The 57,671-nt window shown below is 39.1% G+C and carries 57 protein-coding genes (2 of these 57 only partly in view); 44 read left to right on the plus strand and 13 right to left on the minus strand.

From position 1 onward, the window contains the following. Positions 1-264, plus strand: partial view of a hypothetical protein gene (locus IQ282_RS12210; protein ID WP_194852155.1) — the 3' portion only. 66 nt of this gene lie to the left of the window's left edge; only the last 264 of its 330 coding nucleotides appear in the window; the start codon falls outside the window, past its left edge; its stop codon occupies positions 262-264. A gap of 128 nt (positions 265-392) precedes the next feature. Then, positions 393-1,703, plus strand: a complete 1,311-nt coding sequence (gene rimO / locus IQ282_RS12215) for a 30S ribosomal protein S12 methylthiotransferase RimO (protein ID WP_194852156.1) — start codon at positions 393-395, stop codon at positions 1,701-1,703. On the opposite strand, the gene IQ282_RS12220 is transcribed toward rimO, so the two are convergent. From IQ282_RS12220 to IQ282_RS12240, 5 genes are all read right to left on the minus strand, one after another. After that, positions 1,700-1,873, minus strand: a complete 174-nt coding sequence (locus IQ282_RS12220) for a hypothetical protein (protein ID WP_194852157.1) — start codon at positions 1,871-1,873, stop codon at positions 1,700-1,702. The two genes, rimO and IQ282_RS12220, sit on opposite strands and share 4 nt — an antisense overlap. Before the next feature lie 944 nt (positions 1,874-2,817). Next, positions 2,818-3,507 (minus strand): ABC transporter ATP-binding protein, encoded by a 690-nt coding sequence (locus IQ282_RS12225; RefSeq protein ID WP_194852158.1) that lies wholly within the window; start codon positions 3,505-3,507, stop codon positions 2,818-2,820. Positions 3,508-3,555: 48 nt separating this feature from the next. Next, positions 3,556-4,335, minus strand: a complete 780-nt coding sequence (locus IQ282_RS12230; protein WP_194852159.1) for an O-methyltransferase — start codon at positions 4,333-4,335, stop codon at positions 3,556-3,558. A gap of 264 nt (positions 4,336-4,599) precedes the next feature. Beyond that, on the minus strand, positions 4,600-4,959 hold the full coding sequence (locus tag IQ282_RS12235) for a GIY-YIG nuclease family protein (protein ID WP_194852160.1): 360 nt from the start codon (positions 4,957-4,959) through the stop codon (positions 4,600-4,602). Between the two features lie 447 nt (positions 4,960-5,406). Beyond that, complete coding sequence (locus tag IQ282_RS12240) at positions 5,407-7,296, minus strand: ABC-F family ATP-binding cassette domain-containing protein (RefSeq protein WP_194852161.1); 1,890 nt, start codon at positions 7,294-7,296, stop codon at positions 5,407-5,409. A 239-nt stretch (positions 7,297-7,535) separates the two neighbouring features. On the opposite strand from IQ282_RS12240, the gene IQ282_RS12245 reads away from it, so the two are divergent. The 37 genes from IQ282_RS12245 to IQ282_RS12425 all read left to right on the plus strand — a co-directional run bounded on the left by IQ282_RS12245 (position 7,536) and on the right by IQ282_RS12425 (position 47,581). Next, positions 7,536-7,868: a type II toxin-antitoxin system RelE/ParE family toxin gene (locus tag IQ282_RS12245; protein WP_194852162.1), complete on the plus strand. Its 333-nt coding sequence runs from the start codon at positions 7,536-7,538 to the stop codon at positions 7,866-7,868. Positions 7,869-7,877: 9 nt separating this feature from the next. Continuing rightward, complete coding sequence (locus IQ282_RS12250) at positions 7,878-8,210, plus strand: helix-turn-helix domain-containing protein (protein WP_194852163.1); 333 nt, start codon at positions 7,878-7,880, stop codon at positions 8,208-8,210. Between the two features lie 723 nt (positions 8,211-8,933). Then, complete coding sequence (locus tag IQ282_RS12255) at positions 8,934-9,086, plus strand: hypothetical protein (RefSeq protein ID WP_194852164.1); 153 nt, start codon at positions 8,934-8,936, stop codon at positions 9,084-9,086. A 662-nt stretch (positions 9,087-9,748) separates the two neighbouring features. Then, positions 9,749-10,534, plus strand: a complete 786-nt coding sequence (locus IQ282_RS12260) for a polysaccharide biosynthesis/export family protein (protein WP_194852165.1) — start codon at positions 9,749-9,751, stop codon at positions 10,532-10,534. Next, positions 10,535-12,979, plus strand: a complete 2,445-nt coding sequence (locus IQ282_RS12265) for a polysaccharide biosynthesis tyrosine autokinase (RefSeq protein WP_194852166.1) — start codon at positions 10,535-10,537, stop codon at positions 12,977-12,979. 55 nt (positions 12,980-13,034) lie between these two features. Beyond that, positions 13,035-13,889: an ABC transporter permease gene (locus IQ282_RS12270; RefSeq protein WP_194852167.1), complete on the plus strand. Its 855-nt coding sequence runs from the start codon at positions 13,035-13,037 to the stop codon at positions 13,887-13,889. Further along, positions 13,889-14,716, plus strand: a complete 828-nt coding sequence (locus tag IQ282_RS12275) for a polysaccharide pyruvyl transferase family protein (RefSeq protein WP_194852168.1) — start codon at positions 13,889-13,891, stop codon at positions 14,714-14,716. The genes IQ282_RS12270 and IQ282_RS12275 overlap by 1 nt, the downstream gene beginning before the upstream one ends. Then, positions 14,713-16,011: an ABC transporter ATP-binding protein gene (locus IQ282_RS12280; RefSeq protein WP_194852169.1), complete on the plus strand. Its 1,299-nt coding sequence runs from the start codon at positions 14,713-14,715 to the stop codon at positions 16,009-16,011. Before IQ282_RS12275 ends, IQ282_RS12280 begins: the two co-directional genes overlap by 4 nt. Continuing rightward, a complete protein-coding gene (locus IQ282_RS12285; protein ID WP_194852170.1) occupies positions 16,008-16,634 on the plus strand; it encodes a CatB-related O-acetyltransferase in 627 nt (208 codons plus the stop codon). The genes IQ282_RS12280 and IQ282_RS12285 overlap by 4 nt, the downstream gene beginning before the upstream one ends. Next, positions 16,603-17,415, plus strand: coding sequence for a class I SAM-dependent methyltransferase (locus tag IQ282_RS12290; RefSeq protein WP_228547323.1), 813 nt, complete (start codon positions 16,603-16,605; stop codon positions 17,413-17,415). The genes IQ282_RS12285 and IQ282_RS12290 overlap by 32 nt, the downstream gene beginning before the upstream one ends. 16 nt (positions 17,416-17,431) lie before the next feature. After that, complete coding sequence (locus IQ282_RS12295; protein WP_317174213.1) at positions 17,432-18,268, plus strand: glycosyltransferase family 2 protein; 837 nt, start codon at positions 17,432-17,434, stop codon at positions 18,266-18,268. Between the two features lie 43 nt (positions 18,269-18,311). Continuing rightward, positions 18,312-19,241 (plus strand): NAD-dependent epimerase/dehydratase family protein, encoded by a 930-nt coding sequence (locus tag IQ282_RS12300; RefSeq protein ID WP_194852171.1) that lies wholly within the window; start codon positions 18,312-18,314, stop codon positions 19,239-19,241. Beyond that, positions 19,234-19,815 (plus strand): glycosyltransferase family 2 protein, encoded by a 582-nt coding sequence (locus IQ282_RS12305; RefSeq protein ID WP_194852172.1) that lies wholly within the window; start codon positions 19,234-19,236, stop codon positions 19,813-19,815. The genes IQ282_RS12300 and IQ282_RS12305 overlap by 8 nt, the downstream gene beginning before the upstream one ends. Positions 19,816-19,902: 87 nt before the next feature. Then, positions 19,903-20,262, plus strand: a complete 360-nt coding sequence (locus IQ282_RS12310) for a hypothetical protein (protein ID WP_194852173.1) — start codon at positions 19,903-19,905, stop codon at positions 20,260-20,262. Further along, the gene (locus IQ282_RS12315; RefSeq protein ID WP_194852174.1) at positions 20,259-21,167 is read left to right on the plus strand and encodes a hypothetical protein; all 909 of its coding nucleotides are present in this window, start codon (positions 20,259-20,261) and stop codon (positions 21,165-21,167) included. Before IQ282_RS12310 ends, IQ282_RS12315 begins: the two co-directional genes overlap by 4 nt. Before the next feature lie 19 nt (positions 21,168-21,186). Next, positions 21,187-22,452: a glycosyltransferase family protein gene (locus IQ282_RS12320; RefSeq protein ID WP_194852175.1), complete on the plus strand. Its 1,266-nt coding sequence runs from the start codon at positions 21,187-21,189 to the stop codon at positions 22,450-22,452. Between the two features lie 13 nt (positions 22,453-22,465). Next, positions 22,466-23,584: a non-hydrolyzing UDP-N-acetylglucosamine 2-epimerase gene (wecB, locus tag IQ282_RS12325; RefSeq protein ID WP_194852176.1), complete on the plus strand. Its 1,119-nt coding sequence runs from the start codon at positions 22,466-22,468 to the stop codon at positions 23,582-23,584. Positions 23,585-23,597: 13 nt separating this feature from the next. Continuing rightward, positions 23,598-24,536 carry a glycosyltransferase family 2 protein gene (locus IQ282_RS12330; protein WP_194852177.1) on the plus strand — a complete coding sequence of 313 codons (939 nt, stop codon included), beginning with the start codon at positions 23,598-23,600 and terminating at the stop codon, positions 24,534-24,536. Positions 24,537-24,560: 24 nt separating this feature from the next. Continuing rightward, a complete protein-coding gene (locus tag IQ282_RS12335; protein WP_194852178.1) occupies positions 24,561-25,646 on the plus strand; it encodes a glycosyltransferase family 2 protein in 1,086 nt (361 codons plus the stop codon). A 47-nt stretch (positions 25,647-25,693) separates the two neighbouring features. Next, positions 25,694-27,163: a hypothetical protein gene (locus IQ282_RS12340; RefSeq protein ID WP_194852179.1), complete on the plus strand. Its 1,470-nt coding sequence runs from the start codon at positions 25,694-25,696 to the stop codon at positions 27,161-27,163. After that, positions 27,160-28,296, plus strand: coding sequence for a glycosyltransferase (locus tag IQ282_RS12345; protein WP_194852180.1), 1,137 nt, complete (start codon positions 27,160-27,162; stop codon positions 28,294-28,296). Before IQ282_RS12340 ends, IQ282_RS12345 begins: the two co-directional genes overlap by 4 nt. Continuing rightward, positions 28,271-28,888: a class I SAM-dependent methyltransferase gene (locus IQ282_RS12350; RefSeq protein ID WP_194852181.1), complete on the plus strand. Its 618-nt coding sequence runs from the start codon at positions 28,271-28,273 to the stop codon at positions 28,886-28,888. Before IQ282_RS12345 ends, IQ282_RS12350 begins: the two co-directional genes overlap by 26 nt. A 44-nt stretch (positions 28,889-28,932) precedes the next feature. After that, on the plus strand, positions 28,933-30,102 hold the full coding sequence (locus tag IQ282_RS12355) for an acylneuraminate cytidylyltransferase (RefSeq protein ID WP_194852182.1): 1,170 nt from the start codon (positions 28,933-28,935) through the stop codon (positions 30,100-30,102). After that, entirely contained in the window at positions 30,089-30,964 is an 876-nt protein-coding gene (locus IQ282_RS12360) for an N-acetylneuraminate synthase family protein (RefSeq protein WP_194852183.1), read from the plus strand. The genes IQ282_RS12355 and IQ282_RS12360 overlap by 14 nt, the downstream gene beginning before the upstream one ends. A 487-nt stretch (positions 30,965-31,451) precedes the next feature. Beyond that, positions 31,452-32,870 (plus strand): glycosyltransferase family protein, encoded by a 1,419-nt coding sequence (locus tag IQ282_RS12365; RefSeq protein WP_194852184.1) that lies wholly within the window; start codon positions 31,452-31,454, stop codon positions 32,868-32,870. After that, positions 32,871-34,304, plus strand: coding sequence for an MBOAT family O-acyltransferase (locus tag IQ282_RS12370; RefSeq protein ID WP_194852185.1), 1,434 nt, complete (start codon positions 32,871-32,873; stop codon positions 34,302-34,304). After that, positions 34,304-35,170: a hypothetical protein gene (locus IQ282_RS12375; protein ID WP_194852186.1), complete on the plus strand. Its 867-nt coding sequence runs from the start codon at positions 34,304-34,306 to the stop codon at positions 35,168-35,170. Before IQ282_RS12370 ends, IQ282_RS12375 begins: the two co-directional genes overlap by 1 nt. A 3-nt stretch (positions 35,171-35,173) precedes the next feature. Beyond that, positions 35,174-36,316 carry a glycosyltransferase family 4 protein gene (locus IQ282_RS12380; protein ID WP_194852187.1) on the plus strand — a complete coding sequence of 381 codons (1,143 nt, stop codon included), beginning with the start codon at positions 35,174-35,176 and terminating at the stop codon, positions 36,314-36,316. Further along, a complete protein-coding gene (locus IQ282_RS12385) occupies positions 36,313-37,779 on the plus strand; it encodes a glycosyltransferase family 2 protein (protein ID WP_194852188.1) in 1,467 nt (488 codons plus the stop codon). Before IQ282_RS12380 ends, IQ282_RS12385 begins: the two co-directional genes overlap by 4 nt. Continuing rightward, positions 37,776-38,807 carry an exostosin domain-containing protein gene (locus IQ282_RS12390; RefSeq protein ID WP_194852189.1) on the plus strand — a complete coding sequence of 344 codons (1,032 nt, stop codon included), beginning with the start codon at positions 37,776-37,778 and terminating at the stop codon, positions 38,805-38,807. The genes IQ282_RS12385 and IQ282_RS12390 overlap by 4 nt, the downstream gene beginning before the upstream one ends. After that, on the plus strand, positions 38,804-39,829 hold the full coding sequence (locus IQ282_RS12395; RefSeq protein WP_194852190.1) for a glycosyltransferase family 2 protein: 1,026 nt from the start codon (positions 38,804-38,806) through the stop codon (positions 39,827-39,829). Before IQ282_RS12390 ends, IQ282_RS12395 begins: the two co-directional genes overlap by 4 nt. Beyond that, the gene (locus IQ282_RS12400) at positions 39,826-40,374 is read left to right on the plus strand and encodes a serine O-acetyltransferase (protein WP_194852191.1); all 549 of its coding nucleotides are present in this window, start codon (positions 39,826-39,828) and stop codon (positions 40,372-40,374) included. The genes IQ282_RS12395 and IQ282_RS12400 overlap by 4 nt, the downstream gene beginning before the upstream one ends. Beyond that, positions 40,371-41,693: a glycosyltransferase gene (locus IQ282_RS12405; RefSeq protein WP_194852192.1), complete on the plus strand. Its 1,323-nt coding sequence runs from the start codon at positions 40,371-40,373 to the stop codon at positions 41,691-41,693. The genes IQ282_RS12400 and IQ282_RS12405 overlap by 4 nt, the downstream gene beginning before the upstream one ends. A 963-nt stretch (positions 41,694-42,656) precedes the next feature. Then, a complete protein-coding gene (locus tag IQ282_RS12410; RefSeq protein WP_194852193.1) occupies positions 42,657-43,724 on the plus strand; it encodes a glycosyltransferase family 4 protein in 1,068 nt (355 codons plus the stop codon). Beyond that, positions 43,725-45,140: an O-antigen ligase family protein gene (locus IQ282_RS12415; protein WP_194852194.1), complete on the plus strand. Its 1,416-nt coding sequence runs from the start codon at positions 43,725-43,727 to the stop codon at positions 45,138-45,140. It abuts the gene before it with no gap. After that, entirely contained in the window at positions 45,137-46,153 is a 1,017-nt protein-coding gene (locus IQ282_RS12420; protein ID WP_194852195.1) for a glycosyltransferase family 4 protein, read from the plus strand. The genes IQ282_RS12415 and IQ282_RS12420 overlap by 4 nt, the downstream gene beginning before the upstream one ends. Before the next feature lie 36 nt (positions 46,154-46,189). After that, positions 46,190-47,581: an exopolysaccharide biosynthesis polyprenyl glycosylphosphotransferase gene (locus IQ282_RS12425; RefSeq protein WP_194852196.1), complete on the plus strand. Its 1,392-nt coding sequence runs from the start codon at positions 46,190-46,192 to the stop codon at positions 47,579-47,581. A gap of 770 nt (positions 47,582-48,351) precedes the next feature. Here IQ282_RS12425 and lnt read toward each other — a convergent pair. From lnt to IQ282_RS12440, 3 genes are all read right to left on the minus strand, one after another. Further along, positions 48,352-49,956: an apolipoprotein N-acyltransferase gene (gene lnt, locus IQ282_RS12430; protein WP_194852197.1), complete on the minus strand. Its 1,605-nt coding sequence runs from the start codon at positions 49,954-49,956 to the stop codon at positions 48,352-48,354. Continuing rightward, a complete protein-coding gene (locus IQ282_RS12435; protein WP_194852198.1) occupies positions 49,953-50,294 on the minus strand; it encodes a HepT-like ribonuclease domain-containing protein in 342 nt (113 codons plus the stop codon). Before IQ282_RS12435 ends, lnt begins: the two co-directional genes overlap by 4 nt. Before the next feature lie 112 nt (positions 50,295-50,406). After that, the gene (locus IQ282_RS12440; RefSeq protein WP_228547354.1) at positions 50,407-51,447 is read right to left on the minus strand and encodes a putative type IX sorting system protein PorV2; all 1,041 of its coding nucleotides are present in this window, start codon (positions 51,445-51,447) and stop codon (positions 50,407-50,409) included. A 148-nt stretch (positions 51,448-51,595) separates the two neighbouring features. Between IQ282_RS12440 and IQ282_RS12445 the strand changes: the two genes are divergently transcribed. Then, positions 51,596-52,354 carry a CDP-alcohol phosphatidyltransferase family protein gene (locus tag IQ282_RS12445; RefSeq protein ID WP_194852200.1) on the plus strand — a complete coding sequence of 253 codons (759 nt, stop codon included), beginning with the start codon at positions 51,596-51,598 and terminating at the stop codon, positions 52,352-52,354. A gap of 161 nt (positions 52,355-52,515) precedes the next feature. Here the strand turns inward: IQ282_RS12445 and IQ282_RS12450 are convergent, their stop codons facing one another. The 3 genes from IQ282_RS12450 to lptB all read right to left on the minus strand — a co-directional run bounded on the left by IQ282_RS12450 (position 52,516) and on the right by lptB (position 54,203). After that, on the minus strand, positions 52,516-52,794 hold the full coding sequence (locus tag IQ282_RS12450) for a type II toxin-antitoxin system RelE/ParE family toxin (RefSeq protein ID WP_194852201.1): 279 nt from the start codon (positions 52,792-52,794) through the stop codon (positions 52,516-52,518). Positions 52,795-52,826: 32 nt separating this feature from the next. Further along, on the minus strand, positions 52,827-53,066 hold the full coding sequence (locus IQ282_RS12455) for a hypothetical protein (RefSeq protein WP_194852202.1): 240 nt from the start codon (positions 53,064-53,066) through the stop codon (positions 52,827-52,829). 390 nt (positions 53,067-53,456) lie between these two features. Next, on the minus strand, positions 53,457-54,203 hold the full coding sequence (gene lptB / locus IQ282_RS12460) for an LPS export ABC transporter ATP-binding protein (RefSeq protein WP_194852203.1): 747 nt from the start codon (positions 54,201-54,203) through the stop codon (positions 53,457-53,459). 82 nt (positions 54,204-54,285) lie between these two features. Between lptB and IQ282_RS12465 the strand changes: the two genes are divergently transcribed. Genes IQ282_RS12465 through IQ282_RS12480 form a run of 4 tightly spaced genes read left to right on the plus strand, consistent with a single transcriptional unit; the run spans position 54,286 to position 55,968 of the window. Beyond that, entirely contained in the window at positions 54,286-54,516 is a 231-nt protein-coding gene (locus IQ282_RS12465) for a hypothetical protein (RefSeq protein WP_194852204.1), read from the plus strand. Then, positions 54,509-55,096, plus strand: a complete 588-nt coding sequence (locus IQ282_RS12470; RefSeq protein WP_194852205.1) for a phosphatase PAP2 family protein — start codon at positions 54,509-54,511, stop codon at positions 55,094-55,096. The genes IQ282_RS12465 and IQ282_RS12470 overlap by 8 nt, the downstream gene beginning before the upstream one ends. Further along, positions 55,089-55,472 (plus strand): hypothetical protein, encoded by a 384-nt coding sequence (locus IQ282_RS12475; protein WP_194852206.1) that lies wholly within the window; start codon positions 55,089-55,091, stop codon positions 55,470-55,472. The genes IQ282_RS12470 and IQ282_RS12475 overlap by 8 nt, the downstream gene beginning before the upstream one ends. A gap of 19 nt (positions 55,473-55,491) precedes the next feature. Next, positions 55,492-55,968, plus strand: a complete 477-nt coding sequence (locus IQ282_RS12480; protein WP_194852207.1) for an HAD domain-containing protein — start codon at positions 55,492-55,494, stop codon at positions 55,966-55,968. A 102-nt stretch (positions 55,969-56,070) separates the two neighbouring features. Here the strand turns inward: IQ282_RS12480 and IQ282_RS12485 are convergent, their stop codons facing one another. Together IQ282_RS12485 and meaB are read right to left on the minus strand one after the other, a co-directional pair. After that, the gene (locus IQ282_RS12485; protein WP_194852208.1) at positions 56,071-56,937 is read right to left on the minus strand and encodes a carboxypeptidase-like regulatory domain-containing protein; all 867 of its coding nucleotides are present in this window, start codon (positions 56,935-56,937) and stop codon (positions 56,071-56,073) included. A gap of 21 nt (positions 56,938-56,958) precedes the next feature. Then, on the minus strand, positions 56,959-57,671 hold the 3' portion of the coding sequence (gene meaB, locus IQ282_RS12490; protein ID WP_228547324.1) for a methylmalonyl Co-A mutase-associated GTPase MeaB. The gene runs 298 nt beyond the window's last position; only the last 713 of its 1,011 coding nucleotides appear in the window; its start codon lies beyond the right edge, outside the window — the gene reads right to left on this strand; the stop codon is at positions 56,959-56,961.

Genomic DNA, 57,671 nt, shown 5'->3' on the forward strand with positions numbered 1-57,671 from the left:
GCCATTTATGCAGGATTTTACATAATCACGGTCATTGCAAAAACGATTAGCGATCCTTTAAGTGAAAACCCGCTCGCGCCATCTAACGGGTATGCGCCACTTTATTTTTTAGCTGGCGTCCATTTATTGATGTTGGGAGCTAATCTTGCTATTGTATTGACTAAAAATTTTAATTGGTTTGTGCCATCTATCAGTGCCGCAATCATGATCCTTTCTAGAGTTTATTACGAGGATATTGCATTGTGGGTGTGGAGTTGGACATAGAATGGTTAATGGTTTTCCGCTTTCGCGAAAGCGAACTTTATCAACAAACCCTAACACCATTGGAAGGGTAGGATATTAACAACCTACCGCACTACAACCTACTTACTTGTCGTAAATTTGCAGCCGCTATGAGAACAAAATCAAGAAAGAAGAATCGCATTAACGTTATCACGCTGGGATGTTCCAAGAATGTCTATGACAGCGAGGTGCTTATGGGTCAATTGAAGGCCAGTGGCAAGGACGTGGTGCATGAAGAAGAAGGTAATATCGTGGTCATCAATACCTGCGGTTTTATTGATAATGCCAAAGAGGAGTCTGTCAATACCATCCTTGATTTTGTAGATCGCAAGAGCCGTGGTGAGGTAGATCAGGTCTTTGTTTCCGGTTGTTTGTCTGAACGCTACAAGCCAGACTTGATGAAGGAAATCCCAGATGTGGATCAATATTTTGGTACTACAGAACTTCCTTCTTTGCTCAAAGCTCTAGGGGCTGATTATAAACATGAGCTCATAGGCGAGCGCGTTACAACGACGCCTAAGAATTATGCCTATTTTAAGATTGCCGAAGGTTGTGATCGTCCCTGTTCCTTCTGCGCGATTCCATTGATGCGCGGTGGGCATAAGAGTACACCCATTGAAAATTTGATCATTGAAGCAGAAAAACTGGCCGCCAAAGGTGTTAAAGAACTTATACTTATTGCGCAGGACTTGACCTATTACGGTCTAGACCTCTATAAAAAACGCCGCCTTGCAGATCTATTGCGCGAATTGGCCAAAGTCGACGGCATTGAATGGATCCGTATGCACTATGCGTTTCCTACTGGTTTCCCGGTAGATGTTCTCGATGTGATGAATGAGGAACCTAAGGTTTGTAATTATCTAGATATCCCTTTACAACACATTTCCACGCCTGTTTTAAAGTCCATGCGACGCGGTACTACGTTTGAAAAGACAAATGCTTTGTTGGACCGCTTCCGCGAAAGTGTGCCTAACATGGCTATCCGTACAACCTTAATAGTGGGTTATCCCGGAGAAACTGAGGAAGATTTTGAAATCCTTAAACAATGGGTAACAGACCAGCGTTTTGAGCGCATGGGGTGTTTTACCTATTCGCATGAAGAAAATACGCATGCTTACAAATTAGAAGATGACGTACCCGCAGAAGTCAAGCAGGAACGCGCTAACGAAATTATGGAGATCCAATCTCAGATTTCATGGGAACTGAATCAGCAGAAAATCGGTCAACAATTTAGAGTGATGATTGACCGCAAACGCGGGAATCATTTTGTAGGAAGAACCGAATTTGATAGTCCAGATGTGGATAACGAAGTCTTAATTGATGCCAGCGCACATTATTGTAGTGTGGGCGAATTTGTAATGGTAGAAATTACCGAAGCGGAAGATTTTGACTTGTATGCTGTTCCTGTAGCGCAGGATTAAAATTTTGAATCCTTATCGCGACGAGCTCGTTTTTGACGAACACTGTTTTTAAAATTGCGCCGCTTGCGATCCTTCACAGAACGCTGCCGGGATTTATTCCATCCTAAAAATATAAAGAAGGCAAGAATTACGGCAGCTACGTAGATATAATCTTGATATTCAGCAAACATAGAATTGATACTTGATTGGAAAATTTAAAGGTAGGAAAAAATCCGATTGCCAATTCTTGATTTGCGCATGCAAATCATATGATCGATTTTCTGTTTTAGATTAAAATTTATATCATTACCGGACACTCTTCATTTATCCGGTACTTAATTCATTTCAGTATTCAGATCTCTTGATACGCAGGTCAAATCTAGTCTGGATTTGTGATTTAGATTTCCTTGATTTTTGTTAATCAGAACATTACATATAGTTCCAGGAGATGCTGAAATAAGTCCAGAAGGACAAAGACCTTGTAAAATGTAATTTTTACACTACACTTATTTTACCTTTCTTGCATCCTACGAGCTTTTGCGAGATGAATGTACGTCCAAAGGACAATGGCGCTTGTCATTCTGGGTTGCTCATAAGCAAGTTCAAAATCATTCAATATAATCCCTCGCAATTTGTCACCCTGAACTTGGTTCAGGGTCTCTTAAATCGGAAGTCAAATGCTGTCAGCAGTTGTGATTGAGAATCTGTCGGTAATTGCTGGCCTGAATATTCTAGCCAGTTCCAGGAGATGCTGAAACGAGTTCAGCATGACAAAAGCATCGGGAATGTTTAACGAGTTTAGGTTGACAGCCTTTCAAATACTTGTCACCTTGAGATTACCCAGCAGTATAAGTTCTCTACGTTTGTCACCTTGAATTAAGTTCAGGGTCCGAAGAGTAGGTCAAATCAAGTCAGGAGGTGTATTTCAGAATTAATTGATTGTTGTTAGTCTTAATATTCCAGCCAGTTCCAGAAGGTGCTGAAACGAGTTCAGCATGACAAAAGCGTCCCGAATGTTAAAACGAGTTCAGCATGACAGTCTAAACCGAGTCGTCTTAATTGGCAATTGGGAATCAAGATTTGCGTCAGCAAATCAATAATTGGCAATATCTAAAAACTGGCATTGTAGAATAAATCAACGATTTCTCACATCAGTTTCTACCACACCATCACGCAGACGTATGACTCTATGCGCATGTTCTGCAATTTCCTCTTCGTGAGTAACTAGGATTACTGTATTTCCATCGGCATGAATCTTGTCGAAAAGTGCCATGATTTCCACACCTGTTTTAGAATCAAGGTTTCCCGTGGGCTCATCGGCTAGGATAATGGAGGGGTTGTTGACCAGTGCACGACCTACGGCAACGCGTTGACGTTGACCTCCAGAAAGCTGGTTAGGCTGGTGGTCCATACGATCAGCTAGACCTACACTGGTAAGTACGCTGGTGGCTCTAGCATTGCGATCTTTTTTAGACATCCCTGCATAAATCATGGGAAGCGCCACGTTATCAAGAGCTGTAGTTCTAGGTAATAAATTAAAGGTTTGAAAAACAAAACCAATTTCCTTGTTGCGGATTTCCGCGAGTTGGTCATCACTCAGGCTGGAGACATCAGTGCCGTTAAGATGGTATGTTCCAGACGTTGCCGTATCTAGACAACCTAATAGATTCATCAATGTAGATTTTCCAGAACCAGAAGGTCCCATAAAAGCGATGTAATCACCACGTTTAATATCCAGATCGATCCCCTTAAGAACTTTCACTTCTTCTTGACCTAGTTTGAAATTACGTACGATGTTGCGTATTTCGATGACATTTTCACTCATAATTGATCCGCTGCTTATTATTCATAGGACGCAAGATGCACCCAGTCGTTACAGATTGATATAAAAACATTGCTGGCCTTGCTCTTTTCTAAAAAATAACAAGCCCCATTGATAGGTATTGAGGCTAGCCGTGACTTTGGGATGTTTAGTTAACTGTTGCCAGGCGTGGGTCATATCTTTTGACCAGTAAATATCGTCAATGATAATGACCGTGTCATTATTACAATAGGGCAGCAGTTGCTCAAAATAGCCAATAGTTGCCGCACCGTTGTGATGGCCATCAATAAATACAAGCCCATAGGTTCCCGATGGTTTTACCTTTAATTTGTCCATAAAGAAATCCCTGAAAGTTCCCTGAATCAGTTGGACATTCCCCACACCATTTTCTCGCAATCGTTCCTGCGCATAAGTGGCAACCTCAGGACTACCCTCAACGCTGGTCACGTGATGCGACCCCAGGGCCAGTCCGATGGTGCCCATTCCCAGAGAAGTTCCCAATTCTAAGGCACGTTCCACTTTAAAGTAATATGCGATCCTATAAAGTAACTCTGCTTGTCTGGCAGAGCTGGAATTATGTTTGAGAATTTGCGTAGTCTCCCTCAACTCGTTTTGTAAACGTTTACTGCCAGCACCGTGATCTTCAATCTGTAGTTGTTGATTGTGGTCAAGCACGCTTTCGCGAAAGCAAACTAACCTTCCATATGCAGCATAAACAGCATTATCATGCAGGCAATCCCGATTGAATTCAAAGATAAATGGAGAGTGAATCCCATGTAAATGAATGGATTTAAGCCGGTAGTGGATGTAATGTTTGAGTTGGTGTAGCACGGTACAAAAATACGCATTGCCATTTGTTGATTTTTGTCACCCTAAATTTATTTCAGGGTCTCTTGAAGCAGCGGTCAAATCTGGTCAATTGTTAGTATTAGGAATCTGCTAGGTTTTACCCACTGCATGATTCAGAAAAGCTCCAAGAGATTCTAATTACTGACATAAATTTAGCATAGGTAAATTCAACATGACAAATTCCTATTGGATTTATTGTCATATCATCAATCGTTAGTGATTCCTTCTAGAAAACCAGCCCAATTTCTAGCGGAGATTCCGCCCTTCTGACAATTCATTCCAATCAGGATTTTCCTTTTCAATTAGATTAATTTTCCATTGGCGATGCCAATTTTTCAACTGTTTTTCACCAGCGATCGCATCGTTAACATATTGGAAATCCTCAATGTGAATCAACTTATGAGCTTGATATTTCTTAGTAAATTTTGAACCTTCATCTAGTCGATGACGTCTCAATCGATCGTCGATTCCACTAGTCATTCCTATATAAAGCACTCCACTTTTTTCATTAGTTAAAATATAGGTACTGTAATTGTGGTAATATCTCTTGGATATGCTTGAATGTAAGGATTTTAAATTTGATGTCCATTGTCGGTTCAGATGCATGATAAATAAAAATTCTTGGGACAAACACCTCGCAACCTGTCACCCTGAATTTATTTCAGGGTCTCTTGATACGGAGGTCTAATTTGATCGGCAGTTCCGATTGCGAAATCGTTGATTGTTGGTAGCCTGATTATTCCATCCAGTTCCAGGAGATGCTGAAATACATTCAGCATGACAAATATTTGTTCTCAACCTGTCACCCTGAATTCAGTTCAGGGTCTCTCGAAGCGGAGGTTAAATCTGGTCGCGAGTAAGAATTCAGGACCTGTTGATTCCTGATAATATTTACATTCCAGCCAGTTCCAGGAGATGCTGAATACTGAACTAAATTCAGCACAGGCGAATTCAGCATGACAGACAAATCAATGAATACGGAACCAATTTTAGCACAGGCAAGTTTAGTACGACCATAAATCGTGGATACTGAAAACTGTTACTGAAAACTCCCTAAACTCCCAATCGCTCTGTTAGTTCCAGCCATTCCATTTCTTTCACTTCTAAATCTTCCTTGATCGTGGCCAGTTTGATGCTGTTCTGGGTCATGACATCTGGATCTATGGAATCATCTAAAAAACTATCCTGCAATTTCTTGCGTTCGGTTTCCAGTTGTTTGATTTTGTTTTCCAGTCTGGAAAGTTCCTTTTGGTCTTCTCTGGAAGTTCCAGGAGGAGCCATTTTCTTTTCCGTTTTTACCACCGCTTTTGCTGCTGGCTTTTCTTCGATGGCTTTAGGCGTTTCTTTAGACAAGGCAATGTCGGTACTTCCCACGTAGGCGCGGAAATCGCTGTAGTTACCAGGAAAGTCTGTAATTTCTCCAGATTGATTGAAGACAAGTAGGTGATCCACAATTTTATCCATGAAATACCTGTCGTGGCTTACCACGATGATACATCCCGGGAAATCCATTAGGAAGTTCTCAAGAACATTTAAGGTTGGAATGTCCAGGTCATTGGTAGGCTCATCAAGAATCAGGAAATTCGGATTTTGAATCAGGATGGTACATAAATACAGTCGCTTGCGTTCGCCACCACTTAGTTTCTCAACGAAATCGTGTTTCTTTTTGTTGTCAAAAAGAAAACGTTCCAGCAACTGGCTTGCGCTGATGATTTTCCCTTTGTTTAGCGGTATGTATTCGCCATATTCTTTAACGACATCAATTACCTTTTGACCAGGTTTGATGTTCATCCCGTCTTGCGTATAGTAACCGATTTTCACCGTCTCTCCAATACTCACTTTTCCAGAATCCGGAGCGAGGTTACCATTGATAATATTCAGGAAGGTGGATTTTCCAGTTCCATTTTTACCGATGATTCCTACACGTTCACCGTGTTGGAAATTATAATTGAAATTTTCAATCAGCTTCTTATCACCGAAGGCTTTGGAAATTTTATGCAGCTCCACGATTTTAGTACCTAATCGCTGCATACTTATTTCAAGCTCTACTTGATGTTCCTGACGTCTGTTAAACGCAGCTTCCTTAATCGTGTAGAAATCATCAATTCGAGATTTAGATTTAGTAGTTCGCGCTTTTGGCTGGCGACGCATCCATTGTAATTCCTTTTTATAGAGTTGTTGGGCTTTTTCCTGAGTAGTTTGCTCAATCTCTAAACGTTCTTCTTTTTTCTCCACATAATAGGAGTAGTTTCCTTTATAGGTATAGAGATTCCCGTTATCCAGCTCGATAATCTCATTACAAACGCGGTCTAGGAAATATCTATCGTGCGTTACCATAAGTATGGTGTAATTTTCTTGCTTGAAATATTCCTCCAGCCATTCGATCATTTCTAGATCCAGGTGGTTGGTAGGCTCATCCATTATTAATAGCTGCGGATCAGAAAGCAGGGCAACCGCCATGGCAATCCTCTTTTTTTGTCCACCACTTAGTTTCCCTACCTTTTGGGTAAGATCATCCAGTTTTAGTTTGGATAAAATCTGCTTGTATTTGGTTTCAAAATCCCAAGCTTGTGCCACCTCCATTTGGTCAAACGCTTTTTGGTAGGCATCTCCATCGTCCATGTTTAGCATCGCCTTTTCATAACGGGCAATAATGCCAATAGTAGGAATATCAGAAGCTAAAATCACCTCTTCAATCGTTTGGTTTGGGTCTAGGTCAGGATCTTGGGAAAGGAAAGCCATGCGCAAATCATTACGACGGTTGACACTACCCGAATCTGGTTTTTCTTTACCTGCAATAATATTGAGCAGCGAGGTTTTTCCGTAGCCATTTTTGGCCACAAAACCTATTTTTTGCCCTTGGTTGATTCCCAGCGACACATTTTCAAAAAGCGCTTTGTCGGCAAAGGCTCTCGATACATTTTCAACACTCAAATAATTCATGGAAATTCAATCTGGAATAGTTTGCAAAAGTACGTCATTTCGATCCTTTATAGGTTATGAATTTGATGACTCGCGTTCCCTCGCGAGAACTCTCGTAACGACCAACGGATTGACAGTTGACGGATGGCGATTTTTTAATAATTAGGAATAGCCGCTAATACAACTAAATACTCATAAGTTTCCATATAACTCAACTTTTAGATTATATTTGTCTTTTAGGGATCAGATAATCAAACGCAATGAAACCGAAATTTGAAGTTGTTTTCCTTGAGCAGGCAATTGACTTTATGTCCAAACTGGACGCCAAGGCGAAAAAGAAAATTTATTACAATTTGGATAAAGCGAAATTACAAAATGACCCAAAACTGTTTAAGAAACTGACGGATGATATTTGGGAATTCCGAACGCTTTACCAAGGATTTCAATATCGACTTTTTGCGTTTTGGGATAAAACAGACAAATCTGAAACGCTTGTGTTATCGACACACGGAATTATAAAGAAGGTTAGTAAGGTAACAAAAGCAGAAATTGAGAAAGCGATGAAAATCAGAGCAGAATATTTTGAACAATAAATAAAAGTCATGGAAACAAAAAACGAAAAAATGAAAATGATGACCCTTGACCAAATGAAGGACCAAGATATTGGAAAGATAGGAACAGTTGAACGTGACAAATATGAATTTGACCTACGAATGGAAGTTCTCGGCGATATGATAAAGTCTGTACGAAAACAAAGAAAACTAACCCAAGAACAACTCGGCGAACTGATAGGCGTTCAAAAATCGCAAATCTCAAAACTTGAAAGAAATACAAAAAATGTAACTATTGAAACGATTTTGAAAGTGTTCAGAGCATTAAAAGCGGATGTTAAATTTACCGTGGAAATGAACGAATTTGAATTTAAGATGGCGTAAAAGTACCACTGGAAAGTCCGTTTATAAGAACATCCATCTCTTATCTACCCTCGGAGCGAAGAGGATACATTCTACTCCATTTCAGTTTTAAAGTGCGATTTTCACTTCTGCTTTCTTCCCTTTGGGAAGATGCCCAACGGGCAGATGGGTTGGAACATGCTAAAGATTTTCAACCAGAAACCCACCTAACCCATCACATCTTGTTTCCTCTGCCGGAGGAAATGCCGAAGGCAAAGGAGGCCTGCGCCCTGTTTTTATTTTTCGTTTTATTTTTTATTCGGAGGAAATGTCGAAGACAAAGGAGGCCAGCACCTGAGTAATTGATTTTGATTTTCATTTTGTTTTTATTTTTATTCAGGAGGAAAGACCGAAGAAAAAGAGAATTTGATCCAGGTTGAATTTCAATACAAAAGAAGATCCTGAACAAACCACATCTCGACTTTCGCTCGATATGATTATGGGATTTGTAATATTTGAGAATGTCTCAAGACCCAGCAATCCCATCACATCTTGTTTCCTCTGCCGGAGGAAATGTCGAAGACAAAGGAGGCCAGCGCATGAGTAATTGTTTTTGATTTTCATTTTGTTTTTATTCTTATTCAGGAGGAAATACCGAAGAAAAAGAGAGTTTGATCCAGGTCGAATTTCCTAACAAAGAAAACCCTGAACAAACCACATTTCGACTTTCGCTCGATATGATTATGAGATTTGTAATATTTGAGAATGTCTCAAGACCCAGCAACCCCATCACATCTTGTTTCCTCTGCCGGAGGAAATGCCGAAGGCAAAGGAGGCCTGCGTCCAGTTTTTATTTTTATTTTTCGTTTTCTTTTTATTTTTACTCAGGAGGAAATGTCGAAGGCAACGACGGATTGATCCAGAGCAGATTTCGATGCCAAAGAAAACTTTGAACAAACCACATTTCGACTTTCGCTCGATATGATTATGGGATTTGTAATATTTGAGAATGCCTCAAGACCCAGCAACCCCATCACATCTTGTTTCCTCTGCCGGAGGAAATGTCGAAGACAAAGGAGGCCTGCGCAAGAGTAAATACCAATCTTTCTGCCCAATTGAATTTCACAAGAAGAACACTATAACAAGTAACTTCCACAAAAACCAACTTGCAATCGATCAATCAGTTACTGTGAGATTTCTCATTTTTTTAAAATGAAACAAGTGAATTAAGCTTTCGCGAAAGCGAACTCAATACACATAGTGAAACAACGACTTGATAACACGGACTATTCTCAATGGGTAAACTATTACAAAAAGCCTCAATATTATAGGAAAGTGAATTAAGCTTTCGCGAAAGCGAACTCCTTCTCCATAAGGCAACAAAAAATAAAATGGCAAAAGGTGCCATTCCGCATTAAATGCGGAATCTCCTGTCGCAAGTTGATAACTTAATAACACGTATTCCAACTTTTATTTCCAGCACTAATTTTCAGAGCTGTGTTCATTTTAGCGCCGTTTTAAGTTTAGGCTAGGCTATCAATTAAGATAATTTTATATTTACCGCTTATACAAACGAGAATATGCGTAAAGCAACGCTGGTTATGATTGTGGGAATGTTGCTGATGACCGCTTCCTGCATCCCGGTTTCCAAAATTACGTATCTGCAAGAATCCAAGTCTAATGTAGCGGATACGCTGATGACCGCGAGACGACTGCAGCCGCCATACCGACTGCAGGTCAATGATGTGCTCAATATAACGATGACCAACAGCCCTGATCCCAGACTGGAAGAATTGTTTTCTGGAACTACTGGAGAAGCAGAGGCTGGAGCGGGAACTGCCGGTTATGGGGTGGATTTGCGTGGTGATATTCGACTGCCAGAGATAGGAAACGTAAAAGCCATAGGGCTCACTACCGATGAACTGCAGGAAAAACTAAAGGAGATTATCCTTGAAAAATATGTAAAGGAGGAAACGGAATTGTTTCTGACCGTAAAACTTTCGGGAATTTCCTACACGATGGTGGGCGAGGTGAGTGGTTCTGGTCTGAATACTGTCCAACGGGAACAGGTCAATATTATTGAGGCAATTGCAGATAGCGGTGGCGTACCGGTTACCGGAGATCTAACAGCGGTAAAAATTATACGAAATTATCCCGATGGGGTAAAGGTTCACAAACTGGATCTGACTGATCTGGACGTGGTGTATTCTCCTTATTATTATATCCAGCCTAATGATATGATCGTGGTGGATCCACTGCCACAAAAAGTTATAGGAACTGGAACTACTGGGTTGAGCACTTTTGGTACGATTGTTACCGTGCTTAGTGCACTGGTGACCTCGATTTTATTATTTACGCGACTGTAGATGGAAGAAGAAAAGGAAGTTAGCGCATTATCAGGCATCTTTGATGTCAAGCAGTTTCTGCAAAAATTGTTGGGGCTGTGGTGGTTGTTTTTGCTGTGCATGATTATAGGACTTGCGTATGCCTATTATAAAAACCAATTCATACAAACATATTTTCAGGTAGATTCCCTGATCAGTATCAAGGACAATACAAACCCTTTGTTTACTAGTAATCAGAGTTTGACTTTTAATTGGGGTGGCACGACGGATAAGGTGACTACCGCCATCACCCAATTCAAATCGCGATCTCATGCAGAACATGTCGTGGACCGGCTGCAGTTTTATGTGAGTTATATCAAGGAAGGCGATTACTACAATAAGGACGCCTACAAACAGACTCCGTTTTTTGTGTATGCAGATACCAGCGCGGCACAACTGTACCAGCAGGATATCCGAATCAAAGTATTGGATCAAAAAAAGTTTGAGATGAGTGCCAGTTTTGGTGGGGACACCGCCAGCGGTTTTGACTATAATGCTAAAGAAAATGTAACCGTTAGCGTCCCACAGGGCGAGTGGAAACAGGAATTCAATTTTGGTGAAAAAATAGATCTGCCGTTCTTCAAAGGAACCATTGACAGGCGAGCCGAAACCATTGGAACCGGCGAATGGTTGATTCGGTTTGAAGATTATTGGGCTACCGTCATGGGTTACAAAGGAATCAGTGTAAGCCAGCAGCCGGAAGGATCTTCTATTCTCGCTATGAGCCTGCAGGGACGTAACAAACAACGGTTGATTGATTATATCAACAACAGCTGTGAGGTTTTGGTAACCGAGGAACTGCGCAAGAAAAACAAGTATGCCGTCAGTACCATCGAATACATCGACAGCAGTTTACAAAAGCAAAGCGCGCTGCTGAAAGAATCGGAATCGGAGTTAGAGGCGTTTCGTGGGAACAGCCAGTTGGTCGATGCCGCAAGTCAGAATACCGATTTCAATGACAAACTCACTGGTTTTGAGATCCAAAAGAGAGATTTACTCAATCGCATCAATTATTACGAGAGTCTGGAAACCTATTTGCAGCGAAAATCAGATTATACCGCCATCCAGGCGCCGTCTGTTGTGGGTATTTCAGAAGGAAGTATCGGGCAGTATGTAGGTCAACTGGTTCAGCTTTCGCAAGAGCGAAAAAGAAGAGAATCCACTCTAAAACCAGATGCTCCCGTATTTAGAGATCTAGACCGACAAATTGATGCAGTAAAAACAGTGATTTATGAAAATATCACCAGTTCTACCGCATTGCTCAACAGCGAGCTGGGCGGGATCAATCGGGAAATTAATAAACTGGATTCACAAATCAAGAGCTTGCCTAAGGAACAACAGGAATTTCTAAAGATTCAGCGGCAGTTTGATATTACCCAGCAAGCCTACAACGTATTTCAGGCAAAACGTGCCGAAGCCGAGCTGGTAAAAGCCGCAAACGTATCTGACGTTTATATCATTGATGCTGCCAAGGATACCGGTCAGGGCGGGAGCAGCCGCGATAGTAATATTAATTACTTAATGGCGCTGCTGGTAGGAATTGCGATTCCCGTGACAGCTGCCTTTATTCTAACGCTGCTGGACAGCTTTATCCATACGCCCAAAGAGTTGGAGAATTTATCTCCCGTGCCTTTGATAGGCGTGATAGGCCAGACCAGTCAGGTGAGCAATCTAGTGGTGTATGAGCAACCTAGATCATCAGTGGCAGAAGCTTTTAGAGGCCTGCGCTCCAGCCTTCATTTTATTTATAATCAGGAGGCCGTTCAGGATTCCAGGACCATTATGGTGACCAGTAGTGTGAGCGGCGAGGGGAAGACATTTACCAGTATCAATCTCGCTTGTATTTTTGCATTGAGTGGGAAACGCACCCTTTTGGTAGGGATGGATTTGAGGAAACCCAAGATTTTTGACGACTTCAATCTGGACAATGATCTGGGCGTTTCTAATTATCTGGTGAAGGATGCGACGCTCAACGAAATTATTAAATCTTCAGGGATCGAGAATCTCGACATCATCCTTTCTGGCCCGGTGCCTCCCAATCCCAGCGAACTCATACTGACCACCAGGGCGGGAGATATGCTGGAAGAACTGCGCAAGAATTATGATTATATCATTCTGGATACACCGCCACTGGGGCTAGTTTCTGATGCTATGGAAATCTCTAAGCATGCAGATGCGTCCCTATATGTCGTGCGTCAGGGCTATACTAAAAAAGGAATGCTGGACATTATCAACGATAAATACATCAAGGGAGAATTGGGCAACGTGAGTTTGCTGTTCAACTATTTTAACGACCGCGCCCGTTATGGTTATGGATACGGCTACGGTTATGGCGCGTACGGGAATGGCTATCATGAGAATGAAGCTCCCAAGACTGCTGCGTATCGTTTAAAGAATCAGATCAGGAAATTGTTCCGTCGCAAGTAATAACGCTTTCGCGAAAGCGGAACTAAAAAGATTCCTGTCTGCACGGGAAGTAACTATGAGTGAGGAAGAGTGGTTGTATGAGATCAAACCGAAGGCCAAGTTTATCGACCTGAATCTGGCCGAAATCTGGCGCTATCGGGATTTGATGGTTTTGTTCGTCAAGAGAGACGTGACAACGGTTTACAAACAGACCATTCTGGGGCCTTTATGGTTTATTATCCAGCCACTATTTACTAGTGTGATATTCACGCTTATTTTTAATGAGGTGGCGGGTATTGATAATGGAGAAATCCCCAATTTTTTATTCAATCTTACTGGGGTAACCCTATGGAATTATTTTAGGGATTCGCTAGATAGTACGAGCAAGACCTTCACATCAAACGCCAGCCTTTTTGGCAAGGTATATTTCCCACGAGTGATCGTGCCGTTTTCAAGGACAGTATCGGGAATGCTTACGTTTTGGATACAGTTTGTGATCTTGATTATTTTCTATGTATTCTACGCGATAAAGGGCATGGACGTGAGGCCGTCTATCTGGTTGCCCGCAATCCTGTTACTACTGGCGGGAGTCATCATGCTGGCTATGGGATTGGGAATGATATTAAGCGCCTTTACCACGAAATACCGCGATCTTACCATTCTTATTGGTTTTGGTCTCAATTTATTGATGTACATAAGTGCGGTCATGTATAGCTTGGATGAGGCTCGGGATAAGTTGAAAGAATATTACTGGGCGGTAGAGTGGAATCCCATTGCCCATATCGTGGAGAGTTATCGCAGCCTGTGGTTTGATACACAACCCGTGTATTGGGCCGGCATTATCATTGCCCTAGCAGTAGGTTCAGTTGCCTTTGTCATAGGTCTGATCATTTTTAATAAAACGGAAAAGACGTTTATAGATACGGTATAATGGCAAGTGATATTCGATTGTACTGGTGGAGTGAGATTTTTATCCAAAAAAAGTGTAGGGAGAACTACGGCGATTTGCTGGGTAAATATCTGGCGGAGAAGATTTCTGGTAAAAATGCAACTTGGGTAAGAGCCAGTAAGTTCTATATTAAAAACGTGTGGCAACCGGTTTACGTTACTATTGGCAGTATTTTGGAACACGTGGGTCGCCATTGCATCGTGTGGGGTAGTGGTATCAACCATAGGGATTCCCAAATTGCCAATGCTACCTTTATGGCGGTAAGGGGTCCGCTTTCGCGAAAGCGTTTACTCGACCTGGGCTACAATTGTCCTGAGGTTTACGGCGACCCTGCCTTATTGCTGCCACGGTTTTACCAACCAAAAGGGCAGAAGCAGTTCAAACTGGGCATTATACCACACATAAGTGATTACAAACAGGTGAGCGAGATGTACAATGGATCGCAAGGTATCAAGGTCATTGATTTTAATACCAACGATATTGAGCAAACGACGGATGAACTGTGTTCCTGTGAGCAGATTATTTCTTCCTCACTGCATGGCGTGATTGTCGCGCATGCCTATGGGATTCCAGCAGTACAGGTTCAGTTCTCGCATAGAATATATGGTGATGGTGTGAAGTACCACGATTATTTCCTATCGGTTGGATTAGCCGCCTACAATCCCTACTTTGTGGAAGAATTTTGCGACAGGGATTTTTGGGTTAATTTTATCGAAGAGCATCCCCATAAATTGCCCAACGCAACAAACGTGGAAAAACTGCAAAACGGATTAATGGATGCCTGTCCATTTAAAGCTGAAAGATCATGAGTGACGTTATTCTAAAGATAGAGAACCTTTCCAAACAGTACCGGCTGGGTAACGTGGGGACAGGCACGCTATCCCATGATCTCAATAGGGCGTGGGCAAAAGTACGCGGGAAGGAAGATCCATACTTGAAGATAGGTGCGGTAAATGATCGCGGTGCCACGGCAAGCTCTGATTACGTTTGGGCATTAAAGGATATCAACTTTGAAGTCAAGCGAGGAGAGATCCTGGGAATCATAGGTAAGAATGGTGCGGGAAAATCTACTTTATTAAAAATCCTGTCGAGAGTCACGAGTCCCACAACGGGAAGCATTAAAGTAGGTGGCCGTATGGCCAGCCTGCTAGAGGTAGGCACGGGAATGCACCCAGAGTTGACCGGCAGGGAAAATATTTATTTGAATGGCGCCATTATGGGCATGACCAAAGCAGAAATTTCATCTAAAATTGACGAAATCGTAGAGTTCTCCGGTTGCCAGATGTACATTGACACGCCGGTTAAACGTTATTCCAGCGGTATGGGCGTGCGACTGGGGTTTGCCGTGGCGGCATTTTTAGAACCCGATATTTTAGTAGTGGATGAGGTGCTCGCTGTAGGTGATGCCGAGTTTCAAAAGAAGGCGATTGGGAAGATGCAGGATATTTCAAATACTAGGGGTAGGACGGTGCTTTTAGTTAGTCACGACATGAAGACTATAGAAAAATTAGCTTCACGTTGCGTATTGCTGGAAAATGGGGTTATTAAATCGGTTGGCGAGACATCTTCTATAATTAATCTGTACTTGGATGGCTCAATTCTAGGACAAACATCGAAAGTCTACAAAGAAAATACTGGAAATGACTTTGCCTGCATAAAAGAGGTTAAGATTATAAATAGTAACAAAGTTATTGAAGGAGATTTTGAGGTCAGTGAAGATATTTTTATAAAAGTCACCTATTTAGATACAGGAAAGTTTAGTTCTAATGTAACATCGATAATCCATATAATTAACGAGCGTGGAGAAACTATATTTGCATCAAATGATTATGAGGATAAAAACTGGGACAAAATAGAAAGGAATAATACTACAATTGATAGCGTTTGCAAAATCCCAAGCTATTTTTTAAAGGAAGGAACTTACACGGTTTTAATTGCTTTAGGAAGTTATAATCCAAACTTAATCCATTTTATTGAAAAAGCCGCTTTGACGTTTAGAATAATAAATAACCCATCTGTGGAAAAGGGGTATTATAATGTCTCTATAAATTGGCCTGGAATCATTAGGCCTCGATTAACGTGGAATGTAAAACGAGCTTCATGAAAGGTTATACTAGGTTGAAGCGTATTTTTCAAAAAGTAGGTTTTATTAAAACAAGTAAGCCTATTCCAAAATTTTATACTCAAGAAATTTTTTCAAATAAACCTTTTCAAATAGGTCAAAAAACCTATGGATTTCCAAGAGTGATGTTTGCTAATAAATCTGCAAATCTTGTTATAGGAAGTTATTGCTCTATTTCTGAAGGTGTTACTATTTTTTTAGGTGGTAATCACCGACCCGATTGGATAACAACCTATCCATTTGGTAGCTTACATAAATATTATCCTGATGATAAAAATATAGAAGGGCATCCCAGTACAAAGGGTGATGTAACTATTGGTAATGATGTTTGGATCGGATATGGAGCTACAATATTATCTGGTGTATCTGTTGGTAATGGAGCTATATTAGGCGCTCATTCCGTTTTAACTAAGAATATTGGAGATTACGAAATTTGGGCTGGAAATCCTGCGAAGTTTATAAAAAAGCGATTTCACGATGATCAAATCAAAGCTCTTACCAAAATACAATGGTGGAACTGGAATGATAATAAAGTGAAAGAATCGATTCTTGACTTATGCTCAAATGGTATAGATGAATTTATTAAGAATAATTATGTTGAGTAGCATTATAAATAGATTAAAAGGAATAAAATTGGCTCTTAAAAAGTCAGACATATCTTCTACTTACTTACTAGGTTCTAAATACAAGGATAGTAGCCATTATAAAGATGGTCAAAAAGCTAATTTAATACAAAATTCGAGTATCGTTAAAAGGCACGAGATTATAAATTTTTTACTTAAAAAAAGGCAAAATCCACTCTATTTAGAAATAGGAGTAAGAAATCCGAATGACAACTTCAACCTAATTAGATGCGATCAAAAATATGGAGTTGATCCAGGTCTAGAATTTGGTTCAAACCCTGTAGAGTTTAGAATAACCAGCGATATGTTCTTTGAGAAATTATCTAACGGTGATTTATTAAATACTTCCATAAAATTTGACATTATTTTTATAGATGGGCTTCATCAAGCAGACCAAGTAATGCGGGATATTAAAAATTCATTGAACTATCTTACTGATGATGGGTTTGTTATTTTACATGATTGCAATCCACCTACAGAGTTTCATGCTTCTGAAAATTATGGGTTTGTTTTATCTCCTTCTATGGGTGCATGGAATGGCACTACTTGGAAAGCATTTGTAGAGATAAGAAAAGACAAATCAATAAATTCCTGTTGTATCGATACCGATTGGGGAATAGGTGTCATAAATAAATCAGTAAAGCTATTTCCTACATCTACGGTAAGTAACCCCTTTTTTGAATATCATATTTTTGCAGAAAAAAGAAAAGAATCTTTAGGTTTAATTTCTTATAAACAATTCAAAAATTATTTCAAACATTAAAAGCCTATCTGTCATAATTGTCAATTACAACACTCCCGATTTAGTCAAGCAAGCTATTGAATCAATATATGAATTTGTTAAAGGCATTCAATTTGAGATTATAGTAATTGATAATGCTTCAACAAAAGGAGATATTAAAAAAGTTGTACAAGATTTTAAGGTAGTTGTGCTTATTGAGAATAAGGAGAACTTAGGTTTTGGTAGAGCTAATAATTTAGGATTCAAATCTTCAATAGGGGAATATGTTTTTCTTTTAAATTCAGATGCTTATTTAATCGATAATTCTTCAATTCCTAAGATGATCCAATACTTGGAACAACATCAAAATGTTGGCATAGTTGGACCTAATTTCATAAAAGAAAACGGTTCAAAAGCTTATGCCTATGGTAATTTATTAAAAATTAGAAAAGTATTAAGTGACATCGGACTATTTACAATCTCGAATAAAAATATCGACAATTATGCTACTTATAAAGTGTCTGATAGTTTGATGCCAAAGGAGGTAGGATATTTAGCTGCTGCAGGTATAATAATTAAAAGATCTGTAATCGAAAAGCTTGGTTTATTCGACCCCAAATTTTTTCTTTATTTTGAGGACATGGAATTAGGCTGGCGTTATAAAAAATACGGTTATAAAAGTATAATTCTTCCAAAAGCAACTATCGTACATTTAGGAGGAGAATCCACAACAGAAAAAAGTGAATATTTGCAAAAGCTTATCGTAGAAAGCAAAAGTTATTATTTAAAAAAGACCTTGAATGTTTTCCAGTATCACTTCCTGAAAATTGTCGATTTATCATACATTTCAATAAAATATTTTAATCGAAAATTGAAACTTTTTTTAAAGAATTAGTTAAACGCTTATATTGCAGTCAGTAATAATTTCTATCAAAACAATGCCCACAACCCTAATTACTGGAGCCGCAGGAAATGTAGGAAGTTCTCTATGCCACTATCTTTTAAAGTATGGTCATCATGTAGTTGCTGTAGATAATTTAAGTACGGGTTCACTTGATAAAATTCCTTTTGAAAAAAATCCGTTTTTTACTTTTATCCAAGCAGATGTAAATGACTATCACGTGTTATCCCATATTATGTGTTCTCGCACTATCGATTATGTATTTCATTATGCAGCTATGGTGGGAGTACAACGCACGCTGGATCACCCCATTATGGTGCTTAACGATATTGACGGAATTAAAAATATTCTTGAACTTTCCAAAAATACGGGTGTTAAGAAAGTTGTTTTCTCCTCGAGCTCTGAGGTTTATGGTGAGCCGGTAAGCCTTCCACAAATAGAAAATGAGACACCGCTTAATTCTAAGTTGCCCTATGCCGTAGTTAAAAACGTCGGCGAGGCCTATGTTCGATCCTATTATCAGCAATATGGTTTGGAGTACAACATATTTAGATTCTTCAATACCTATGGACCGCAGCAAAGTGTAGATTTTGTGATCCCAAAACTATTGGAACAAGCATTGAATAACGAGGATATAACAATTTATGGTGATGGAGAACAATCGCGTACATTTTGTTACATTGATGACAACATTGAAGCATGTTATAAAATATTTCAAGACGATGCGTTGAGCAACGATGTTTTTAATATAGGGAGCGATGTAGTTTTTACAGTAAGAGAGCTGGTCGACGTTATAATAAAAGTAACTGCCAGTTTATCTACCGTTGTTCACTTGCCAGCTTTAAAAGAGGGGGATATGACCAGAAGGCAGCCTGATATTTCTAAAATGCGAGCCGTTCTCGATAGAGACCTGATAAATCTAGAATCTGGAATCCAGAAACTTTTAGATCATAAAAAGCATGCGTAAAGGAGACAATAAATCTCGCAAGGTGCTGGTGGAAAAAAATGTGAGCCAGCATCGCGTTCTTATTCCCGTTTACATTCCCCACGAGAAAGATTATTACAAAGATGCTTTTGAGATTTTTAAACTTTGTCTGCAAAGTATAAAAAGAGAATCTGTCTCGGTAACACCCATAACCGTTGTCGCAAATGGTTGCAGCCAAGAAATTCATGACAAGCTTTTACAGTTTATACCACAAGGTCTCATCGATGAGCTTTTTATAGAAACGAAGCAACTGGGAAAGATCAATAGCCTGCGCAAGGCAATCAAGGCAAGTGAGGAAACCTATTTAACGATAAGCGATGGTGACGTTCTTTTTTTAAATGGTTGGGATAGTGAAGTAGCTAGAGTCTTTACCGCTTTCCCTCATGCTACCGCTGTTGCGCCCGTGCCTATTCATAAAACATTCAATCAATATGTTTCTAATATTTGGTTTGATCATATGTTTTCCGGTAAACTTGCTTTCGCGAAAGCGGAAAACCCGGCCGCATTGGAAAAATTTGTGCAAAGTATAGGCTGGCCTTATCTTGAGGACCACTAAAAACTGGAACTGTTAAGCCTTAAAGCTAAAAATGGAACAATAGCCGTAGTAGGTTGCAGTCATTTTTGCACGACCTATCGCAGGGAAGTGTTTAAGTTTGCACCTGGGGAACCGACTCAATTTGCCTTAAGTGGTGATAGTGAGAAAAAGTATTTAGATCTACCGACTATACGGGCAAATGGTTACCGTCTTTCTACAGCTGGAAATTATGCCTACCATTTGGGTAATGTTCTGGAACCTTGGATGAAACAAGCGTTTGATGAAGTAAAGCAAAGAGATGAAGTTATTGTACAATGGCCTCAGAAAAGGCGACTTGACAAATCCAAGTTTGGATATTTTATTAAAAACAGATTTTTTAAAAAATTATTGAGTAATCCTTATATCTACAATATGGCCCTGCGCAAATTTGGCTTGAGGAAGGAATGGGAGAAATATTATTTTAAATGAATAGGATCCTTATATTCTCATCACTTTGTAAATCCAAGGATATCCTGGAACTTACCATACCTTCATGGATAGGAATGGAGAAAGGAAATCTTGATGTAGAAATATTGCTTTACAATGACAATAGGGATGCAGATGCTTTTGCATACGTAGATTCTTTGCCTGAAAAGCATTCTTCCATAACTGTTGTTGATGGCTGGTTTAATGAAGAGTCAACGTATAAGAATCACAATTGGACATTAGACCAAGTAGACCGCATTATCCATATCAAAAATCGGGTTTTAGAATTAGCACAAGAAAATAAATATGATGCCGTTTTTTTGATTGATGCAGATCTAGTACTTCATCCAAAAACGCTGCTTCATTTAGAAAGCTTAAAAAAAGATTTTGTCTTTGAGATATTTTGGACTGTTTTTACCGATCAACTGTTTGCGAAGCCTAACTGCTGGGATGTTCATTCATGGAGTTACCATAACGCACAGAGTATACTGAGACTCAAGGAAGCCGGCACCTATCAAATAGGCGCTGGTGGTGCGTGTACCTTATTGTCTAGCAATGCAATCAATGCAGGCGTTAACTTTGAAAAAATAAACAATTTATCATATGGCGGTGAGGATCGACATATTTGTACCCGGGCGGAGGTGCTAGGTTTCCCGATATTTGTAGATACTTTTTTTCCTGCATTTCACATTTTTGAGAAAAACCTACTCAAAAATGCCAAAGATTGGATATCATTAGAGTATTCACGAGAATATTTTGACTCTTGGCTGGATCAATCGTGGGAAGACCGTGTTATTCAAACACATCAAAAAGAAGTGCCGTCTAAGCCAAAAAATGAATTTGATAGGATAAGAAAGGCTCTGTACAAGGCTAAAAGAGCATACATTAACTATATGCGCTATAATTAGTGATAAATCAGGTTCATAAATGCCACAATTAAAAATCCTCATTATAGCAGACACGCTAGACGAACAAGCCAGTAGTGGTGGTAAAGCTAGTATGGCATTAGTTAAAGGATTTGTGGAACAAGGTTATAAAATTAAAGTGTACCACTACTCTAGAAAAGAGCTCGAAATTGAGGGGATACAATTAATTTCAATATGCGAAAAAAGAAGTACTCTATCTTACATTAAAGCGAAAAGCCAATTACTCTTTCAACGATGGACGGGAAAAAATATCAATTCATGGATAGAGTGTAGAAAAGGATTTTCTTACACTCATGATTATGATGTAGAAAGTATCAAATATGCGGTTAATCAAGAGTCGCCTGAAAATTACGATTACATATTGACTCTTAGTTATGCGAGTAGTTTTAGGGCACACAAGGCCATTCTACAAATTCCTCACTGGCATAAAAAACTGTTGTCATATGTCCACGACCCCTATCCTATGCACAGTTATCCACGACCCTACGACTGGGTAGAGCCTGGACATCAATTTAAGCGGGATTTTTTTATTGATCTATTTGAAAAGTCTGCGCACATACTCTATCCCAGTAAATTACTGGCGGCATGGATGGAAAGTTATTACCCCACGGGAAAGGGAAAGTCAGTGGTATTGCCCCATTTGATGATTGATGGTTTGAAAAACACGGGTGATTATCCACAGTACTACCATCCAGATAATTTTAACCTGCTTCATGCGGGATCACTCATGAGCGCTAGAAACCCAATGGGGGTAGTTGAAGCCTTCACTTTGTTTTTAAAGGAAAACCCCACCGCATTACAGGAGGCAAACCTTGTTATTGTAGGTGGAGCGTCGGTTTTTCATACAGAGCTGGAAGGTATTGCTAACGAATTACCCCAATTGACTCTAAGTCCAGGAAAGGAAGATTTTCAACGTACTTATAATATGCAGCAACAGGCAGCGGTCAATATCGTACTAGAAGCGAAAGGACCGACCAGCCCATTTTTACCGGGTAAAGTGTCGCATTGTATCGCTGCAGATAAACCTATACTATTATTGGGGCCCTATTACAGCGAGACGCGCCGGCTTTTAGGCAATGACTATCTTTACTGGGCAGAAATTGATGACGTTGAAAAAATTAAAAACTATATTTTATGTCTTTATAATGACTGGAAAAAGGATAGGACAACAGCTGTTTTAAATCGACCAGATTTAATGGAGTACTTTAGCAGCAGGAGCATTTGTAAAGTTTTCGAACATATAAAATCAGAGCAAATCAACGATTAATTATCCCGTTTTTATGAAGAAGATCTTAATGGTAATAGGTACTAGGCCAGAAGCAATTAAAATGGCACCTGTAATTAGAGAGATAGAATTACATCCAAAGGATTTTGAGCTGCATATTTGTGTGACTGGGCAACATCGCTCCATGCTAGACCAAGTACTGTTTTTTTTTCAAATAAATCCACATACGGATTTAGATCTCATGGAACCAAATCAGTCTCTCGCATCGCTTACGGCTAAGCTAATGACAGGTTTGTCAAACATTGTAAAAGAGTTTGCACCAGACATTGTTATGGTGCATGGTGATACAACAACTGCCATGGTCGCATCATTGGCAGCTTTTTATGAACAGAAAAAAATAATGCATATAGAAGCTGGCTTGCGAACTCATACTATAGAGTCACCATTTCCTGAAGAGGCAAACCGTCAAATTATTTCAAGACTAGCTAGTTGGCATATGACGCCTACGAGTTTAGCGCAACTTGCATTACTTAAGGAAGGAGTGAAACCAGAAATGATACGGGTGACTGGAAATACGGTCATAGATTCCCTTAATCTTGGTTTAAAGATTATTGAAGACTCGGGAAGTTTGAAATTATTGCAATTCAAAAAGCAAATAAGTAGCGGTAGAGTTATTCTGGTAACAAGCCACCGTCGGGAAAATCAGGGACAGGGAATTATTGAGATTTGTCAGGCACTTAAAGCAATTGCTTTACAAAATCCTGATATTCAAATCGTGTTCCCGGTACATCTTAATCCCAAAATAATAGATACTGTTAAGGATCAATTAAAAGGAATTCGGAATATTTTACTTATTGAGCCATTGGATTACGAGCGTTTTTTATGGTTAATGCAGCATAGTTATTTAATAATTACGGATAGTGGTGGGATACAAGAAGAGGCACCATCCTTAAATAAGCCAGTTTTAGTTATGAGGGAAGAAACGGAACGACAGGAAGCTGTCGACTGCGGTGCCGTTATTCTTGTGGCTAATAAGAAAGAGAGAATCGTCAATGAAACCCAACGGTTGCTGGATGATGATGAGTTATATCAACGCATGGCTGGCGCGACAAATCCATATGGCAATGGAACGGCAGCAAGGCAAATAATTGATAGTCTTAAAAAGATAGTATAAACAAAAAATTATTATGATTTCTATTATCATTCCTGTTTATGATAGGGCTACTTTAATCTTAGAGACCTTGAAATCTATATCTGCTCAAACTTATACTAATTGGGAGTGTATTATAATTGATGATCAGAGTGCAGATGATACTGTGAAAGTTATAACTAACTTTATAAAACTTGATAAGAGATTTAAAATCTATCTTGGAAAAAAAAAGGGGGCAAGTGCATGTAGAAATTACGGAATCAGTAAATCATCAGGAAATTTTATTCAGTTTTTCGATAGCGATGATATCATGCATCCAAAACATTTAGAATTAAAGATTTCAGTTATTGAAGATTTTGACTTTACAATTTGTAAAATTCGAGGTTTTCGAAATGATTTTTGCGAAGATTATTTTGAAAAAGATATCGTAAAAGATGTTGATTACCCAAAGGATTCATTTAAGTCATTTGCAATCGGAAGTTTTCATATGTGTATGGTACTCCCATTATGGCGTAGTTCTTTTTTAAAGCAATTTTTACCCATAAGAGAGGATTTAAACGTTTTGGAAGATCGAGAGCTTCACGCAAGAATATTATATACAAATCCCAAGTTTAAGATTATAAATAGAACTTTAATTTACTACAGAAGGGATTGTATTTCTATCACAAATAATTTTTTTAAGGATATTGATTATGGTCTTGAGGCCTTTTTAAATGCATTGAAAACAGTTCTTTCATTACGCAGCGATGACGAAATAAGACTTGGTATTCTTAAAAAAACATTAGGCTTTTTTAGACAAGCCCTAGTGGAGGGTAATTTCAGCGCAGCGAGTAGATGTCTGAAATTTACAACCCAACAAAAATTATGGTATTCCAATACTCTAAAGTTAAAGTTAATAAGGATATTATTTTTTTTTAGAGTTTTAAAAATCCTAAAAAGAGGTGAAACACGTTTTAAGTTTTTATTCAAAATTTGAAGTTGAATAATAATTAATCATTATATGATACCAAATATTACCGTAATTATACCTAATCGCAATCGCAACTTAAAAACTGTGAGCAGGACGCTTGACTCTATAAAGCCACAGTTAAGCGAACATTTAAAAATTTACGTGGTTGATTATGGGAGCGAATTGAACTATCAGAGTGATTTAAAACATCTAGTTATGACTTATGGATCGATAGAATTAATTGAGTGCCCTACTCAAGGACAATTGTTTCATAAAACCAGGGCTATTAATTTAGTGTTGAAGCAGACTCTATCAAAATATTTCATGGTTCTGGATATGGATTGTATATGCCATCCAAATTTCTTTCAGATAGCATTAAGATTGGCTGAAAATGGTGATGTTGTCAATTTTCCATACGGTTATTTGTCAGAAAAGGAAAGCTTAAAAGATCAAAAATTCCAAGATTATGAAGTAAGATTTCCAAATAACATTACGGGTACAGCTATTTTTGAAACAAAAAAATTGTTAGAGATTAATGGTTTTGACGAAGTATTTCACAATTGGGGAGCGGAGGACGCAGATGCTTTCGCAAGATTGAAAAGAGCTGGTACTAACACGAACCTCTATCATGAGAAATTACTTTTATTGCATCAATGGCATTCAAAGACATACCGCCAAAAACAAAGTAAAGCCCCATTTCACAATAAGCTGGAAAAAATTAATCATAAGTATTTCGAGCTATCAAATAAGCTAAAAAGAATTAGGACCAATGAATCGCTAAATTGGGGAATACCGTTTAATTTAAAACATTATTCTTTGCTGAAAACACCTGACTTTAAGATTAACATTAACTCTAGTCAAGAGGAAATAGTTGCCTTAATATCGCAGTTGAATGAGTTTGACAGCTCTTCCATTGTTGAAGTAATTGTTACAAGTTTAAGTACAACATTAAAGGTAAAGGTTAAGATAAAATCACTTTTAGGTAAGAGACAACTAACTTATATAAGTTTGGAGAAAGCTAATGAGCTACTCTTGGAAAATATTATTTTAAGAAATAGAAATAAGCCTTATCACTATCAATTTGATAGAAGTCAAGACAAAATTATATTTAGAATTAATTTGATAAATCCTACGTGAAACTTAGAGGGGAATATTTCGATGTAGTTAACATTAACAAAAAATGAATGAAAACCCACAATGATATCCATGACTATTTTGTAAAAATTGAATCCCAATATCCCGTGGACTCATGGAGCATTAATGGTGTTGATATATGGCCCTATTTGAGGATCAAACTTTACTATCACTTAATTAATTTCATAGAACGAGAGTCACCAAATAAAGTTGTTAGTAGTTCTACCACAACTAGAAGAACTTTCAAACAAGTAATTGATCTAGCCAAAGATTACCTGTATTACCGTAAGAAAATATCTGAAAAGAAAAGAATCAATACAATTTTTCTAAGTATTAAGATGCATAGAGTTAATTACCAGGGTAGGTCATTCAACAGGTTTTTTGATAGTATGATCAAGGCTCATAATTTACAGGATCAGACCGCAACTATAGAGATGCAAGGAATAATAAAGAACTCGTTTAATTCAGAAAATTTAATTGACGGTGCAAGATTGTTAAACGGCTACAAAGCATATAAAAAAATCCTTAGATATTTTGGTGTCCAAACAATAAATTCAGACTGTTTTTATCTTAATAATTATGAGGAGTTTTTAAATCAGCTTAGGTGCCAATCTTGGTTTTCACCAAATTTGAATTTTCATGTGAATCATATGATTGAATGGTCAAACAAAATTATATCATATTCAGAATTATATTCCAAATTACTTAAAAGGCGATCAATAAAACGGATAATCGCTGTAAGTTATTATGGTTATGACGATATGGCGGCGGCTATTTTGGCATCTAACAACCTTAATGTTGAAACTATAGATTTTCAACATGGTCCACAAACTAATGTTCATATGGCTTATTCTAGTTGGAATAGGTTACCTGACAAAGGTTTCAACACAATGCCCAAAGTATATTGGAACTGGGATCAATTATCAAGTGATAATATTCAAAAATGGTGGGGTAGATCTGGTGGGACATTAGTTACAGGCCAGCCTTGGTTGGCATTCTTTAAGCAAAACATGATAAATATCAATAAATGTGATATTTTGTACACGTTACAAATTGTAAATAAAGGTAATATGATTCAATTTTTTTCGAAAGAAATATTGAATTTTATGAGGATAGAGCCTTTTATCTGGACTTTGCGAATACATCCCAGAAACCTCTCGCAGCTTGGTGCCATTGAAGATTTTTTAAAATTAAAATTAATTCCTAAATCAATATATAAAATTGAACTGCCTCAAAACTTTTCGTTGGTAGGCTCCCTCCAAAACTGTAGAATCCATATTACAAATTATTCGGGAAGCGTTATAGAGGCATGCCTTTTAAATAGACGGACAGTAATTATCGATAAAACTGGAAGTCTTTTTTTTGAAAACTATATTGATGGTGAATTAGTTCATTATGTTGATAAACATAATATTGAATTTAGGAAGGATATTCTGAAGATACTTGATCTAAATGATACAAATTTTTTCAATGAGGGATTAAATATTTTTAACCCAATTATTAAAACTAGTAAGAAGTGAAAATTTTATTTGTTTCAATGAATAATATTCACTTCCGGCGCTGGTCTGACCAGTTGCGGGATAGTGGTCATGAGGTGTTTTGGTTTGATATCTTGGATCAAGGCTATGCACCGTCTATGGACTGGATGAATCAGATAACGGGATGGAAGAAGGGCTTTTTGAAACGAAAAGGCAGGTCGTTTTTAAAGCGATTCTTTCCAATTCTTTACAGAAGTCTGGAAACAAGATTTGATATCCCTGTTGATGTCGCTTTTGCGAAAGCCTTACAAGATACTCAACCTGATTTAGTTCATAGTTTTGCGCTACAAATAGGTTGCCTACCTATATATCCTATTTTAAAGGAATACCCTGAAGTAAACTGGTTGTACAGTTCCTGGGGAACAGATCTTTTCAAACCTCAATTAATAGGTGTATCTAACCAGAAACTGAGATTAATTCTTGAGAGAGTAGATTATTTACTAGTTGATAATTACCGGGATTTTCGGATTGCAAACGATATGGAATTTAGAAATAAGTTTTTAGGTGTGTTCCCTGGAAATGGAGGTACGGACTTTAGTGACACTATAATTGAGTCAAAAAATAAAGTTGGTATCTTAATTAAAGCAAATCAAGATGTAGTTGGTCGTGGAGACTTAATAGCTCAGTCAATCTTTAACTTAAAAGAGCAGTTAACTGATATCCCAATCTATTTTGTAGGAGCTTCAAATCTCAAACTGTATGATCAACTAGGACAATGGCCTATGGTATCGATATTTAAAAGATCAGAATTATTAGATCAGCCTGAATTAAAAGAGATATATTCTAAATGCTTTCTTTATGTTGCAATAAGCTTGTCTGACGGTACGCCAAATATGTTAATTGAAGCGTTAGGTAATGGGCTTTACGCTATTCAATCAAATCCAGGAGATGCGCTTAATGAATTAATTGTAGAAGATATCTCGGGAAATTTATTGCCTACTAACGTATGTCAAGGGAGATTGGAAGAAGTTATTATTAATGCAATTCAAAAAAAATATGAAATAATAGATGAAATACACGAAGAATCAAAAAGAATTCAAGAAAAGTATGATACATCAAATTGGACTCTTTTAATCCATAATCTTTACAATGATATTGAAAAGGGTAATACATAAGTTAGGAAAGTTATTCAATATTCTTCCAGCAAATCAACGTGCTGAAAAAAGAAGAATAGCAAAACTTAGAATCAACAAATCATCAGACATAGAACGCTGGGTTAAAAATGAGGAGCTGCAAACGGAATGGAACTCTCGTACAATTTTGCTCGCAGATTATGTTGCTAAAGGCGCTAATGTGATTGAGTTCGGTGCTGCTAACGGTGCGCTAAAATTAATTTTAGATAATAAAGCTACATATCAAGGCGTCGATATAGTAGCTAGAGATATAGAATTTTTAGTCTGTGACCTTAATTGGCAACCTATCAATATTGAATTGTCAGAGTACGATACGGTAATCCTGAGCGGTGTTTTTGAATATGTTTACGATATTTCATATGTTCTAAATTATTTTTTTGATCAAAATATTAAACATGTATTTTTTTCTTATGCCTGTTCAGATATAAGTAGGGAAGATCGATTGCTGAATGGTTGGTTGAGCGACTTTAAACAGGTTGAAGTTGTAAGTATAATTACTGATTCTGGATTTGAAATTGAAGAAACTATAGATTGGAAAGATCAGAAGTTATTCATTTGTCATCGCGTTAAATAAACAAGCACGTAACTTTCCCTAAATTTGCTTGCAACCCAACCATTATGAAATCCATAGGATTTATCCCATTACGCAAAGGCTCCAAAGGCATACCCGGCAAGAACAAAAAGAAATTGCTGGGCAGACCTCTTTTTTGTTGGGTGCTGGGGGAAGCGATTGCTTCAAATCTGGATGAAATATTTATTTATACAGATGATGATGAAATTATCGCTTTTATACACCAGGAATACCACTGGACAGATAAGGTAACTGCCCTAAAACGCAGTGCAACAAGTGCGAGTGATGACGCCAGTACAGAATTTGCCGTGCTGGAATTTCTAGATAACAAAAAGCTGGAATTTGACCATTTTTGCCTATTGCAAGCCACCTCACCATTCACGAGAGCGCAAGATATCAATCAGTGTTTGGAAGCTGTTTTTACAGGTAAAAACTATGATGCTGCGCTAACCGTGGTGAATACCCACAGATTCAGCTGGCTTGCCGATGGTAATCCTAAAAATTACGATATCTTCAAAAGGCCTCGACGTCAGGATTTTGAAGGCTTATTGATAGAGAACGGCGCCTGTTATGTCACTACCCATTCCGCTTTACGCGAAAGCAAAAACCGAATCAGTGGCAACATCGCCACGGTCACTATGCCCGAGGAAAGCCTTACCGAAATCGACTCGCTTACCGATTGGAAGATTGTGGAAGAACTACTGGCTGCAAGACTCAAGTCTCAGAAACAAACAGCTAAAATCACCCATTTGATTCTAGACGTGGATGGCGTGTTTACGGATGGTTGTATTTATTATGGGACAGATGGCGAACTCATGAAAAAGTTTGACATGCGCGACGGTATGGGATTGGAAATCCTACGACAAAACGGCGTTGAAGTCATGGTCATGACCAGCGAGGATTCCCCCATCGTTGCTAGCCGAATGAAAAAATTAAAGATCGATAAGGTCTACATGGGCGTTAAGGATAAATACAGCCTATTATCTAGAATTGTAACAAATCAACAACTTTCCTTTTCACAACTGGCCTACATAGGCGATGATGTCAATGATCTGGCTAATATTTGCGCCGCAGGTTGGTCGTTCACGCCAGCCAATGCCACCATGATCGTAAAAAATCATGCAGATATCATCCTCAACCACAATAGTGCAGACGGTGCCATACGGGAAGCCTGCGAATTTATAATGAAGTACAACAACCGCTATGAAAAATTATAAACCACCCTACACCATCGCAGAAATAGGCGGCAACCATAAAGGCGATATGGAAATTGCCAAAGAAATGGTCCAGATGGCAGCCGTTTTCTGTAAAGTCGATGCTGTTAAGTTTCAAAAGCGTCACAACATAGAATTGTTGACCAAGGAGCAATATGAAGCACCGCACCCCAATCCCATCAATTCCTACGGTGATACCTATGGAGCACACCGGGAATTTTTAGAATTTGATGTCCACCAACATGCAGAACTCAAAGCCTACTGTGAGGAACTGGGAATCACCTATGCCACCAGCGTTTGGGACTTGACGAGTGCGCAGGAAATAGCAGGATTAAATCCTGAATTTATTAAGATTCCCAGCGCCTGCAACAACCATTACGAGATGTTGGAATGGTTGTGCGAGAACTACACGGGCGAGATCCACTGTTCCACAGGAATGACTACCAAAGACGAAATAGGAAAGCTGGTTGGGGTTTTTATGAAACATAAACGTGCTCAGGATCTTGTATTATATAATTGTACATCAGGCTATCCGGTGCCTTTTGGTGATTTATGTTTGCTGGATATCCAGACCTTGATCGAGACTTACGGCGATCATGTGAAACACATTGGTTTTTCTGGGCATCATCTGGGTATAGCCGTCGATATCGCCGCATACACGCTGGGAGCTAACATTGTGGAGCGTCATTATACGCTGGACAGAACCTGGAAGGGAACCGATCATAGCGCATCGCTGGAACCAGCGGGAATGAGAAAATTGGCCCGAGATTTACACGCAGTACATCAAGCATTAACCCATAAATCCACAGATATTTTACCTATCGAACAAGTGCAACGCGATAAATTGAAATATCGGCCAAGTTAGGAGTTCAGAATTTTTAGACCTTGGCAAAAACAATGAGATAGCAAAACTTAAGCTGAACTCGTTTCAATCCTATAAATTTGCTCCCTCTCCGCCGGAGAGGGTTGGGGTGAGGCCACCATGCAAGAATCAAAACTTAATTTGACACTCCAAGAAAGTTGGAATCTTTGATTTTTTTTAACCAGAACTTAAATTAAAAACATCAAACAAGCAGAAATTGGAAAACCCCATTTCAAATCCTATAAATTCGCTCCCTCTCCGTCGGAAATGGCTGGGGTGAAGAAACCCAGCTAGAATTCAAAAGCTATATTAATTGCTAAAAAGATGAAACAAGGAGTTAGGTATAAAGCTCCTTCCCTTGAGGGAAGGCCGGGTTGGGTGTAACCGGAATATTGAATAATACGCTTTCCCTTATTTTTGCATTCAGAAACTCGGAGCTTTGATTTTCTTACAATGACTTCGATAGAATAAATTAACTAACCAACATAAATTGGACAACACCGATTCAAATCCTAAAATATTTATCCTTTTCCCTGACGGCGTGGGCCTGCGCAATTTTGCGTTCACTAATTTTAAGGAAATAGGGGAGCAGCAAGGCTTTGACATCACCTATTGGAACAATACCATCTTCCCTTTGCAAGAAGAGCTGGGATATCCGGAATTAAAGATCAGCAGTACCAAAATTCACCCTAAAACCACCATGCTCAGTCATGCAAGAAAAAGGGTAGAACTAGCGCTTTCGCGAAAGCGGACTAACGACAAAGTTTACAGCACCTATCGATTTCCGTTGCAATGGACGGGCATTAAGAAAGCCGTAAAAAGCGGTTTTGTCAAATACCATGAAGTATTTCGTGCCACACCACAAGGTTGGCAACGACTGATGGATCAAATGGCAACGGCCGAGCGATCCACAACACGGTTTAAAGAACTCAAAAAGCAGTTGGAAGTTCACAGGCCAGATCTGGTTTTTTGTACGACCCAGCGCGCAACCCAAGCCATCGCGCCCATACTGGCAGCACAGGATTTAAGCATTAAAACTGCTTGCTGGATCTACAGTTGGGACAATTTACCCAAGGGAATGACCACCATAGAAACAGATTATTATTTTGTCTGGTCAAACCTGATGAAGGAGCAGCTGCTGGAATATTACCCTAAAACCAATCCGGAACAGGTATTTGTGACTGGCACTCCACAATTTGAACCTCATTATGATAAGGGGCTTTTGCTTTCGCGAAAGCGATATTGTGAAGAACACCACTTAAATCCAGAAACTCGATATATCTGTTTTTCTGGTGACGATGCCACCACCTCGCCCTTGGATCAATACTATCTGGAAGATACCGCAGTTGCAGTCAGGAAATTGAGGGAACAGGGCAGGGATGTGGCTATTATCTATAGAAAGGTACCTGTTGATTTTACGGGACGCTACGATGCTGTTTTGGAAGAATATAAAGATGTCATCACGCCCATTGCTCCTTTATGGAAGCCTATGGGAGAGCAATGGAACCAGGTAATGCCGACCAGGGAAGATTTTGCGCTGCTTGTTAATACCTGCCATCATTGTGATCTGGTCGTGAACATTTGCTCCAGCATGGTGTTTGATTTTGCGATACACGGGAAACCCACGATCTATCCCAACTATGAACAGCCACAATTGGAAAAAGGCATTCGCGACATAGGACAAAATTATAAGTACGTACATTTCCGCTCCATGCCAGATGTTGATAAAAGTGTTATTTGGGCCAGTAGCAAGAGTGAGATTTACGATGGTATCAAGGGAATTCTGGATGGCAATTTGAATCCAGTTCCAGTGACAAAAAAATGGTACGGGATCGTCAATAAACCAGAACAACCAGAGAAAGCGAGTGAGCGTATTTGGGAAGGGGTCGGGAAAATATTACATGCTTAGATGCTTTTCAATAGTATAGAATATCTGATTTTCCTACCAATAGTATTTATTGCGTACTGGTTTTTCCTAAAAAAATCATTGCGTGGTCAGAACTTATTCCTGTTAATCGCAAGTTATATGTTCTATGGCTGGTGGGACTGGAGGTTTCTGGGATTGATTGCCTTTAGCACAATCGTCGATTTCTATGTCGCAAGATTTATTCAAAAATCTACAAAGCCGAGAACTAAAAAAAACCTACTCATCGTTTCCATAGTGGTCAATCTAGGTCTATTAGGATACTTCAAGTATTGTAATTTTTTCATTGAAGGATTTATCGACGCTTTTAACAGCTTAGGCATTGATTCAAATATTAGTTCTTTGAAAATCATACTTCCAGTAGGGATCTCATTCTACACATTTCAGACGTTAAGTTATACAATTGACGTGTACCGTGGGAAATTACCAGCATCTTCTAGTATTGTAAAATTTGCAACCTACGTGTCATTTTTTCCTCAACTAGTTGCAGGGCCTATTGAACGTGCGGTCAATTTATTACCTCAGTTTGATAAAAAAAGGGAGTTCGATGCAGAAAGAGGTATTTCTGGTCTTAATCTCATACTTTGGGGCTTATTCCAGAAAGTAGTTATCGCTGATAGCTGTGCGCCTTATGTTAATAGCATATTTAATAACTATGAAGACATGAATAGTTTGAGCCTTATGATGGGCACATTATATTTTGCCTTTCAGATCTACGGTGATTTTGCCGGTTATTCTAATATAGCAATAGGAACAGCTCGTTTGTTGGGTTTTGATTTGATGCGTAATTTTAATTATCCTTATTTCTCTAGAGATATCGCAGAGTTCTGGCGGCGCTGGCATATTTCTCTTTCGACCTGGTTCAGAGATTATTTATATATTCCTTTAGGAGGATCTAGAGGTTCGAAATGGAATACCGTTCGTAACGTAGTTATAATTTTTATCGTGAGTGGATTATGGCATGGAGCCAATTGGACTTTTGTGTTTTGGGGAGCATTGCATGCGCTATTCTTTATTCCTATATTGCTATTAAATAGAAACAGGAGTAATTTAGGCGCGGTTGCAGGTGAAAAACTACTGCCTAGCTTCAAGGAATTCAGCCAGATTATGGTTACTTTTTTGCTGGTTTGTACGGCTTGGATTTTCTTTAGGGCAGATACTGTTTTTATTGCTATTAGTTACCTCAAACAGCTGTTCACAAACGGTTCCTTTTCAGTTCAATATTTGAGCAATGAAAGATACGCCATTGAGATGCTTTTAATAATTGCAATCTTTGTAGCTTTTGAATGGTTCAACCGGCAAACTGAACATCCATTTAACGGTCGTTGGAAGTGGTTTAAAATTGTGAGTATTATATTTATGTTGCTGACTTTAGGAGTTTATTCTAATCATAACGATTTTATATATTTTCAATTTTAATGAAAAAATTCATAATCCACATTTTAATAGTAGGAGTTGTGTTGGTCACAATCGCTAGTGTATTAGATTATTCCTATGATTATATTTTTTTAAATACATCGTCAAGAGATAAAGTTCAACTTGCATTAAAACAAAAACATGATTACGTAGATTACCTTTTTTTAGGTAGTTCTAGAGTAGAAAATCATGTGGATTGCGATCTTATACAATCCCTAACAGGAAAATCATGCGTGAATTATGGCATAAGTGGCGGGTCGTATGAAGATTCATTAGTCCTTCTTCATTTATTAAAACAAAAAGGATTAACATATGGACATTTATTTATTCAATTAGATAATAGTATAGAGGATGGTGGGATGACAAAAAACTTTAAAGCCTCCTTGATACCGTTTATAGCTCCTTATGAATTGAAAATTGAAGGGATAAACATAAGCTTGAGTTGGTCGCAAAAAAACATTCCTTTTTACCGTTATGCTCAATATGATTATTTGTATGGAATACGTTCATGCGCAGCTCAAATACTGAAAAACCAGGATGAAATCAAACAATTTGGATACAAACCTCAATACGGTATAGGTTCTCATTTTTCAGGATTAATAAAAAAAACGCCTATCAAAAATAAATATATAGAGTTTATTAAAAAAGAAGCGATTCGTGATAACGCCCAAATTCATTTTTTTACATCTCCATATTGCCCATCAATGAAAAATACGGGAACCTATAATAGATTTAAAAGCTATTATCCAGGCTATATCAATTATGCATCTTATTACTCCAACCCTACTTATTTTGCAAATTGCAGCCATATGAATAACAATGGAGCTCAAGTTTTTACCAAACAAATAGTTAAGGATTTTAATTTGTAATCAATGCACATCGCCTTCATTACCCCAGAATATCCTATTATAAATGCAACTCGCAGCGGTGGTCTGGGAACTAGTATCAGAAATCTGGCAGAAGCGCTTGCCGCTAACGATGTTGAGGTAACCGTTTTTGTAGCTTACCAGAAGCTTAATAAAATAGTTTTTGAAAATAAAGTGACCATTCATTTGATCAAGGAAAAAGCATTTCCTTTAATGAACTGGTATTTTTATAAAAAACATTTAAGTCGTTATGTAAATAAAGTAACCCAAGAAAAAAATATTGATATCATAGAAGTGCCAGACTGGACTGGAATTACCGCTTTTATGAATATAAACGTTCCTTTAGTGGTTCGCTTTCACGGTAGTGATGCCTATTTCTGCAAATTAGAGGGACGCAATCAAAAATTTAAAAATCGTCTGTTCGAGAAGCTCAACCTTAAAAATGCTAAGTACCTCATTTCTGCCAGTAGCTTTACGGCTCGAGAAACTAGAAAACTCTTCCACCTAAAAAAAGAGATAACCACCATTTTTAACTCGGTAGACACATCGGTTTTCATACCTATTAAGGTGGACGAGAGTAATGATGGTATAATTCTATATTTTGGAACAGTCATCCGTAAAAAGGGCGTGTTTGACTTGATCCAAATGTTCAATCTACTCGTAGAGCGAGTGCCAACGGCTACGCTCAGATTGATAGGAAAGGATACGATTGATATCTTGGGCCAACAATCAACTATTGAATTGCTTAAAAAGCAACAAAGCCAGAGAGCTGCTGCTAGAACTCAATTTATTGAAGAAGTTCCATATGAAAACATAAAGGAACATATTGCAGTGGCAACTGTGGTAACTTTGCCCAGTTATGCAGAGGCTTTGCCCATGACCTGGATTGAATCCATGGCAATGGAAAAGGCAATGGTTACCAGTAATATAGGTTGGGCGAATGAGATAATGGTAGATGGAGTTACCGGCTATACAATTGATCCCACAGATCATCAAGCCTATGCTGCTAGAGTAACTGGATTACTGAAAAATCCACAATTGCGCTTGAAAATGGGTAGGGCTGCAAGACAACAGGTAGAAAAGAAATTCTCAACAGATGTAGTAGTGAAGAAAACCTTAATTCATTACCATGAATTATTTTATCAATGATAATTCTAGAACACCATAACGGAAGGATCACGAGCGATAATGGAACTAAGAATACCGTGGTGGCTCAGTTGTATGACTTAGCTCGCAAACAACCAGATACAGAATTTGTCATTCATAGAACAGGACTTGATCCTACAGTATTCATAGAGACGATTAAGGCAAAAAAAGGAAAAAATGTGTTGATTTCCACCACGACAGATTTGAATTCAGATTTCGGATATGTGGAGGACTCGCCTTTTATCAAGATCAATCCTAATGTGATCTACCCTACCTGGAAAAAGAGTACAAGCTTCTTTTACATGCATGCGGCACTTATTAATCAGTTGTCAGATAAATTTCCAGAAACCGGAAATCTTTTGTATTGGATCAACTCTGTTGCGAAAATTTTAAGGCCACAAGGTGTTTTATGCTATCAAATCCCTACACATAACACTCTGGAAAAACTAACGACCAGTGAAGTTTACCGGTTCGTTGCGCAGCACTACAAAAGGCGATGGACATTGGTTTTATTACTATCTCACATCATTTATGAGCATCGTTTGCCTCTATTCGCATTTGTGAATGCGCAATTTTTTAAAAAACGTAATTGGTGTTTTACTATACAATGCTTACAAAAGGATTCAAAACAGAAAGCCTACATTGATAATCCTTATGATGTAATTATTCCTACAATGGGAAGGCCAGAATATTTAAAGAATGTTCTTAAAGATTTTGCAAAACAAACCTGCCGTCCGGAGATGATTGTGATCATTGAGCAAAATGCAGATCCACAATCTAAAAGCGATTTAGGATTTTTACAAGAACAGGACTGGCCTTTCGAAATCAAACACAAGTTCATTCATAAAACTGGAGTTTGTAACGCTAGAAATATAGCGATCTCCCACACGAGTGCACTTTGGGTGATGTTCTTTGACGATGACGCACGCTTTGACTCGAATATTTTTGAACGCATTTTTGAAACATTAAAAATCACTAGTGCTAAGGTTTTAAATACAGCCTACTTGCAAAAGGATGACAGGGAACACCAGAAAACGTACAAGCAGTGGGAGTCCTTTGGATCTGGATGTTCTATGGTGCACAGGGAGGTTTTCTCAAAATGTAGATTTGATAGCGCGCTGGAACATGGTTATGGCGAGGATGTAGATTATGGCATGCAAATCAGGAATGCTGGTTATGATATAATTTACGCTCCACAAATTCACATAGCGCATTTAAAGGCGCCAATTGGAGGATTTAGGACTCCACATGTATTTGAATGGAACAAGGAAAAAATGCCACCTAAACCAGCACCGCAGATCATGTACTTTAGGCAAAAACATACCACACTACAGCAGATGTTGGGATATAAACTAAGTTTTGGTATGAAATTATATCCAGCTCTAGGTAGTAAAAACCCTTGGAAACATTACGTCAACTTTAAAAAAGCATGGGCTCTTAGTTTAAAATATGCCGCTAAATTATGATCAGGCTTTATACATTGGAGGCTTTGCTAACGCCACAGAATAGAAGTAAGGTTCATCCATTGCTTTTTGATCTATATTATTTTGAACGGGCTCATCCCAGCGTTAATGAAAACTACAAATTAGTCGACAGGCCTGACCTCGCAGATGCATTAATTTTCCCTTTCGATTACTTTCAGATTACCACTAAAGAGGAACAATCAGCCTACAAAAAACTTTATAAGTTAGCTGAATCCCATCATAAAAAGCTAATGGTGTATACGGCTGGAGATTATGGAAAATCATTTTATGATTCACAGATCATCGTATGGCGTACTGGTGGATTTAAAAATACTAATGATAAACAAACGATTATTCTTCCAGCATTTATTGATGATCCAGTGCAACATGGTCAGATACAATTGAAAAATCTTCCATATTCTAAACATCCTAATATTTCATTTACGGGATTTGCAACTGCTGGTTGGAAAGAGCAACTTCGTATAGTTGGCTCAACCTTAAAAAATAATCTGTTTCGCAAATTAGGCAAGGATGATTCGGATACTCAATTTATTTATAATTCAGCCAGCAAACGATTCCGTTATCTTCAGCAATTAGAGGCTTCCCGAGTTATCGACACAGATTTTATCTTTAGAAATAAATATAGGGCAGGAGCACATAGCATATTGGAGCGTGAGAAAACCACTCAAGAGTTTTTTCAAAACTTAAATAACTCGCCCTACACATTTTGCCTACGTGGTGCAGGGAATTTTTCTGTACGCTTTTATGAATCTTTGGCTTGTGGACGTATACCCGTGTTGGTAGATACGAATTGCTCCTTGCCTCTAGAAGAAAGAATCAATTGGGAGGAGCATATTTGTCTGGTCCAACCATCAGAAAACGTAGTCGAAAAATTAATAGCTTTCCATAGGAGTTTCGATGAAAGTTCATTTATAGAATTACAACAGTCAAATAGAAAGCTTTACGAGAAAAACTTAGTGAGACATCATTATTTTTGTCACATTCATGATCGTCTAAAAGCCATGCTTTGAATCTTAAATTCTCCCTCATCATCTGCACTTACCAGCGACCAGACGCGATCATGAAATTGATGGAAACTGTAGGTTGTCAATCACGATATATGGATGAGATCATCATTGTGGATGGCAGCACTGATAATGAAACATCAGTTCTCTTTCGCGCGGGCGGTGAGCGTAGCCGAACCGAAAGCAAAATCCCAAACTTACAGTACTATAAAGTATTAAAAGAGCATCGTGGTCTGACCAAACAACGTAATTATGGAATTGACAGGGTAACTGAAGATATAGATATCGTTTGCTTTTTAGATGATGATGTGATCTTGCAGCCTGATTATTTTCAAAAACTGCTGGAGACCTACAAAAAACATCCAGAGGCCATTGGAGTGGGCGGCTATATTACAAATGAGGTAACTTGGGAACCATCCAAAAAAAACAATCCAGCAGATCTCCATCATTTTTATTTTGACGGTTATCGTCGTAGGGAAAGTTCCAGATATAAATTAAGGCGAAAGTTGGGTTTGATTCAAAAGACGGCTCCAGGGAATTATCCGGCATTTGGTCACGGTAGATCGATTAGCTTTTTTCCGCCATCGGGAAAAATTTATGAGGTTAACCATCTAATGGGTGGTGTTTCCAGCTTTCCAAAGTATATTTTGGATAAACATAAATTCTCTGAATACTTTGAGGGTTATGGTTTGTATGAGGATGCTCATTTTACGCTGGGATTATCAAAGATTGGTAAGCTGTACGTTAATACGGCAGCTCAATTAGAACACCACCACAATCCACAAGGCAGACCTAATTTATACCATTATGGTATAATGGTGACGCGCAACGGTTGGTTTGTATGGCATACGTTTAATCCATCCCCAACTTTCAAAGAAACCACTAAATGGTGGCTGATTTCCATTCTGTTGACAGCCATTCGATTTCTCAATATATTTACCACAAAAGACGCTGCTGGATCGTTCCGTGAATTTCTGGGAAGAACGGTGGGTTTATTTAGTCTTTTATTTAATAAACCTAAAGAGTGAAATACGCAAAGGACATAAAACGATACACCGATTATAGTGGGAAGTCTGCGCTAGTTATGCTTTTGACTCAGCAGGGTTTGTGGGCCTTGTTTTACTACAGGCTTTTTAATTCCGTTTATGTGTCAAACATTCCGTCGATTTTCAAAAAAGTTATTTTGTTCTTCGGAGTGCTATTTCAGAAAAAAGCTGAAATTTTTACCGGAATCACCTTGCCTTACAGTGCCCAAATAGGGGAAGGTCTTTATATAGGGCATCATTCAGGGATTATTATCAATGCTAATGCCATTATAGGTTCCAACTGCAATATCTCACAAGGAGTAACGATAGGCGTTAGCGGCCGAAAAGAGCATCGCGGAGTACCAACTATAGGGGATCGTGTTTATATAGGCGTTAATGCTGTGGTTGCGGGAAATATAATCATAGGCGATGGCGCGGTCATAGGAGCCAATTCACTTGTCACTCGAAACGTAGAGGGTGGAACAACAGTTATGGGAGTTCCTGCCATAAAAGTGAGTGATCTGGACAGTCAAGAATATATTTTATGAAATTGCTGGTGATTTCTGATGCACCCATAATTGAAAGAGATGGATTGAAGCTGGCCTATGCTCCTTATGTCAAGGAGATGGATTTATGGATGAAACAGGTCTCGCAGGTAACGATTTTATCTCCCGCTAAATATTCTAAAAAGCTACTATGGAAACCATTCGCAAACCAAAACTTCCAACATCAAAGAGTAATCCGTCTCGAATTTCACAAATGGTCATCAGCGTTGAAATCTTTGATTGCAACTCCTTCTCAAACGGTATTACTTTGGAAAGCATTTAAAAAAGCAGACCACATTCATGTGAGGGCACCTGGGAATCTTGCGTTGCTGGCAGGAATAATAGGTGCTGGCTATTCTTTTTTCAACAAAAAAAGAAGCCAACGCAAAACGGTTAAATACGCTGGTAATTGGGATCCCAATTCCAAACAGCCATTATCATACAGGCTTCAAAAATGGTTGTTCGCTAGCCCGAAATGGTCAAAGAACACCACGGTAATGGCCTACGGAGAATGGCCCAACCAAAGTAAAAACGTCAAATCGTTTTTTACCGCTACCTATAGCGAGAAAGAGATTCAGAAGTATAAAAAAACACTCGGTTTTCCACTCCAATTCGTGTTCGCTGGAACGCTTGCCCCAAATAAAAACCCACAATTGTTGGTAGAACTAGTTCAAGAGTTAAACCAACAAGGCATCCCATCAGAAGCACACTTTTATGGCGATGGGCCTATGATGGAGGAATTTAAGCAACTTCATTCGAAGTCTGGTGAACCTAGTTATGAGTTTGGAGTTCAGAGTTCAGCCGAAGACGCTTGCAATGTCAGTTCGAGCGCAGTCGAGAACAGTTCAACTATCAAGGATTTAGAACCAACGACCGGAACTACTTTTACACAAGATTCCGTTACACCGTCAAGCGAAGCCGTTCTGCAACGGCTTGACAGTTCAATTTCAAATACATTCCATTTCCACGGTAACCAACCAACGGAGGTCCTAAAACAAGCTTATGAAAAAGCCCACTTCGTTTTTCTAGCTTCCCAAAGTGAAGGTTGGCCGAAAGTTGTAGCAGAAGGCATGTGGCACGGTTGTGTTCCCATCGCAACTCCCGTAAGCTTCGTCCCATGGATGTTGAATATAAATGCACCTTCCATTTCTGATAATCCACGAGGAATTCTTTTTAACTCCGTGCAAGAAACGGTGGAGAAGATCAAGGGATTAATAGCAGCTCCTGACCAATTTGAGCAAATGTCAAAAGATGCCCAAAAGTGGTCCCAACAATATACCATGGAAGGTTTTCAAAAGTGCATTGAAGAATTACTGAAATAACATTTCCCTAACTCTATCACGACTTGTCAACTTGAACTTGGTTCAGAGTTTCTTGAATCAGGATTCAAATCAGGTCAACTGTTAAAATCGGGATTCTGTTGAAATATTGCTAAACTGAAAATTACAGCCAGTTCCAAGAGATGCTGAAATACTGAAATGAATTCAGCACAGGTAAATTCAGCATGACAAGAATATCGAAACCGTTGAAATTAGTTCAGCATGACAAGGATATTTGAGATGCAGAAAATGAATGTAGCCGATAATTTCAATCAAGACTTTCTTCCCCTTGGGAAGATGCCCAACGGGCAGATGGGTTGGAGATTTTCAATAAAACTGTACCAACTCCATCACACCTTGTTTCCTCTGCCGGAGGAAATACCGAAGACAAAGGAGGCCAGCGCATGAGTGGTTGTTTTTTGTTTTTGATTTTCTTTTTAATTAGGAGGAAATGCGGAAGGCAAAGAAGACCAGCGCCCGAGTGAGTTTTTCTGATGGACCGACGGACCGACGGTTGAGGACAGACGGTTCAGTGGTGTTTCGGAGTTTAATGTACCCCGTTTGCATTGAATTGACAAAAGATGACTCTTGTTTCCTTCGGTAACTCTCGTGACATAAGACAAAGGACTTATTTGTTGAAGGTAGATGTTTCCGATTCCCATTGAAATTCAAAACACCCATCTCGTTTCCTCTATCAGAAAAGTCTTATGTCTTAAGTCAGCAAGGTTAGAGCGTAGCGACAACCGAGCCCATCTTATGTCAAACCTTTAATCTTCTCACATATTGTTTCCTCTGCTGGAGGAAATGTCGAAGACAAAGGAGGCCAGCGCATGAGTGGTTGTTTTTCATTTTCTTTTTATTTTTAATTCTGAAGAATGTCCAAAGGACAATGGTGCCCACCTACTTCAATTTGAATTTCCACGTTCCACTTCAACCCATTACCTTAGCATTTTCCTAAACGATCCCATGCGCGTCCTACAAATCATTGATAGCTTACATCCAGGCGGCGCAGAACGAATGGCGGTCAATATAGCGAACGGATTGCAGGATAAAGTGGAATTCTCTGCTTTGTGTACGACCAGAGAAGAGGGACTTTTAAAGGATCGATTGAAACCTGGTGTTGGATATTTGTTTGCAAACCGTACTGGTAAAATCGGAATTTCAGGGTTTTTAAGGGTTCATAGGTTTATTAAAAAGCATGCCATTACTCACATTCATGCACACAGCACTTCCATTTTTACGGGATGGATTCTGAAATTGTTGCGACCGCATTTGGTTTTCATTTGGCACGACCATTACGGTAATGCCGATTTCCTTCAAAACCGCCCTAAAAGATTTCTTAAGTTGATGTGCAAAAAAACCGATTCAGTGATTGTTGTAAATCGGAAGCTATTGCAATGGGCGCAAAAAAATCGGTTAGGAAATAAAATTTTCTTTTTAGCAAATTTCGCGAAAGCGGAAGTTTCAAACAAAAAGCAAAGCCAACTCATTCCTGGAATAGAGGGAAAAAGGCTTGTGTGTTTAGCCAACTTAAGGCCTCAAAAAAACCAATTGCTGTTGATAGATGTTTGGGAAAAAATTCAGGAGCGCTATGCAGACTGGGATTTGCTGTTGGTGGGTAAATGTTTTGGCGATGATTACGAACAGCAAGTGAGGGCCTCTATTGAAACTAAGCAGCTATCGCAAAGCATTCACATTTTAGGATCGCGCACTGATGTAGACGACATTCTAAATAAATCGACAATAGGTGTGCTCTCATCAATTTCAGAAGGATTGCCGCTGGCATTGCTGGAATATGGACTGGCTGGATTGCCAGTCGTTGTGACTGATGTGGGCGCTTGTAGGGAAGTGGTTCAAGATAAAGGGATCCTTGTGAAACCCAACTCCCATCCCGAATTGCAAAATGCCCTGATGGAATTAATGGATCATCCAGAACTGCACTCCCAATACGGTAATGGATTGAAGGAAAGAGTAGATTTGCACTACAGTGAAAAAAATTACCTAACCGAATTACTCCAAATATATCAGGTGTAAATGATCAAGGTTGAAAAACTTCCCTATCCTATACTTATTGCAGCCCATTTAATTATGGCGTTGCTGGTTGTGCTGTTTCCTTTTACCGCTACCGTTTTATTTTATGTAGTTACGGTCTATTTTTTATTACGCATATTTTCTAATGCAGATCGTGCCCACGAGGCTTTGCTGGCGGCCTGTTATTTGACCTGCTGGGAAGTATTTCTCAGAATGACGAATAGTTTGTTATTCTATGAATTTATAAAATACCTCGTGCTACTTTTTATGGTGCTGGGGATTTTTTACAGAGGTTTTTCTATTAAATCCTTGCCCTATATTATCTATTTATTATTGCTGGTGCCCAGTATTGTAATCGCTTCCCAGCTCATCCCGTTGGGCGAAAGCCTCAAGAATGCCGTTGCTTTTAATTTAAGCGGTCCAGTAACCTTGGGAGTTGTCGCGATATATTGTTATCAGCGTAAAATAACGGAAAAACGACTGGAGGAAATCCTCAAATTATCGGTGGGTCCTCTCGCAATGATGACGCTCTATTTGTTTCTGGTCACACCAGACATTCGGGATACCATTACGGGAACAGGTTCAAATTTTGCTGCATCAGGCGGCTATGGTCCTAACCAGGTGGCGACGGCGCTAGGCATAGGAATGTTTATCTGTTTTGTACGGTTTTTAAGGGTGCGCAATTTCTGGATCAATATCATTGATATTGTATTACTCTTCGGCATGACTTTTAGGGCTTGGGTAACCTTTTCAAGAGGTGGCGTTATTACGGCTGGTCTTATGATTGCAGCCACGGTGATTGTCATTTTCCTAATGAAGAGATCCACCTTTAGAATTGCCATGCTGCCTAAATTAGGTGTTTTAGTGATAGGTCTAGGTATGGTTTGGGGATTTACATCACTGGTAACTAATGGTTTAATCGATAAGCGCTATGCAAATCAAGATGCAGCGGGAAGGGTTAAGGAGGATTTAAGTACGGGAAGGGAACAACTCATATCCATCGAGCTAGAGGCGTTTGCAGAAAATCCTATAACGGGAATAGGAGCAGGTCAAGTAAGATATTACCGGGCAAGAAAGGAAGGGATTCTTGCTGCGTCACATAATGAAATCAGCAGACTGCTATCAGAGCATGGTGCCATTGGGATATTATCGCTTCTCGTATTGATTTTCACTCCGCTCATCTATCGATTGTCCCACCGTCGCAATTTGTATTTCTATGCGTTTTTGATCTTTTGGTTTGCCACGATCAATCACAGCGCGATGCGTATTGCGGCACCTTCGTTTTTCTACGGACTGGCTTTGTTAAATGTGATACCAAATAAAAAACGTCAAATATCAAATGCTGCGGTCAAACGTTGGAAAAAGCGTAAAAAACTTCCCACAAATCCTAATCCCAGATTGCAACCCCAGTCGGTATGAAAACCCGCATTATTTACATAGGCAATAAATTAGCGATTCATGGTAAAACTGCCACTACCATTGATACGCTGGCATATTTATTAGAAAAAGATGGTGCTGTACTGCGCACGGCTTCCTCTAAAAAGAATCTTATTTTTAGATTGATGGACATGCTGTGGACGGTGCATAAAAACAGGAATTGGGCAGATCGCGTGTTGATAGACACCTACAGTACCCGCAACTTCTGGTATGCCGAATGGACGGCTCGATTATGTCGCATTTATAAGTTGGAATACATTCCTATCCTGCACGGCGGCAACCTTCCCCAGCGGTTGGAATCGCATCCTAAGGTGATTCGTAAATTTCTTGAAGCTAGCTATCAAGTGGTAAGTCCTAGTAATTATTTAAAGTCCGCTTTCGCGAAAGCGGGATATCACAACATCACGGTCATACCTAATTCCATTGCCTTAGAAAACTATACGTTCTTGCCACGCGAGCAATTAAAACCGAAACTTTTATGGGTGCGGTCCTTTGCCGATATCTACAATCCACAAATGGCAATAGAAGTGCTAGAATTGCTACTAAAGGAGTTTCCAGATGCCACTTTAATAATGGTAGGACCAGAAAAGGACGGCAGTTTACAACGCTGCAAAGAATTTGCAACCTCCAAAAAACTTAGTATCGAATTCACCGGTTTGCTTACTAAAGATGCATGGATCGAACAAAGTAAACGCTGCGATATTTTCATAAACACATCCCGATTTGACAATATGCCGGTGAGTGTTTTAGAGGCAATGGCATTAGGATTACCTGTAGTATCAACCAATGTAGGCGGTATTGCCCACCTAATTCAAGATCAGGAAACTGGTCTCTTAGTTCCGGATGGCGACGCGGTTGCAATGCATACCGCTATAATAAAACTGTTATTAGATCCTGAATTTGCACATTTGCTATCCAACAATGGCCGTGATTACGTGGAAAAACTAGACTGGAATTACATCAAAATTCAATGGCATAAACTATTAGGTAGATAAAGGATATCTTTGATTCCGTTTTGATATTCCCCTAAAATGACCAAAACTGGCTCCATTCACTTTGAAATTTCTGAGCGTAAGATTCTCTTGCGTATCATTGATTTATGCGTGGTACTGATCACACTGCAGTTGATAGGTTCTATTTTTGATTTGGCTTATTTTAAAATCAATACAGACCACTGGTTATATTCCATAGTTTTAGCGGTATATCTTTTCTTTTTTGCTAATGTTTTTGAACTCTATGACCTTCAAAAGGCCAGTCGCATCAACAGCTCTCTGCGCAGTGTTTGTTATACGGCAGCTCTAACCTCGCTGGCATATCTCTTAACGCCTTTCATTACACCCATACTTCCTGATAACAGGTTGCAGATTCTTTATTTTGTGATGACCATCACAGGCTCGTTAATGTTATGGCGGGCGGTTTACATTAAATTATTTGCAAGCTCCAGGTTTTATAAACGGATCATCATAGTTGCTGATGCCACGGATGCTCTCGATATTGCAGAAAGCCTTCAGGCTGCCGATCCTAATTATCAGATTGATGGCTATATAAACACGGACACCTCTATTGAAATGGGTTATGACGACCGTCTTACCGTCTTAAGTATGGAGGAAGCAATGGAAAAACTAAGCACGCAAAGTGTTTCAGAAATTGTGATAGCCAGTTCAAATTCAGAAGGAATTACTCCTGAAATTTATTCATGGCTCATTGAATTGGTGGAGAATGGTTTTTCCGTAAGGGAATACACTCAAGTGTATGAAGAAATGACAGACCGAGTGCCCGTGACATTCACCGGTAAAGATTTTTACCGATATTTCCCTTTTGCTCGCAGCAATCAGAATCAGCTGTACCGCGTTTATCACAGGACATTTGATGTCGTTGCGGGAGTAGTAGGATTGGTATTGGGTCTTTTATTCTTACCGTTTGTACTGATCGGTAATGCCATCGCTAATCGAGGACCTTTGTTTTATACCCAGATCAGGGTGGGACGCAACCGTAAACCATTTAAGATTATTAAATACCGTACTATGAAACTGGATGCTGAGGTGGATGGTGCACAGTTTACGGTTAAGCGAGATGTAAGAGTTACTGGTTTTGGTAAATTTCTTCGCATCACCAGACTTGATGAATTCCCACAGTTTTACAATATTCTTAAAGGCGAAATGAGTGTCATAGGTCCACGACCTGAACGACCTGTCTTCGTAAAAACCCTAACTGAAAAAATTCCGTTTTACGAGACTAGACATATAGTAAAACCCGGCCTGACCGGCTGGGCACAAGTGAAAGCCAATTATGGTGATAGCTATGAAGATCACTTGAAGAAACTTCAGTATGATCTATTCTACATTAAGAAAAGAAGCGTTTTCTTGGACATTAGAATTCTAGTAAAGACGTTGAGCACGGTGATTTTTTTAAAAGGACAGTAGGTTAAAATATCAAGCTTCAAATCACAAATCACAAATCACAAAATTGTCCAATCTTGATTTGCTGTTGCAAGTCGTGATTTTTTATTGCCGATTGGAAAAATTGTAAACTTATCAAATTACAATTATGCTGATTCAATGCTGGGATCAAAAGTTCCTTTCATCAGAAGAGGAAAGGTGGGAAGTTAAGGCGGTAGCGTTTGCTGGTCGGAAAGGTTGAAGATGTTCTAAATCTAATGAACCACCAATTCATAATGCGCTGTGCCAAATGTTTATTTTATACCGATGGAAAAGCTATGAACTTTAAACTTAAAGTAAATAGACAAATGTGTCTTCGAGCGCTGCGCTGCACTGAGCATTTCGAAGTGTCGAGAATAGTTGTTTAGCAGAAGCCTGAAGTTAATTGTTCAATAAAAACGGCACTTGTCCCGCTGAATTTATTTGTGCTGAATTCATTTCAGTATTTTAATTATTTGTCATGCTGAATTTACCTGTGCTGAATTCATTTCAGTATTTCAGCATCTCCTGGAACATGCTAGAGTGTTAAGGCTTGTAATTATCAACGAATCTTGAAATGGAGCAGCAACCTTAGAGCTAACCATTGCATCATAGGAATTTCCATTATGGACAATATCCGACCTCCGTTTCAAGAGACCCTGAAATGAATTCAGGGTGACAGTGCAAATTCAGAATACTAGTGTCATAAGCTTTCTGAAAACTAGAATGAAATGCAAATGCCGTAAAAACCAATAAAACCATCGCCAGCAATAAACCTAACCACGCTTCATCGTTCCACGCTTGAAAATCCCGAACAACAGAATGAATATTCCCATACCGCACGCAATTCTTGCTATGTAATCGCCGTGCTGGGTATAGAACGTAATCTCATCAGATAGGCCTATGGTTGCTTTAATGGAACCTTGCTTTTCATAATCCAACTGATCCACGATCTTACCGGATGGATTAATAATCGCGCTGATCCCGGTATTGGCACTACGGGCGATCCAGCGTCGGGATTCAATGGCGCGTAATCTTGCGATGCTTAAATGTTGTTTGTGACCTTGCGTATCGCCCCACCACGCATCGTTCGTAATAATAGCGAGAAACTGTGCGCCATTTTTGACATAACCGCTCACATAATCACCGTAAACGGACTCATAGCATATCACTGGAGCTACTTTGCTGCCTTGTTGCGACGTGAAAACTGCTCTGGTTTCTTGAGTGGTTTTAGTCGCCACGGTACCGCCTAAATCGATCATGGCATCGCCTAGAATGGGTTGTAATACTCCTTTGTATGGAAAATTCTCAACACCTACCACGAGCTTGGATTTATGGTATAATTCGGGAGCAGTATTTATTTTTAAGAATAAGGCGCTGTTGTAATCGTTATAATAAAAATCTCCTTTGGGGTAATAATTAGTTTGTCTTGTTGATTTGGATTGATCCCTGAAACTGTCCAACATGGAAATACCACCTAAGAAAGAAGTCTTGGGATGGGAAGCAATATAGGAAGCTAATCTATTCACGCTGGCATCGTAAGGAACGGAGTTAAGTTCAATGGATTTTGCTAAAACGGTTTCTGGAGCGATGACAAAATCCGTGTTGGGCGTAATTTTTTGGTTGGCAAGTTTTTCAATCAGACCGACCAGACTATCGTTATCCAATTCATACTTTTCCTCATAAGGATCAATATTAGGCTGGAGGACAATGACTTCGGCTGTTTTTTCAAGAATCTCATCACCTGGTTTCAGGAAAAGGGAAACAATAATGGGAAGTGCAATGCAGGTTAAGGAAATACGCACAAATTTGATGGCGATGACTTTATTGAATTTGATTCCGCTTTCGCGAAAGCGGGCTATCAATAAAAATAACGCACAATTGGAAACCCAGATCCACAGAGAGCCGCCGAAAGTTCCCGTGTATTCGTACCATTGAATCCAGCTGGTGTATTCACTAAATCCATTGCCCAGATTGAGCCACGGCCAGGAGAAATCCCAGTGCAAGTGCAAATATTCAAAACCGATCCACAAGCAAACTAAAAAAGTCAATGCCGCGCCAGTAGTGGCACGCCGTGCAAATAAATGATAACACCAAAAAACCAGCGCCATCAATAAGGAGTTTACTAAAACGGCAAACCACATCCCGAACGGAGTGGAGTAGTAGAGCCAGGAAGTCGTGGCCATATTCCAGATAAAAAATGTCAGATAGGCCGTTCCCAATACTTCCCAGCCACGAGCTTTGGGTATTCCATTTCTGATCCTACGCTCGGCAATCAATAGCGGTATAAAGGCTCCAAAAAGTAATAGTGGGATGCCGTAAGTGGGCCAGCCCAGCCATAAAAGAAGGCCGGAAAGAATGGCTAGGATCATGTTTTTCATTCAGTGATATTCGATAGTTCTAACAAATCTGTTTTAAATGGCATAATGATTTGATCAATTGAAGTCCATAAAAAATCTGCGTTTATCTGTGATGTTTCTTTTTCCAGTTTATGACCCATTTTAATAACTGGATTCCATTTTATTTGAGGATGATGTAGTCTAAATTTTTCTGACAGATCCTTACTAGCTTGACCGATGACCTCAAGATTCCGAATCACCGCGTCTTGCAATATTTCAGATTTCGAAAATTCTTCTATTTCTTTACCTTGAAGGAACAATTGGATTCTGTCTATTCGTTCTAAAATAAAGCCTATTAAAAAAGTATTTGATTTTTTCATAAAGCGATATAATTTAATGAATGGAATATTTATGCAATTAAGTTTTCTAGATCAACATTCCTGTAAAAATAAGAATTATGCAGCAATGCTTTTACCAATGTGACTTGTAAACCTACCTACTAAAAACAGACAAATCAATATTCAACGAGAAAATATTAGAATAAAGTGCAGCGCTGGAATCACCTATATCTGTTAACGCATAATCGATGGCGATGCCTTTGTATTTAAATCCGATACCGATATTGGGCTGGAAGGTCACATTGTCGTTGCCATCCAGCTGTAGTTCGTTTTGAAAATTTCCAACGCCAGCGCGCACGAATACTAGATTTGTATAGCCATATTCAAGCCCGATTGCTGGTGTGGCACTCACGGCACTGCTGGAAATGATATCGTTTGTCTGGATGAACCTCATGTTTAAATCAACTTCTGCCTTTAGGACATGGTCATAGTGGAAAATGAACTCGCGCGCCACGCCCAGTTGTAATTTAGGTAAGGTTATTTCTGTGGTTTCTGGAAGATCTTGGTTTTGGTTCGCCACAGCACCGCTGATGGTAGCGTATTCTTCCTCGTCGATGGACCAGGTGTTGTAGGTTGTTGTGATATCTCTTGCCATCAATCCCAGTTGCCAGCCGCCGCGTTTTAGCTGGATTCCTACATCAAACCCAAAACCGAATGAGCTGGCAAAATCTCCTATCACACGACGTATCACTTTTACATTTGCGCCATAAGAAAAGCCGTCAAGCTTGGATTCTCGCGCGTAAGAGGCGGTAAAAGCCCAGTCTGCTGTTGAAAAAGTGGAAATGCGATCGTAATTGATATTTCCCTGATCGTCGATTAATTGCGTGGTATTCAGAATATCATCTACAGAAAACCGGATGATAGAAAACCCAAATGCGCTGCGGTCATCGATAGGCATTGCAAACGAGCCATAATTGTACTGGGCAATATCTGCAAAATAGCTGGCGTGCATTAGGGAAAGTTCTTTCTGCTCTAATTTCATCAAACCTGCAGGGTTCCAATAACCAGAATTAGCATTACCAGTTCCTGCTACCACGGCATTGCCCATACCCAATGCTGCTGCATCGACCCCTATATTAAGAAATTCGTTAGAATAGGCTCTTGAGGTTTGCGCTTTCGCGAAAGCGGAACACATAAGAATCACATAAAAAATTGAAGTCCTCAAAGGCATGGTAGATCTAATCGCAAATATCTAGGTTTATCCCTTAATAACTTAATAATGTTGTGGATATTGTCTAGCTACAGGGCTCTAGACAGCAGGAAATTTATGCATATTTGTAGATATGAAACAATGGATTCCCAACGGTATTACAATTCTCAATCTTTTGTGCGGTTGTATTGCCACCGTTTTTGCATTTAATGATGACCTTATTACGGCAGGTATTTTTGTCGCTGCTGGAATATTCTTCGACTTTTTTGACGGACTTTTTGCCCGACTACTAAAAGTATCAAGTCCGCTGGGTGGAGAGTTGGATTCCATGGCAGATCTTATCACCAGTGGTATTGTTCCGGGAATTGTGATGTATCAAATGCTGAATGATGCGCTGGGCGTTAATTTACTGGAAGATGCATATGCGTTTAGAACTGCTGCTGCAGATTATGTGATTGCACACCCATTTGTGTCATTGTTAGCTTTTTTGATTACCGCTGCAAGCGCGTTGCGTCTGGCTAGATTCAACCTTGATACCCGACAAACGGATTCTTTTATAGGAGTTCCTACGCCTGCAAATGCGATCCTGATCATATCCTTAGGGATTATTGCCCAAACTACTGAAATTGATTGGGTGTATTCAGTTCTTGATAATCCTTATATTTTACTAGCGATTACAGCTTTAAGCTGTTTTCTGTTAAATGCAGAATTACCCTTATTTGCTTTGAAGTTCAAGAGTTTTGGATTCAATGGGAACGAAATACGCTGGATCTTTCTAGCGTTATCGCTGGTGATGATATTCACGCTGAAGCTGTATTCTGTGCCCTGTATTATTGTATTGTATGTGGTTATGAGTTTGGTTGATAACAATTTAAGTAAAGAGCTTAGATAACCATTTCATTTTAATGATTATTCACAGAATTGCTGTGTTAGAATGAAAGCCACTAAAAAAATAGAAAGTGTACCAGTCACCATCTTTGGTACTCAGGTGATCGTGTTAATAATAGCTTAACCAGAAAATTTGTTTAAAAATATTTCTAAAATCGACGCTATTTAAGTGGTGCGATTCATTCTAGTTGGGCTTTGACGGGCGTCAAAAATGTCTATAATCTCAATTTGATTAAGATCTTCATTGATCCAGTAGATAATCTTATAACTTTTGAAAATTAAATATCTCAACTGTTTAGTACGATCATTTAAAGCCAGTTCGATTTGACCAATTAGTGGCTGATCTTTTAAAATTTGAACTTCTGCGACAATTCCATCTATCAATTTCTTTGCGACTCTTTTATTAGAAATTTCTGAATAATGGGTAAAGATTTCAGTCAACATTGTCTTAGAAAAGCTTAGCCAAACAATATTTCTTACCAAGACTTCATCTCTTCAAGCAAATCTTCTTGGCTTATCCAGTGCCCAATCTTTGAATCTTCCATTGACTTATCAATCCTCGCATTGAATTCTTTCATGGTCATGGGTTTGAATCGATCATCTTCTAATATTTTTTGACTGCTTTTAAGCAACTGTTCAATACTTGAAATAACTTCCTCACTTTCAATTTTTAAGAATTGCTGTACGAGTTCGATTTTTCTTGTCTGCAGATCCATGATAGAATAATTTAAATAAAGGTACTAAAATATAATTGTCTTGTACAGGTTGAGCAATCCCTAAAATCCTTAAATACAGAGTTCAGGATTTGAGATGGGGTTCAGATGCAATTTACCGTGATACACATCTCTTAACTTCCACTTTGACAGGCTCAGTGCAAAGGCTCGAAAGAAGGACGATAATTCCTGCTAATTAAATTATTGAATCAAACTTTAACCATTTGTTTCCATTTGGAGAAATGCCACAGGCAATGGATCTCACGCTCAAAAACTCAAACCGTTATGGAGGTTTGCCACTCCACGATTGACGTGGAGTATTCTGTCTTTAGTTCTGGATTTGAGTTCAATTTCCACTACGATTTGGTTTTTGGTTTCAATTCCAAACCACGCCTATTCAAAAATCTTTTTCTTCCTCAATTCAAAGTTCTGACCTAGATAAACCCGGCGTACAACTTCGTCTTCTGCAAGTTCTTCTGGGCTGCCTTGCTTTAGAATTTTACCTTCAAACATCAGGTAGGTGCGATCTGTTATGGCAAGTGTTTCCTGAACATTATGGTCCGTTATCAGGATGCCAATGTTCTTTTTAGTCAGTTGCGCCACGATACGTTGAATGTCTTCTACAGCAACTGGATCTACACCTGCGAAAGGCTCATCCAGCAAAATAAAATTAGGGTTTGTAGCGAGTGCACGCGCAATCTCTGTACGACGGCGCTCGCCACCTGACAATAAATCGCCGCGACGCTTGCGCCTGTCGGTCAAGCCGAATTCTTCCAACAACATATCCCGACGTTCTAATTGTTCCTTTTTAGAAAGGTCTGTCAATTGTAAAACACCCATGATATTATCCTCAATACTTAATTTCCTAAAAACAGAGGCCTCTTGAGCTAGATAGCCTATTCCGTTTTGTGCCCTTTTGTACATGGGATACTTGGTAATTTCGGTTTCATTGAGCCATACCTTACCGGCTGTGGGCTTGACAAGTCCTACCATCATGTAAAATGTCGTGGTTTTACCAGCGCCATTGGGGCCTAAAAGTCCGACAATCTCGCCTTGATTGACTTCAAGGGAAACACCTTTTACTACGGGTCTACCTTTATAAGCTTTCTTTAAATCGTCTGCGGTGAGTTTTTGCTGCATGGTAACAAATTTAGTTTTTCCAATTCTGAATATAGAGTTCTGAATTCAGAATTTCTTAGCTTGCGACATAATACTTACTCATATGCAACTTCCTAGATTCCTGTTGGGAGATAACGTTGATTTTCCCGATGATATTTTTATCATTCACCTGGATTATCCCAGATTTGTGATAAACCTTAAAGATGACGAACTTGAATTTCTAGAAGAGATCGAGAAAAAGGATAAAGAAGAACTGGAAGAAGAAACTAAAGTTCTCATAGAAGAAGCCAGTCGCTTTTACGACGAGCAGATGAATTTTTACGAGAATGAATGATCTGAAAGAGATAGATTGGGAAGCAACCGTTGCCTTGAATGATTGGGGAAATGATGCCGTTGATCTGTTCTTTAACATTGTTACCCATAAATGGTACTCCATACCGTTCTATGTAATTTTACTGTTCTTTTTCTACAGGAAATTGGGCTGGAAAAATACCCTCATAAGCCTCGTTGCTATAGCGATCTTGATTGCTGCCAGTGACCAAATGGCTAATGTATTTAAACAGGGAATCGAACGATTAAGACCATTTAAAGAACCAGCACTGGAAGGAGTCATTTCAAAAGTGGGTCGCAGTGGTGGTACATTTGGCTTTTATAGTGCTCACGCGAGTAGCGCGATTGGCTTGGCAACATTTGTTATTCTAATGTTTTGGAAAAGCAATCGATGGTTGTGCGGCATCACGATTGCCTGGGCGGTACTCGTTGCCTATAGCCGCGTTTATCTAGGTTTACACTATCTGGGTGATATCTTGATGGGTGCTCTGATGGGAATTTTATTAGGTTTTTTGTGCTATCGTTTGTTCGCTTTCGCGAAAGCGAAATACGGATCAAAATCTAACTTCAATCACAATGATTGATTTAACGAAAGCTTCCATCATGCAGGCACTGGAAGCAAACAACCTAGAGCTCTTCTCCACACATAAAAAATTATCGATTCCTATCATTTACCGAATGTCTAGGAAAATGAAAGCAGGTGTCAGATTTGATGACATAAAAGTGTGTGAGAACCTGCTAATCGATGGTCATCATAGATACGTGAGCTCAATACTAGCAGGGAAAACACTGGGCAGAGTTAAATCTTCTAAAACATCTGCAACGAGAGTGTGGCAATGGTCAGAGGTGAATTTTGTCAAAGAAGAATGGGACACTCCAGAAAAAATATACAGTCTTAATGAAGATGATGCGGAATTTAATAACATCAGCCTTGAGAAGTTGATTGAGATCACAAGTTAACTTTTAGTACTTTAGTTCCATGTTGATATATTTAGACATCGATGGAGTAATGGTGCCAGCAAACTCGTGGAGAAAACTTGAGATTTTAGAAGATAGCTTTCCGGACTTCAGCAGACTCGCTACTAAATCGCTCCATAAAATTCTCTCCAGTACAAATGCTACCATTGTTCTGACCACCTCGCACAAACATCATTACACCCTAGAAGAGTGGAAACGAATTTTTGAAGTCAGAGGAATTCCCATGGTAGCAATACACCGACTTCCTGAAAATACCACCAATTCAAATCGAAAAGAGGAACTCTTAAATTGGTTTGATTCTTATGATCTCACCAGTAATTTCATCATCATCGATGACGACAAATCCCTCAATGCCCTACCTGAATTTTACAAGAAAAGATTGATACAAACCAGCGCCTCTGTAGGTTTAACAGAACATCTTGCAGATGAAGCTATTGAGTTAATAACAAGGTTAAAATCGGATGTTACTCCAGAGTGATTTAATCAAGCGCTTTATAAAGAGTTTACACCAATTGATTTCTATAGAGAATTTTTAATTTTTCTAAGTGAAATATGAAGTAGCAGCACCGACCTATATAAGTTAGTTGGTCATCACCAGTTGTAATGCAAGCTCACTTTCCTTCTTATCCTTTGAAAATCGAATATTTTTTTGCCATTTTCCTTTACTATATTGTAAAGTGGTGTTGCTTGTTTGAATATCATTTCGCAAATAAAATGAAGGTTCGTAAGAAATCATCGTTATCTTCTTTCCTGTCTCACGCATCTTTGTTCTGAACTCATATTTATTTGATGGAATAATTAGAAATTCAAAGACTATTACCATCCCTTCCTCTAAAAATCGAATTCGCAAATCAGAAAGGTCAATTTTGGTTTTATGGTTGCCTTTTTCTGCAAGGATGTAAATGGGTTCATTTTGCAAAGCAGTTTTAAAAAGACTGTCTGAGGATTTAAAGAATCTTACTCCAAATTTCGCGTTCTCAACGTCACTACTAGTAGCAATAACTACCGTTTTTAAATATGGGGTTTCTTCATATTCAGGTTTAAATGGTAGATTAGAGCCTATCATCCATGGGTTATCGTAGCATCCAAACGCAACGTTATATCTACTTAACTGTATTTTCCCAAAAGTCTGTTCCTTTTCAACCTTGGGTCTCTTAATCACAACCGCATCCAACTGCTCCACAGAACGATTCATTGTAACAGTAGATTCAAAGGATCTATATGGAACTTCTGACCGCTCATAACCAATAGCGCTCAAAACCAAAGTATCCCCAACCTTCATCACCAACTCAAACCTCCCATTTTCATTAGAGGTCGTTCCAGATGGTGAGCCCTTAATCCAGATATTCACAAAGGGAATGGATTCCTTAGATTGAGAATCTTGAATTTGAACTGATTGCGATAAGGATAGAAAAGGTAGAAATAAAAATAAAAGTCTGATATTCATAAGTGGGGAGCAATTGCCCGATTAATGACCCAATAATAATTCTGCAGCCTCAAAAGCAGTAATTCTCTTCTGTAGAACTTGACTTTCAAGATCTTTGATGCGCTCTTCAATATTAGTTTGATTATAAAACTCTGACTTCAATCTATCTTCTATGGTTTGATGCAGCCAGAATAATTCTTGCTTATCTCTACGCTTTTTAAAATTCCCGTTCTCTATGGTTATTGCAATGAATTCTTTAAGTTTTTCACTCACCTCTTCAATCCCTTCGTTATTGAGTCCGCTGGCGGTGAGAACTTTTGTAGACCAATATTGATTTTTTTGCGGCATGAGATGTAGAGCGTTTTGAAATTCTCGCTTTGCATGTTTTGCTGCAGTTCTATTTTCGCCATCTGCTTTGTTGATGACTATGAGGTCTGCCATTTCCATAATCCCGCGTTTGATACCTTGCAGATCATCACCGGCACCGGCTAGTTTGAGCAATAGGAAAAAGTCCGTCATGCTGTGGACTGCGGTTTCGCTTTGACCCACACCCACGGTCTCTATAATGATAAAGTCAAATCCCGCAGCCTCGCATAAAATGATGGCTTCTCTCGTTTTTCTAGCCACACCGCCCAATGTTGTTCCAGCAGGACTGGGCCGTATAAAGGCCTGATCACTCTTCACTAGTTCTTCCATGCGCGTTTTGTCGCCCAGAATGCTACCGCGGGTGATGCTACTCGATGGGTCAATCGCCA

Source organism: Nonlabens antarcticus (genome assembly GCF_015356755.1).
Taxonomy (GTDB): domain Bacteria; phylum Bacteroidota; class Bacteroidia; order Flavobacteriales; family Flavobacteriaceae; genus Nonlabens; species Nonlabens antarcticus.

What these genes read in the sequence shown, in the direction of transcription:
- IQ282_RS12300 (WP_194852171.1), top strand. Translation starts at nt 18,312, where the DNA reads ATGCCCACAACCCTAATTACTGGAGCCGCAGGAAATGTAGGAAGTTCT.
- IQ282_RS12265 (WP_194852166.1), top strand. Translation starts at nt 10,535, where the DNA reads ATGGAAGAAGAAAAGGAAGTTAGCGCATTATCAGGCATCTTTGATGTC.
- IQ282_RS12385 (WP_194852188.1), top strand. Translation starts at nt 36,313, where the DNA reads ATGATAATTCTAGAACACCATAACGGAAGGATCACGAGCGATAATGGA.
- IQ282_RS12445 (WP_194852200.1), top strand. Translation starts at nt 51,596, where the DNA reads ATGAAACAATGGATTCCCAACGGTATTACAATTCTCAATCTTTTGTGC.
- IQ282_RS12335 (WP_194852178.1), top strand. Translation starts at nt 24,561, where the DNA reads ATGATACCAAATATTACCGTAATTATACCTAATCGCAATCGCAACTTA.
- IQ282_RS12450 (WP_194852201.1), bottom strand. Translation starts at nt 52,794, where the DNA reads ATGTTGACTGAAATCTTTACCCATTATTCAGAAATTTCTAATAAAAGA.
- IQ282_RS12470 (WP_194852205.1), top strand. Translation starts at nt 54,509, where the DNA reads ATGAATGATCTGAAAGAGATAGATTGGGAAGCAACCGTTGCCTTGAAT.
- IQ282_RS12455 (WP_194852202.1), bottom strand. Translation starts at nt 53,066, where the DNA reads ATGGATCTGCAGACAAGAAAAATCGAACTCGTACAGCAATTCTTAAAA.
- IQ282_RS12405 (WP_194852192.1), top strand. Translation starts at nt 40,371, where the DNA reads ATGAAATTGCTGGTGATTTCTGATGCACCCATAATTGAAAGAGATGGA.
- IQ282_RS12355 (WP_194852182.1), top strand. Translation starts at nt 28,933, where the DNA reads ATGAAATCCATAGGATTTATCCCATTACGCAAAGGCTCCAAAGGCATA.
- rimO (WP_194852156.1), top strand. Translation starts at nt 393, where the DNA reads ATGAGAACAAAATCAAGAAAGAAGAATCGCATTAACGTTATCACGCTG.
- IQ282_RS12280 (WP_194852169.1), top strand. Translation starts at nt 14,713, where the DNA reads ATGAGTGACGTTATTCTAAAGATAGAGAACCTTTCCAAACAGTACCGG.
- IQ282_RS12480 (WP_194852207.1), top strand. Translation starts at nt 55,492, where the DNA reads ATGTTGATATATTTAGACATCGATGGAGTAATGGTGCCAGCAAACTCG.
- IQ282_RS12305 (WP_194852172.1), top strand. Translation starts at nt 19,234, where the DNA reads ATGCGTAAAGGAGACAATAAATCTCGCAAGGTGCTGGTGGAAAAAAAT.
- IQ282_RS12285 (WP_194852170.1), top strand. Translation starts at nt 16,008, where the DNA reads ATGAAAGGTTATACTAGGTTGAAGCGTATTTTTCAAAAAGTAGGTTTT.
- IQ282_RS12410 (WP_194852193.1), top strand. Translation starts at nt 42,657, where the DNA reads ATGCGCGTCCTACAAATCATTGATAGCTTACATCCAGGCGGCGCAGAA.
- IQ282_RS12340 (WP_194852179.1), top strand. Translation starts at nt 25,694, where the DNA reads ATGAAAACCCACAATGATATCCATGACTATTTTGTAAAAATTGAATCC.
- IQ282_RS12435 (WP_194852198.1), bottom strand. Translation starts at nt 50,294, where the DNA reads ATGAAAAAATCAAATACTTTTTTAATAGGCTTTATTTTAGAACGAATA.
- IQ282_RS12255 (WP_194852164.1), top strand. Translation starts at nt 8,934, where the DNA reads ATGTCTCAAGACCCAGCAACCCCATCACATCTTGTTTCCTCTGCCGGA.
- wecB (WP_194852176.1), top strand. Translation starts at nt 22,466, where the DNA reads ATGAAGAAGATCTTAATGGTAATAGGTACTAGGCCAGAAGCAATTAAA.
- IQ282_RS12380 (WP_194852187.1), top strand. Translation starts at nt 35,174, where the DNA reads ATGCACATCGCCTTCATTACCCCAGAATATCCTATTATAAATGCAACT.
- IQ282_RS12250 (WP_194852163.1), top strand. Translation starts at nt 7,878, where the DNA reads ATGGAAACAAAAAACGAAAAAATGAAAATGATGACCCTTGACCAAATG.
- IQ282_RS12245 (WP_194852162.1), top strand. Translation starts at nt 7,536, where the DNA reads ATGAAACCGAAATTTGAAGTTGTTTTCCTTGAGCAGGCAATTGACTTT.
- IQ282_RS12240 (WP_194852161.1), bottom strand. Translation starts at nt 7,296, where the DNA reads ATGAATTATTTGAGTGTTGAAAATGTATCGAGAGCCTTTGCCGACAAA.
- IQ282_RS12465 (WP_194852204.1), top strand. Translation starts at nt 54,286, where the DNA reads ATGCAACTTCCTAGATTCCTGTTGGGAGATAACGTTGATTTTCCCGAT.
- IQ282_RS12350 (WP_194852181.1), top strand. Translation starts at nt 28,271, where the DNA reads ATGATATTGAAAAGGGTAATACATAAGTTAGGAAAGTTATTCAATATT.
- IQ282_RS12315 (WP_194852174.1), top strand. Translation starts at nt 20,259, where the DNA reads ATGAATAGGATCCTTATATTCTCATCACTTTGTAAATCCAAGGATATC.
- IQ282_RS12225 (WP_194852158.1), bottom strand. Translation starts at nt 3,507, where the DNA reads ATGAGTGAAAATGTCATCGAAATACGCAACATCGTACGTAATTTCAAA.
- IQ282_RS12270 (WP_194852167.1), top strand. Translation starts at nt 13,035, where the DNA reads ATGAGTGAGGAAGAGTGGTTGTATGAGATCAAACCGAAGGCCAAGTTT.
- IQ282_RS12235 (WP_194852160.1), bottom strand. Translation starts at nt 4,959, where the DNA reads ATGCATCTGAACCGACAATGGACATCAAATTTAAAATCCTTACATTCA.
- IQ282_RS12260 (WP_194852165.1), top strand. Translation starts at nt 9,749, where the DNA reads ATGCGTAAAGCAACGCTGGTTATGATTGTGGGAATGTTGCTGATGACC.
- IQ282_RS12420 (WP_194852195.1), top strand. Translation starts at nt 45,137, where the DNA reads ATGAAAACCCGCATTATTTACATAGGCAATAAATTAGCGATTCATGGT.
- IQ282_RS12390 (WP_194852189.1), top strand. Translation starts at nt 37,776, where the DNA reads ATGATCAGGCTTTATACATTGGAGGCTTTGCTAACGCCACAGAATAGA.
- IQ282_RS12330 (WP_194852177.1), top strand. Translation starts at nt 23,598, where the DNA reads ATGATTTCTATTATCATTCCTGTTTATGATAGGGCTACTTTAATCTTA.
- IQ282_RS12440 (WP_228547354.1), bottom strand. Translation starts at nt 51,447, where the DNA reads ATGTGTTCCGCTTTCGCGAAAGCGCAAACCTCAAGAGCCTATTCTAAC.
- IQ282_RS12375 (WP_194852186.1), top strand. Translation starts at nt 34,304, where the DNA reads ATGAAAAAATTCATAATCCACATTTTAATAGTAGGAGTTGTGTTGGTC.
- IQ282_RS12360 (WP_194852183.1), top strand. Translation starts at nt 30,089, where the DNA reads ATGAAAAATTATAAACCACCCTACACCATCGCAGAAATAGGCGGCAAC.
- IQ282_RS12320 (WP_194852175.1), top strand. Translation starts at nt 21,187, where the DNA reads ATGCCACAATTAAAAATCCTCATTATAGCAGACACGCTAGACGAACAA.
- lnt (WP_194852197.1), bottom strand. Translation starts at nt 49,956, where the DNA reads ATGAAAAACATGATCCTAGCCATTCTTTCCGGCCTTCTTTTATGGCTG.
- IQ282_RS12290 (WP_228547323.1), top strand. Translation starts at nt 16,603, where the DNA reads ATGAATTTATTAAGAATAATTATGTTGAGTAGCATTATAAATAGATTA.
- IQ282_RS12425 (WP_194852196.1), top strand. Translation starts at nt 46,190, where the DNA reads ATGACCAAAACTGGCTCCATTCACTTTGAAATTTCTGAGCGTAAGATT.
- IQ282_RS12275 (WP_194852168.1), top strand. Translation starts at nt 13,889, where the DNA reads ATGGCAAGTGATATTCGATTGTACTGGTGGAGTGAGATTTTTATCCAA.
- IQ282_RS12370 (WP_194852185.1), top strand. Translation starts at nt 32,871, where the DNA reads ATGCTTTTCAATAGTATAGAATATCTGATTTTCCTACCAATAGTATTT.
- lptB (WP_194852203.1), bottom strand. Translation starts at nt 54,203, where the DNA reads ATGCAGCAAAAACTCACCGCAGACGATTTAAAGAAAGCTTATAAAGGT.
- IQ282_RS12485 (WP_194852208.1), bottom strand. Translation starts at nt 56,937, where the DNA reads ATGAATATCAGACTTTTATTTTTATTTCTACCTTTTCTATCCTTATCG.
- IQ282_RS12220 (WP_194852157.1), bottom strand. Translation starts at nt 1,873, where the DNA reads ATGTTTGCTGAATATCAAGATTATATCTACGTAGCTGCCGTAATTCTT.
- IQ282_RS12475 (WP_194852206.1), top strand. Translation starts at nt 55,089, where the DNA reads ATGATTGATTTAACGAAAGCTTCCATCATGCAGGCACTGGAAGCAAAC.
- IQ282_RS12415 (WP_194852194.1), top strand. Translation starts at nt 43,725, where the DNA reads ATGATCAAGGTTGAAAAACTTCCCTATCCTATACTTATTGCAGCCCAT.